The organism is Shewanella electrica (assembly GCF_022321485.1).
Lineage (GTDB): Bacteria > Pseudomonadota > Gammaproteobacteria > Enterobacterales > Shewanellaceae > Shewanella > Shewanella electrica.
Map to the genome: position 1 here is coordinate 115,343 of NZ_JAKOGG010000008.1, position 49,458 is coordinate 164,800.

At 50.6% G+C, this 49,458-nt stretch carries 54 protein-coding genes and 1 pseudogene (1 of these 55 running past the window's edge); 20 read left to right on the forward strand and 35 right to left on the reverse strand.

Annotated elements, in window-relative coordinates; genetic code table 11:
• The 10 genes from L9G74_RS12690 to L9G74_RS12735 form a co-directional block, all read right to left on the reverse strand.
• On the reverse strand, positions 1 to 190 hold the 5' portion of the coding sequence (locus L9G74_RS12690) for a hypothetical protein (protein WP_238896781.1). 14 nt of this gene lie to the left of the window's left edge; 190 of the gene's 204 nt are visible here — the first part of the coding sequence; its start codon is at positions 188 to 190; its stop codon lies off the left edge, out of view.
• Positions 191 to 392: 202 nt separating this feature from the next.
• A complete protein-coding gene (locus tag L9G74_RS12695; RefSeq protein WP_238896782.1) occupies positions 393 to 605 on the reverse strand; it encodes a cold-shock protein in 213 nt (70 codons plus the stop codon).
• Between the two features lie 387 nt (positions 606 to 992).
• Entirely contained in the window at positions 993 to 1,385 is a 393-nt protein-coding gene (locus L9G74_RS12700; protein WP_238896783.1) for a DUF7668 domain-containing protein, read from the reverse strand.
• Positions 1,386 to 1,417: 32 nt separating this feature from the next.
• The gene (locus L9G74_RS12705) at positions 1,418 to 1,969 is read right to left on the reverse strand and encodes a hypothetical protein (RefSeq protein ID WP_238896784.1); all 552 of its coding nucleotides are present in this window, start codon (positions 1,967 to 1,969) and stop codon (positions 1,418 to 1,420) included.
• Between the two features lie 20 nt (positions 1,970 to 1,989).
• Positions 1,990 to 2,265 carry a hypothetical protein gene (locus tag L9G74_RS12710; protein WP_238896785.1) on the reverse strand — a complete coding sequence of 92 codons (276 nt, stop codon included), beginning with the start codon at positions 2,263 to 2,265 and terminating at the stop codon, positions 1,990 to 1,992.
• A 5-nt stretch (positions 2,266 to 2,270) separates the two neighbouring features.
• Complete coding sequence (locus L9G74_RS12715; RefSeq protein WP_238896786.1) at positions 2,271 to 2,552, reverse strand: DUF7660 family protein; 282 nt, start codon at positions 2,550 to 2,552, stop codon at positions 2,271 to 2,273.
• A 16-nt stretch (positions 2,553 to 2,568) separates the two neighbouring features.
• Positions 2,569 to 3,120, reverse strand: a complete 552-nt coding sequence (locus L9G74_RS12720) for a hypothetical protein (RefSeq protein WP_238896787.1) — start codon at positions 3,118 to 3,120, stop codon at positions 2,569 to 2,571.
• A gap of 221 nt (positions 3,121 to 3,341) precedes the next feature.
• Entirely contained in the window at positions 3,342 to 5,198 is a 1,857-nt protein-coding gene (locus tag L9G74_RS12725) for a right-handed parallel beta-helix repeat-containing protein (protein WP_238896788.1), read from the reverse strand.
• Between the two features lie 38 nt (positions 5,199 to 5,236).
• A complete protein-coding gene (locus tag L9G74_RS12730) occupies positions 5,237 to 5,596 on the reverse strand; it encodes a hypothetical protein (RefSeq protein ID WP_238896789.1) in 360 nt (119 codons plus the stop codon).
• Between the two features lie 471 nt (positions 5,597 to 6,067).
• On the reverse strand, positions 6,068 to 6,709 hold the full coding sequence (locus L9G74_RS12735) for a TetR/AcrR family transcriptional regulator (protein ID WP_238896790.1): 642 nt from the start codon (positions 6,707 to 6,709) through the stop codon (positions 6,068 to 6,070).
• A 200-nt stretch (positions 6,710 to 6,909) separates the two neighbouring features.
• Between L9G74_RS12735 and L9G74_RS12740 the strand changes: the two genes are divergently transcribed.
• A complete protein-coding gene (locus L9G74_RS12740; RefSeq protein WP_238896791.1) occupies positions 6,910 to 7,821 on the forward strand; it encodes an NmrA family NAD(P)-binding protein in 912 nt (303 codons plus the stop codon).
• Between the two features lie 22 nt (positions 7,822 to 7,843).
• Positions 7,844 to 8,020: a hypothetical protein gene (locus tag L9G74_RS12745; protein WP_238896792.1), complete on the forward strand. Its 177-nt coding sequence runs from the start codon at positions 7,844 to 7,846 to the stop codon at positions 8,018 to 8,020.
• A gap of 67 nt (positions 8,021 to 8,087) precedes the next feature.
• On the opposite strand, the gene L9G74_RS12750 is transcribed toward L9G74_RS12745, so the two are convergent.
• The 3 genes from L9G74_RS12750 to L9G74_RS12760 all read right to left on the reverse strand — a co-directional run bounded on the left by L9G74_RS12750 (position 8,088) and on the right by L9G74_RS12760 (position 10,711).
• Positions 8,088 to 8,768 (reverse strand): type 1 glutamine amidotransferase domain-containing protein, encoded by a 681-nt coding sequence (locus tag L9G74_RS12750; protein WP_238896793.1) that lies wholly within the window; start codon positions 8,766 to 8,768, stop codon positions 8,088 to 8,090.
• A 64-nt stretch (positions 8,769 to 8,832) separates the two neighbouring features.
• Positions 8,833 to 10,251, reverse strand: coding sequence for a coniferyl aldehyde dehydrogenase (locus tag L9G74_RS12755; protein WP_238896794.1), 1,419 nt, complete (start codon positions 10,249 to 10,251; stop codon positions 8,833 to 8,835).
• Positions 10,252 to 10,279: 28 nt separating this feature from the next.
• Positions 10,280 to 10,711 carry an organic hydroperoxide resistance protein gene (locus L9G74_RS12760; RefSeq protein WP_238896795.1) on the reverse strand — a complete coding sequence of 144 codons (432 nt, stop codon included), beginning with the start codon at positions 10,709 to 10,711 and terminating at the stop codon, positions 10,280 to 10,282.
• Positions 10,712 to 10,827: 116 nt separating this feature from the next.
• On the opposite strand from L9G74_RS12760, the gene L9G74_RS12765 reads away from it, so the two are divergent.
• Genes L9G74_RS12765 through L9G74_RS12775 form a run of 3 tightly spaced genes read left to right on the forward strand, consistent with a single transcriptional unit; the run spans position 10,828 to position 12,653 of the window.
• Positions 10,828 to 11,715, forward strand: coding sequence for a LysR family transcriptional regulator (locus L9G74_RS12765; protein WP_238896796.1), 888 nt, complete (start codon positions 10,828 to 10,830; stop codon positions 11,713 to 11,715).
• Positions 11,716 to 11,741: 26 nt separating this feature from the next.
• Entirely contained in the window at positions 11,742 to 12,374 is a 633-nt protein-coding gene (locus tag L9G74_RS12770) for a flavin reductase family protein (RefSeq protein ID WP_238896797.1), read from the forward strand.
• 12 nt (positions 12,375 to 12,386) lie between these two features.
• Positions 12,387 to 12,653, forward strand: a complete 267-nt coding sequence (locus L9G74_RS12775; RefSeq protein WP_238896798.1) for a DksA/TraR family C4-type zinc finger protein — start codon at positions 12,387 to 12,389, stop codon at positions 12,651 to 12,653.
• Here the strand turns inward: L9G74_RS12775 and L9G74_RS12780 are convergent.
• Positions 12,650 to 12,886 (reverse strand): hypothetical protein, encoded by a 237-nt coding sequence (locus tag L9G74_RS12780; protein ID WP_238896799.1) that lies wholly within the window; start codon positions 12,884 to 12,886, stop codon positions 12,650 to 12,652. The genes L9G74_RS12775 and L9G74_RS12780 overlap by 4 nt on opposite strands.
• Positions 12,887 to 13,106: 220 nt before the next feature.
• Here L9G74_RS12780 and L9G74_RS12785 point away from each other — a divergent pair, with 220 nt between their 5' ends.
• From L9G74_RS12785 to L9G74_RS12795, 3 genes are all read left to right on the forward strand, one after another.
• Entirely contained in the window at positions 13,107 to 14,051 is a 945-nt protein-coding gene (locus L9G74_RS12785) for a substrate-binding domain-containing protein (protein WP_238896800.1), read from the forward strand.
• 12 nt (positions 14,052 to 14,063) lie between these two features.
• Entirely contained in the window at positions 14,064 to 16,022 is a 1,959-nt protein-coding gene (locus tag L9G74_RS12790; protein WP_238896801.1) for a methyl-accepting chemotaxis protein, read from the forward strand.
• Positions 16,023 to 16,331: 309 nt separating this feature from the next.
• The gene (locus L9G74_RS12795; protein ID WP_238896802.1) at positions 16,332 to 18,404 is read left to right on the forward strand and encodes an EAL domain-containing protein; all 2,073 of its coding nucleotides are present in this window, start codon (positions 16,332 to 16,334) and stop codon (positions 18,402 to 18,404) included.
• A gap of 70 nt (positions 18,405 to 18,474) precedes the next feature.
• Here the strand turns inward: L9G74_RS12795 and L9G74_RS12800 are convergent, their stop codons facing one another.
• The 6 genes from L9G74_RS12800 to L9G74_RS12825 all read right to left on the reverse strand — a co-directional run bounded on the left by L9G74_RS12800 (position 18,475) and on the right by L9G74_RS12825 (position 23,609).
• The gene (locus L9G74_RS12800) at positions 18,475 to 20,574 is read right to left on the reverse strand and encodes a M13 family metallopeptidase (RefSeq protein ID WP_238896803.1); all 2,100 of its coding nucleotides are present in this window, start codon (positions 20,572 to 20,574) and stop codon (positions 18,475 to 18,477) included.
• 115 nt (positions 20,575 to 20,689) lie between these two features.
• Positions 20,690 to 21,061: a N(4)-acetylcytidine aminohydrolase gene (gene yqfB / locus L9G74_RS12805; RefSeq protein WP_238896804.1), complete on the reverse strand. Its 372-nt coding sequence runs from the start codon at positions 21,059 to 21,061 to the stop codon at positions 20,690 to 20,692.
• Positions 21,062 to 21,354: 293 nt separating this feature from the next.
• Complete coding sequence (locus L9G74_RS12810) at positions 21,355 to 21,888, reverse strand: hypothetical protein (protein WP_238896805.1); 534 nt, start codon at positions 21,886 to 21,888, stop codon at positions 21,355 to 21,357.
• Positions 21,889 to 21,993: 105 nt separating this feature from the next.
• The gene (locus L9G74_RS12815) at positions 21,994 to 22,488 is read right to left on the reverse strand and encodes a hypothetical protein (RefSeq protein ID WP_238896806.1); all 495 of its coding nucleotides are present in this window, start codon (positions 22,486 to 22,488) and stop codon (positions 21,994 to 21,996) included.
• A 139-nt stretch (positions 22,489 to 22,627) separates the two neighbouring features.
• Complete coding sequence (locus tag L9G74_RS12820) at positions 22,628 to 22,954, reverse strand: MliC family protein (protein WP_238896807.1); 327 nt, start codon at positions 22,952 to 22,954, stop codon at positions 22,628 to 22,630.
• 166 nt (positions 22,955 to 23,120) lie between these two features.
• Positions 23,121 to 23,609: a pyrimidine dimer DNA glycosylase/endonuclease V gene (locus L9G74_RS12825; protein ID WP_238896808.1), complete on the reverse strand. Its 489-nt coding sequence runs from the start codon at positions 23,607 to 23,609 to the stop codon at positions 23,121 to 23,123.
• Positions 23,610 to 23,869: 260 nt separating this feature from the next.
• Here L9G74_RS12825 and L9G74_RS12830 point away from each other — a divergent pair, with 260 nt between their 5' ends.
• Together L9G74_RS12830 and L9G74_RS12835 are read left to right on the forward strand one after the other, a co-directional pair.
• Positions 23,870 to 24,925 carry a CDP-glycerol glycerophosphotransferase family protein gene (locus L9G74_RS12830; RefSeq protein ID WP_238896809.1) on the forward strand — a complete coding sequence of 352 codons (1,056 nt, stop codon included), beginning with the start codon at positions 23,870 to 23,872 and terminating at the stop codon, positions 24,923 to 24,925.
• Between the two features lie 153 nt (positions 24,926 to 25,078).
• The gene (locus L9G74_RS12835; protein ID WP_238896810.1) at positions 25,079 to 25,975 is read left to right on the forward strand and encodes a glycosyltransferase family 2 protein; all 897 of its coding nucleotides are present in this window, start codon (positions 25,079 to 25,081) and stop codon (positions 25,973 to 25,975) included.
• An 18-nt stretch (positions 25,976 to 25,993) separates the two neighbouring features.
• On the opposite strand, the gene L9G74_RS12840 is transcribed toward L9G74_RS12835, so the two are convergent.
• From L9G74_RS12840 to L9G74_RS12855, 4 genes are all read right to left on the reverse strand, one after another.
• Positions 25,994 to 27,058: a hypothetical protein gene (locus tag L9G74_RS12840; RefSeq protein WP_238896811.1), complete on the reverse strand. Its 1,065-nt coding sequence runs from the start codon at positions 27,056 to 27,058 to the stop codon at positions 25,994 to 25,996.
• A gap of 91 nt (positions 27,059 to 27,149) precedes the next feature.
• Complete coding sequence (locus tag L9G74_RS12845; protein WP_238896812.1) at positions 27,150 to 27,803, reverse strand: DUF4937 domain-containing protein; 654 nt, start codon at positions 27,801 to 27,803, stop codon at positions 27,150 to 27,152.
• A 170-nt stretch (positions 27,804 to 27,973) separates the two neighbouring features.
• Positions 27,974 to 28,741 (reverse strand): metallophosphoesterase family protein, encoded by a 768-nt coding sequence (locus L9G74_RS12850; protein ID WP_238896813.1) that lies wholly within the window; start codon positions 28,739 to 28,741, stop codon positions 27,974 to 27,976.
• Between the two features lie 68 nt (positions 28,742 to 28,809).
• On the reverse strand, positions 28,810 to 29,697 hold the full coding sequence (locus L9G74_RS12855) for a LysR family transcriptional regulator (RefSeq protein ID WP_238896814.1): 888 nt from the start codon (positions 29,695 to 29,697) through the stop codon (positions 28,810 to 28,812).
• Positions 29,698 to 29,867: 170 nt separating this feature from the next.
• Here L9G74_RS12855 and L9G74_RS12860 point away from each other — a divergent pair, with 170 nt between their 5' ends.
• Positions 29,868 to 30,662, forward strand: a complete 795-nt coding sequence (locus L9G74_RS12860) for an SDR family NAD(P)-dependent oxidoreductase (RefSeq protein WP_238896815.1) — start codon at positions 29,868 to 29,870, stop codon at positions 30,660 to 30,662.
• 69 nt (positions 30,663 to 30,731) lie between these two features.
• Positions 30,732 to 31,685 (forward strand): aldo/keto reductase, encoded by a 954-nt coding sequence (locus L9G74_RS12865; protein ID WP_238896816.1) that lies wholly within the window; start codon positions 30,732 to 30,734, stop codon positions 31,683 to 31,685.
• 87 nt (positions 31,686 to 31,772) lie between these two features.
• Here L9G74_RS12865 and L9G74_RS12870 read toward each other — a convergent pair whose 3' ends face one another.
• The 7 genes from L9G74_RS12870 to L9G74_RS12900 form a co-directional block, all read right to left on the reverse strand.
• Positions 31,773 to 32,447, reverse strand: a complete 675-nt coding sequence (locus L9G74_RS12870) for a Fe2+-dependent dioxygenase (RefSeq protein WP_238896817.1) — start codon at positions 32,445 to 32,447, stop codon at positions 31,773 to 31,775.
• Positions 32,448 to 32,518: 71 nt separating this feature from the next.
• Positions 32,519 to 34,720 carry a TonB-dependent receptor gene (locus L9G74_RS12875; protein ID WP_238896818.1) on the reverse strand — a complete coding sequence of 734 codons (2,202 nt, stop codon included), beginning with the start codon at positions 34,718 to 34,720 and terminating at the stop codon, positions 32,519 to 32,521.
• Between the two features lie 365 nt (positions 34,721 to 35,085).
• Entirely contained in the window at positions 35,086 to 35,856 is a 771-nt protein-coding gene (locus tag L9G74_RS12880; RefSeq protein ID WP_238896819.1) for a S1/P1 nuclease, read from the reverse strand.
• 146 nt (positions 35,857 to 36,002) lie between these two features.
• Complete coding sequence (locus tag L9G74_RS12885) at positions 36,003 to 36,767, reverse strand: CDP-diacylglycerol diphosphatase (RefSeq protein ID WP_238896820.1); 765 nt, start codon at positions 36,765 to 36,767, stop codon at positions 36,003 to 36,005.
• Between the two features lie 501 nt (positions 36,768 to 37,268).
• A complete protein-coding gene (locus tag L9G74_RS12890; protein ID WP_238896821.1) occupies positions 37,269 to 38,912 on the reverse strand; it encodes a PepSY-associated TM helix domain-containing protein in 1,644 nt (547 codons plus the stop codon).
• Between the two features lie 4 nt (positions 38,913 to 38,916).
• Positions 38,917 to 39,219, reverse strand: coding sequence for a hypothetical protein (locus tag L9G74_RS12895; RefSeq protein ID WP_238896822.1), 303 nt, complete (start codon positions 39,217 to 39,219; stop codon positions 38,917 to 38,919).
• Positions 39,216 to 39,491: a hypothetical protein gene (locus L9G74_RS12900; protein WP_238896823.1), complete on the reverse strand. Its 276-nt coding sequence runs from the start codon at positions 39,489 to 39,491 to the stop codon at positions 39,216 to 39,218. Before L9G74_RS12900 ends, L9G74_RS12895 begins: the two co-directional genes overlap by 4 nt.
• Positions 39,492 to 39,599: 108 nt before the next feature.
• Between L9G74_RS12900 and L9G74_RS12905 the strand changes: the two genes are divergently transcribed.
• A complete protein-coding gene (locus tag L9G74_RS12905; protein ID WP_238896824.1) occupies positions 39,600 to 39,776 on the forward strand; it encodes a hypothetical protein in 177 nt (58 codons plus the stop codon).
• A gap of 18 nt (positions 39,777 to 39,794) precedes the next feature.
• On the opposite strand, the gene L9G74_RS12910 is transcribed toward L9G74_RS12905, so the two are convergent.
• On the reverse strand, positions 39,795 to 40,394 hold the full coding sequence (locus L9G74_RS12910; protein WP_238896825.1) for a DUF4919 domain-containing protein: 600 nt from the start codon (positions 40,392 to 40,394) through the stop codon (positions 39,795 to 39,797).
• Between the two features lie 389 nt (positions 40,395 to 40,783).
• Here L9G74_RS12910 and L9G74_RS12915 point away from each other — a divergent pair, with 389 nt between their 5' ends.
• Positions 40,784 to 42,970 (forward strand): TonB-dependent siderophore receptor, encoded by a 2,187-nt coding sequence (locus L9G74_RS12915; RefSeq protein ID WP_238896826.1) that lies wholly within the window; start codon positions 40,784 to 40,786, stop codon positions 42,968 to 42,970.
• A gap of 116 nt (positions 42,971 to 43,086) precedes the next feature.
• The gene (locus L9G74_RS12920; protein WP_238896827.1) at positions 43,087 to 43,998 is read left to right on the forward strand and encodes a LysR family transcriptional regulator; all 912 of its coding nucleotides are present in this window, start codon (positions 43,087 to 43,089) and stop codon (positions 43,996 to 43,998) included.
• Between the two features lie 113 nt (positions 43,999 to 44,111).
• On the opposite strand, the gene L9G74_RS12925 is transcribed toward L9G74_RS12920, so the two are convergent.
• On the reverse strand, positions 44,112 to 44,306 hold the full coding sequence (locus L9G74_RS12925; RefSeq protein WP_238896828.1) for a hypothetical protein: 195 nt from the start codon (positions 44,304 to 44,306) through the stop codon (positions 44,112 to 44,114).
• A gap of 147 nt (positions 44,307 to 44,453) precedes the next feature.
• On the opposite strand from L9G74_RS12925, the gene L9G74_RS12930 reads away from it, so the two are divergent.
• The 4 genes from L9G74_RS12930 to L9G74_RS12945 all read left to right on the forward strand — a co-directional run bounded on the left by L9G74_RS12930 (position 44,454) and on the right by L9G74_RS12945 (position 47,714).
• Complete coding sequence (locus L9G74_RS12930) at positions 44,454 to 45,350, forward strand: patatin-like phospholipase family protein (protein WP_238896829.1); 897 nt, start codon at positions 44,454 to 44,456, stop codon at positions 45,348 to 45,350.
• A 38-nt stretch (positions 45,351 to 45,388) separates the two neighbouring features.
• A complete protein-coding gene (locus tag L9G74_RS12935; protein ID WP_238896830.1) occupies positions 45,389 to 46,246 on the forward strand; it encodes a PfkB family carbohydrate kinase in 858 nt (285 codons plus the stop codon).
• A 410-nt stretch (positions 46,247 to 46,656) separates the two neighbouring features.
• The gene (locus tag L9G74_RS12940; protein ID WP_238896831.1) at positions 46,657 to 47,361 is read left to right on the forward strand and encodes an MOSC domain-containing protein; all 705 of its coding nucleotides are present in this window, start codon (positions 46,657 to 46,659) and stop codon (positions 47,359 to 47,361) included.
• Positions 47,361 to 47,714 (forward strand): DUF4870 domain-containing protein, encoded by a 354-nt coding sequence (locus L9G74_RS12945; RefSeq protein WP_238896838.1) that lies wholly within the window; start codon positions 47,361 to 47,363, stop codon positions 47,712 to 47,714. Before L9G74_RS12940 ends, L9G74_RS12945 begins: the two co-directional genes overlap by 1 nt.
• A gap of 363 nt (positions 47,715 to 48,077) precedes the next feature.
• On the opposite strand, the gene L9G74_RS12950 is transcribed toward L9G74_RS12945, so the two are convergent.
• Both L9G74_RS12950 and rsmD read right to left on the reverse strand, forming a co-directional pair.
• On the reverse strand, positions 48,078 to 48,353 hold the full coding sequence (locus L9G74_RS12950; protein WP_238896832.1) for a DUF1145 domain-containing protein: 276 nt from the start codon (positions 48,351 to 48,353) through the stop codon (positions 48,078 to 48,080).
• Positions 48,343 to 48,936, reverse strand: a complete 594-nt coding sequence (rsmD, locus tag L9G74_RS12955; RefSeq protein ID WP_238896833.1) for a 16S rRNA (guanine(966)-N(2))-methyltransferase RsmD — start codon at positions 48,934 to 48,936, stop codon at positions 48,343 to 48,345. Before rsmD ends, L9G74_RS12950 begins: the two co-directional genes overlap by 11 nt.
• A gap of 256 nt (positions 48,937 to 49,192) precedes the next feature.
• On the opposite strand from rsmD, the pseudogene L9G74_RS12960 reads away from it, so the two are divergent.
• Positions 49,193 to 49,458 (forward strand): annotated as a pseudogene (locus tag L9G74_RS12960) (hypothetical protein); the annotation flags it as partial.

Consider the following 49,458-nt stretch of genomic DNA (forward strand, 5'->3'; position numbering starts at 1 on the left):
TAAAGAACTTTTCTGCTTTGGCAAACAGATTGTCACAGAGACGTTGTTGCTTTTGCTGCTCGTCAGAGCCTTCATCCATCGAATCTAGCAAAGTCTTCGCTTCTTGATATTCTTTAACCATTGATTCAAATTTTTCTTCATGGTTATTTTTACGCGCTTTGCTTTGATTTACAGTTCGCTTCTTTTTCATTAAAAACCTCTTAAATAAAAGCTATCCAAATAATATATTTAAAAAATCTAGTTCAACAGTTAATGATGTTAAATTTGATGTTTAATATTTAAGTTGATAGTGAGTTAAGTATTAATAGCAAAATCAGGCTAAAAATAAATGCTATAAATCCCTACATCACATCTAAGCAAATGTGATGCAAGAAAATATTGGCAATGGTCATTTATACGGTGACAACGTTTGTCGCCTGTTGGCCTTTGGCACCAGGTTCCACATTGAACGATACTTGTTGACCATCAGAAAGGGTTTTAAAACCTTCTGAAATGATAGACTTAAAGTGCACAAAAAGATCTGCGCCACCATTGTCTGGCGTGATAAAACCAAAACCTTTTGACTCATCAAACCATTTTACTGAACCAGTCATTTTTGTAGACATATATACCTCGTTAATTATTAAAAAGTCGAAAACCGAGGCTATAAAATGGAATATAAAGAAAAAGTGACTGTCAGAGTTGAATAACGAAATATATCGAAAGGAAACTATAAGAAGACTTGGACTAAATTTTTCATCAATAGCTCATGTTTTTGAGCTGAGTGCACTATACACGCTTTAATCATAATAGATAGGAATATTTATCATTATTAAAATGATGGCTGCTCAACTAAATGTTGCATTGCCATCATTTTTGGCCGTCAGCATCGCTGATATGTGGCGCGGAGTGTATTGCACTGTGTCACGCAAAAGCATCTGTATCGCTCGTCTTGCCCGTCGTGCGTCCACATGTCTGCACCACTGTTACATTGGCTGCTCAGGCAGGCGGAGTTACATCACATGGCAGTCATCTAAGATAACTAGAAGGTCGCCGTCGTGTTTGATTAAGTCGAACATTAGGGTGAAGTCGCTGACAACGCCGTTGAGTGGTAGGTCGTATTCGATGCCCCAACCGGAGCCGTCGTTGTAGGTAAATACGTCGCTGCGTAGGTTACCTTTGACTGTGTCGGGGTCGGTGATGCTGGGATATTGTTCATCATCAAAATGATCAAAGGTGATTTCGCGGATATCTTCGGGTATCCATATGTGGCGTGATTCATCCTCTGGCACATCGAGTAATGCAAACGCTGCTTCAATGTGGCCAGCGGCGCACATCTTTACCCATTGATGGACAAAATCGAGCAACTGTTGTTCGGTGGCGTCTATGGTCGGTTTAGTGAGCATCTTGATTTCCTTTTTGTTTTTGCTGGCGCTAACTACGCATATTGAGCAAAGACTTGATGCACTTGGGCGGGCGAGATTCGGTTGAAATCGTCTTGATAGTAGTTCTGTGCATATTTGATGAATTCATTCGGTGTGGTGGTGACAATGGAGAGCAACCAGCGGCTGCCGTCATCTTCATCGTTGAGGAATTCCACCGGGCCTTGTTGCCACGCTCCTGTATTACTCGTGCGCCAAAAGCAGAACGTCACATCGTCCATGTCGAACGCGTCATTGGCTAAAATGGCAAGCAACGCTGCTGGTGCGCCCTCATACATGCCAGGCCAGATCCTATATTCCTCTTGAGCGTGAGGGCTGACTTCTGACTCGTGATCAAACCCTTTTATGAGTATGGCGTCGCCTTTGATAATGAAGATGATTTCATCACCGCCGCCGTTGTTATAGCTGGCAATATCGACGCCCGCTTGCCAGTCGGTTTGGTAGCTAAAACAGCGCAAATGTGCGTCTTCACACAGCGCGATATCTAATGCGGCGCTGGCTTTGAGGGCTGCGATTAATTGCTGATTGGTGAGATGAGCTAACTTCATGGTGAACACTATCCTTGTGCTTATAATGCGTTTTTCGTATCTCGCTGCCAGTTTGACTGTGGCCGAGATACGCCAGCTTGTTGCTGTTGTTGCTGGATCTGCCGTAGCACTTTGATGATGACTGGCATCACCGTGCTTGGCGCTGCTGCCAAAATCTGCTGCGCATCATGCGCGGTGATTTCATCTTCGCGCCAGATATGTTGATGAGCCCCAGCGTCGTAGCGGATAAAGTACTTGGCATCTCGGTGCACAATCCAAATGTCATTGGGTGCGATTTGGGTAATATCTGGCTGCATATGGATTACTCGTAGATTTTGCCGCAGTAGAGAAATACGGCGAATTGTTGCCACGGGTTGTTAGCGATTTCATCATCTTGCGTGGTGCCAAAATCGCTGTCTTCGGCCCACGAGAGTGCGCCTTCAAGAAAGCTGGCAATGCTGTTATTGGCCCAGTCGTTTTCGGCGTTTGTCTGCTCACCGTTTTTGGTTTCTTGCTGCTGGCGGTCGGCCTGCAGTGCGGTCACAAATGTAAGAAAACTGGCCGCATCGGTAACTGCATCTAATTTATCGGTAATATCACTCATTGTGCGGTGCTCCTGCTCAACGTGCTTTGTTGCCTTTCAGTTTCGGCTCGCCAAACTGGCGGCAGTAAAAATCCCATTGCTCAAGCTCATGTTCGAGCCACGGGTAAATGGTTTTGGTGGGGTGTTGCTCCAGCTCGCTGTCATTATGCAGATAGTCACTTTCATCGGCGAATTGTGATTGCCAGAACAGCGATAATTTGAGATTTGATTCAAAGATATAGCCGCTATCATCTTTGACCCATTCCGCCTGATATCTGTTAAACGGGGCGGGCGGGTAGTGCAGTTCAATGCTGTGGCTGAGAAATAGCGCGTCGCATTGTGAGTCAACCACTAACTCTTCCCAAAAATTGAGTACGTCGGGCATTGGCCGCGCTTTGATGCCAGCGATAGTGAAATAGACGCGTTGATTGGCAGGGTGATAAATAAAGCTCTCGGCCGTGGCAAAAATGACCGGTCGGCCTTTGCTGGCTTGCGCTGCTGGATGATTGGCTAACTGCTGCTGTATCCGCTGCCACACCGATTCATCTTGGCAAATAATGTAGCCTTCGGTTTGTGAATAGACACTCATGCGCTTACTTTCCCTGTGTTCATCCATGTCGCTAAACGGTGCCAATACTAGCAGCTGGTTAGGTGGGTTTGTAGCGCGGATAACGCAAAACTGCGATGCTGTACCGTGGTGAACCCGCTTGGGTGGCCACGATGACTGACGGGCGGAGCAAGAAAAATCCGGATATCAGCGATACCCGGATTGAGGTGATATCATCGTCTTAGCTGACGCAGACTTTGCGTCTATTTGGCTTCAAAGGTGCCCAAATCTGGCGCTTTGCCTTTGTAGTCCAAGCCGACGTCGGTGCCTGCATCAATCAGTTGGCTGCCGGATTTCAGATGGAAGAATTTCACCACCGGTAAGCTGCCGTCACTCTGGCGTTCGGCCAGTAAGTCGTTGATGTTGATGCTTTGGAAGTCGGATGACGAAAACGAGATGCCGTTCTGCCAGCTATTGTGACTAATGCTGGTAGAGCTGGCGCCAAATTTGTCGCTGTTATCGCCATTCAACGAGATGCTGTTTTTAATGGTCAGTTTTTTCAGTTGGCGTGAACTGCCGTCGCCTAAACCAAAGTTACGGTCATTATCAAACGCAATCGCATTGTGAATGGTGACGGTGCCACGGTTACTGTTTTGGTCGTAGCCGTCGGCGGTATTGCCAGCAGAGATGGTATTGATATACAGGCCGTTGTGGGCTAAATCTTTGCCATCACTGCCGCCAGTTTTAAAGCCGTTACCATCACCTACGCCTTTCACGCCGTTTTTCTGGTAACCATTTCTGATCATCCATGTGTATTCCAAGGTGGTGGTAATAGAGCTGCCGTTATCACGCAGGTAGCCATCAAAACCATCATCCAAGTTGTTCCACGCACGACAGCCGTAGAAGTAGTTGCCAGTGCCTACGGTCAGCTTGGCGGCAAAGCCGTCGGCATTTTCCAGCGTTGAGTCGGCGTTATAGTAAGAATCGGTATTTTTGATGAAGTTATAGGCGCCACCGCTGCTGATTTGCAGGCCAGTATCGGCGTTTTCATAAAACTTCATAAACTCAATAGTATTGTGCGAGCCAGACATGTACATACCGTTGTCGCCAGCCTTTTTGACGTCAAAGCCGTAGATGTGCCAGTAGTCAGCACTCACTTGGAAGCCGCGATTGCTGCCGTTTTCTGACATGGCAGAAAAATCAAACACCGGGCGGGCATCACCAGGATAAGCACTTAATACAATCGCTTTTGATGAGCTGCCATTACGCTGGATTTTGATGGTTTCGGACGGATAGTAAGTGCCACGGCGAATATAGATAACATCACCAGCGCGAGCATCATCAATAGCGGCCAGTAAGCCATCCAGTGTTGAAATCACGGTGGCGTTAGAGGCAACATTTTTGATGAATGATGGTTTGCCGTTGGTCAGAGGTTCACGGTTGGCGCCCGCACTTTTGGCCGCTGCGGCTGTGGGGGCTGCGGCAGAGCTGGAAGTATCCGCCGCTGAAGCGCTACCACCGCCTGAGCCTGAATCGCCACCTGAGCCACCGCCAGAACTTGAGCCAGTGGAGCTACAAGTTCTGTTGACGGGTTCTAACCACCATCGTTGCGAGCTGCCGCCAGCATCTTGGTTTTGATAAATATTCGCGCCTTCGGCAGAACCGGCGACGGTCATCAGCAAGTTGGAATTAGCATTGATGATGCGATAAGTGCCGTTATAGCTGCCAGAGGTCACTTGTGCCAGTTGCCATTGTTGGCTTAATGCGCCGTCGTACGGTTTCTGTTGTACCGTGGCGCCATTGCTTTTGGAGCCGCCTTCGATGGTGGCCGCATAATCGGTGTTGGACGCTTGAATGGCCCAGTAGCCGTTGTTTTGTCGATTCAGTTTAAAGCGTTGCGAGTCATTGCCGGTATTTTTTTGCGAGACGACATTGGCTTTCTTCGCGGTAGATTCCGCCGCGACCAACTTATCCACGCCAGCACTAACAATCTTATAGATCGTGCCACTGACTGGCTGATCTACGCAGTGTTCGGCGGCATAAAGCTGCCCGCTACACAGGGCGGAGCCCATGACACCAGCAATCAAAATAAACCGATTTCTTACAGGGTTGGTTTTCACTGTTATAGTTCCTTCTATGTTAACTCAGGGTATATCGCTCAGTAACTCGCGCCACAAGGCGCAGCGACTGATGTCGATTCGGTTGAGACACTCTGTCGTTGGTGCTCTTTTATTGGTTTTTTTGGGGGAAATACGGCTATCACTATGCTGCGCTGGCGCGATAACTGCGTGGCATAAGCCGCAATAACATCAATGAGTTGGCGGCGTTGATTGCGAAACTGGAAGATAACAATGCGCAATAAGGCGGAAAGTCGGTCACGCTGGGGAATCATCCACGGCGGGCAATATTGGGTTACATCATGGTGATGCTTAGCAAAGGCAGAACGGGCACGACGATCAAACGAGGGCAAATCATGGGGGCTGTTAACGTCAGTCAAACGATGGCGAGCAATCATCACAATAACACTCCGTGTTATGGCCGTTTCACCTCATGTGAATGTGCTCAGACTAGCTGACTTTTTATCAAGTCAGCAACATAAAATTAATCTCAGCGTTAACCTTATAACCATCTTTACTATTGTTATGGCAATCAATCGATTAAGAACATATTTTTTGATGAGTTAACTAATCCTCTGTTTGACGTGGCGCTCACCGCCGATGACCACCGTTGTGAAGAGATCGGAACTGTCCGCCAACACTCATATGCAGCAGACGCACTCGCGCGATTTCATTCGGTATAACTTTGCCGCATGCTGACCTTCATCGGCATACATATGGCGCATTGGGTGATTGTCACCTTCACTGCGTTGATGCCGTTGCAGTGATGCAACAATTGACTCATCGATGGCGTGCCACGGTTTAAGACATAAAAATACTTTATTAACATTGGTTTAGTTGTTTTTAGGTTGTTGGTTGCGCTGACATATGCGTTAGTCGATGTCGTTTGCTGTTGGCGCATTTTCTGGCGCTAACCATGTGGGATACATCGCCTCAATGACCGCCAATAACATCTCTTCATCCCGCGGGGTTGGCAACCTTAGCCAAGCTTCTAGCGCGCCGACCACGCCATGCGCCAAATAAGAGGCAAAGAGCGGCAGTGTATGTGGCTCCATCATTGGTGGAATCGCAAAGCCGCCACTTAAAATCTGCCGCGTAGACTGTTCAATATGATCGGCCAATACCACTCTGAGCGCATATACCGAGGTTGAATGGCTCGGTCCGGCATAAATCTGCTCATGGGTTAATACATGCTGGAAAATGCCTTGCAGCGTGCTGCGTGTCAGGTGGCGCAACAGTAAGCCGTCTTGGCGTAACCTATCCATGCCGACGCGACGTACTTCATCTAGCTCACGGGTGAGCACATGGGTTAACAGTGCCGCAGGTGACTGCGCGTGGTCGTAGAATGTGCCACGGTTTACGCCTGCACAGCGCGTTAATTCAGCGACCGATACACTGGCGATGTCGCGTTCAGATGCGAGGGTTAACACGGCCTCAGCTAAACGGGCGCGGGTGCGCTCAATGCGAGCATCACACACGGGCGCGGCACTAGCATCAATGATGTTGGTTGGCAACTTTGCCTCCTATTTTCCATATCGGCGACAATTTTTGCCGCAGTTGCAATCCGACAGGTGTCGATTATAATGCGCAAACCGACACCTGTCGATCATCTCGCCTTGCATCACCGTTGCCGCATGCGGGGGCTGTCTAAGCGCTATGTCGCTGCGATATTTGGTCGGCTGCTATGAATCAGAGGCAACCATAAGGAACCGAAATGACTGAGAAGATCGTTGTTGTAGCTGGCGCATCTGGTGTGCTCGGCGAAGATATTGTCAATGCTCTGCTGCAAAAGCCCAACGTTAAAGTGCGCATATTAACGCGGCCGCAGAGTGCAGCAAAGCTTACGGCGTTTCAGGATAAGGGCGCTGAGATTGTTGCCGTTGACCTTGAGCACGGTAGCAGCAAACAGTTGGCGTCAGCGTTGGCTGGTGCATTTGCTTTTGTTTCGGCCTTAAATGGTGGTCACGAGGTGATTGTTGGCGCACAGACGCGGCTCCTGCAAGCGGCGAAACAAGCCGGAGTCCGCCGTTTTATCCCTTCCAGCTTTTCCTACAATATTTTTGGTATGGATGATGGCGATAACCCCAACACCGACGAGCGCCGCGAGTTTGCCAAGATAGCCGACCGTGAACGTGGCACGGTTGAAGTGGTTCATATTCTCAATGGTGCGTTTCTTGATAAGCGAATTGTGTTTGGTTTTCTTGGCGCGTTCGATTTGCAACAAGGGCAAGCATTGCTGTGGGGCGATGGCGATGCAGTCACCGATGTTACCACCTATTGGGATACCGCGCGCTTTACTGCCGAGGCTGCCGTGGATGAGTCGCCGGTGCCGAATGTATTGGAAGTGGCTGGGGAGACCTTGAGCTTTAATGCGCTGGTCAAAGCCTATGAAGAAGCGTCAGGAAAATCGATCACTATCGTTAATCAGGGCAGCATGGCGGATCTCGACCAAGAGATTGCCCGTCGCCGTGCCGCTGAACCAGACAACTTCTACGCGTGGTTGCCGCTGATGTACTATCGCGGCTCGTTTGGCGGTAAAGGTAAGCTAAAGGCGATCGCCAATAGTCGTTATCCCAATATTCAGCCAGAAAGCGTGCGCGAGTATGTGCGGCGAGAGCAGCTGTAATTAAGCGGGTTGACCACAGCGCATGCTGTTGGTGTGGTCAACCAACTGCAATCCTGATCAAGTGAGCGGCGCAGAGCGTAAACCACGCTCTACCTTGTATCAGTTACCGCAATATCCCAACTTAGCGCGCGTAACCATGACGCCGTTCAGCTCACATGACCAATCTATTGACGGCCGAGATCGGCAAGAACGCCAATAACAAAAAAGCGGCGCTCATTGCTGAACGCCGCGTTATCTCACTTAAGGATGATGGAGCTTAACGGTGATTAGCCGCGTAACTGGGTTAATATCGCTGCCGCTACGGGGGCGGAGCTGGCTGGGTTTTGGCCGGTGATCAGCTTGCCATCTTCCACCACATACGGCGCCCAGTTTTCGGTTTTATGATAATGCGCGCCGAGGCGTTTAAACTCATCCTCAATCAAAAATGGCACCACATCGGTTAACTGCACGTCGGCTTCTTCACCGTTGGTAAAGCCAGTGACGTTACGGCCTTTGATCAATGGCTCGCCATTGCTGGCTTTGACATCACGCAGTACCGCTGGCGCGTGGCACACAAAGCCGGTGATTTTGTTGGCGGCGGTAAAGGCTTCAATCAGTTTGATTGAGTCGGTTGAGTTGGTCAGGTCCCACAACGGGCCGTGACCGCCGGGATAGAACACCGCATCAAAGCCATCAGCGTTGACGGTTGCCAGTTTCACTGTATTTGCCAATGCATGCTGTGCATCAGCATCTTGATTAAAGCGGCGGGTAAGATCGGTTTGAAAATCTTCCAACGCACTTTTTGGATCGAGTGGCGGTTGGCCGCCCAGTGGTGAGGCTAACACTAGCTCGGCCCCCGCGTCTTTGAAGGTGTAATACGGCGCGGCAAACTCTTCTAACCAAAAGCCAGTTTTTTCACCTGTGTTACCCAATTCGCTGTGGGATGTCAGCACCATAAGAATTTTCATTGGTTACTCCTCAGCCCGGTGGGCTAATGTGATTATCGGTTGATGCATAAACGCGTTATGCGTGTTATTGGCTAAAAAGTGCCGCTAATTCGGCGTGTTTTTGTTGATACGGCGCTCGCAAACGTAAGTTGGATGCTCCATCTTTGCTTTGCACTACCACGGGTTTGGCGTGGCTAAAACGACGGAAACCGTGAATGCCATGATAAGCGCCAATCCCCGATGCGCCGACACCACCAAACGGTAAGTTGTCGATAGATGCATGGGTCATCACATCGTTAATCACCAGTGCGCCTGAGGTGGTCCGGGCAGCAAAACGTTGTTGCTGTTGTGGATCATCGCTAAACAAATAGGCTGCTAACGGCCGTGGATGGGCGTTGATATATTCCAGCGCATCATCAAATTGTTGGTACGTTTTTAGCGGTAGCAGCGGGCCAAAAATCTCCTCCTGCATGATCAGCATGTCATCGCTGACATTGAGCACCAGTTGCGGTGCCAGTTTGCGTTGCTGTGCATCAATGGCTTGTTCTCCTGTGGGAGCCAAACTGATGATCTGCGCACCTTTGGCCGCTGCATCATCCAGCAGGGTTTGTAATCGTTCAAAATGCGCTTGGCTAATAATCGCAGTGTAATCGTCATTGTGCTGGAGGCTGGCAAAGCTTGCTTGCATAAACTGACGCGCCGCGGCGACAAAGCTGTCCGTTTGTTCCGCTGGCAGCAAGACATAGTCAGGCGAAACACAGATCTGCCCAGCATTGAAGGTTTTTACCGTCAGCACACGTGCGGCTGCTTGGTCAATGTCAGCGTCTTCGGCGATGACGACGGGAGATTTTCCTCCCAGCTCGAGCGTCACTGGCACTAAGTTCTCCGCCGCTGCCCGCATCACATGTTTGCCAACCGCGCTGCTGCCAGTGAACACCAGATGATCGAAAGGTAACGCACTAAACACCTTACCAATCTCGGCATCGCCTAACACCACCGCTAGCTCTTGAGCATCAAAATAGTGCGCGACTAACTCCGCTAACAACTGCGAGGTGCGCGGTGTCAGTTCTGACGGTTTTAACATTGCCGTGTTACCAGCTGCGAAGATCCCCGCTAATGGCCCAAATGCTAAATTGAGCGGAAAGTTCCACGGGCTGATGACACCAACCACACCGAGCGGTTGCTGCTGAATGTAGGTTTGCATGCCCGCAGCAGGCGCATCCACTTGCTCCGGTTGCATCCATTGCTCGACATGATCAGCGGCAAATTTGAGTGCACCGACACTGCTGGCAATGTCGGCCAGCAGGGTTTGATAACCACTGCGATGCCCAAAATCTGCGCTGATGGCGGCGGTGAGCTGCGTATGATTGTCGCTGAGCAATTTCACTGCGCGCAGCAAGCGGTCGCGGCGCAATGCCGCACTTGCTGGGCCGCGTTGCAGTTGCGCCTGTTGCAAGCTGTTGAGGATGCGCTGTAAGTCCGCGGCGGTATGTTGGTTGGTCATTGGTAAATTCCTTCGCTAGCGAGTCACGTTAGAGCACAGTTAACTGTACGTCGATATTGCCGCGAGTGGCGTTGGAATACGGGCACACTTGATGCGCTTCAGCCACTAAGGCTTCGGCCGCCGCTTTGTCGACGTTAGGCATCTGGATTTTCAGCGCAATCGCCAAACCAAAACCTTTTTCTTCCCGTGGGCCAATGGCAACTTCGGCGGTGACTCGTGTGTCATCGGGCACTTTGACGTATTTCGCTTTGTCGCTGGCAGCAACGGCTTTCATGGCACTTAAAAAACAGGCGGCATAACCGGTAGCAAATAGCTGCTCTGGGTTGTTACCAAAACCTCGGCCACCTAGCTCTTTCGGCGCGCCGAGCCATACGTGGAGCGAACCATCTTCGGTGCTCGCATAACCATCTCGGCCACCAGTGGCAGTGGCTGCAGTGCGGTAAAGTTCTTGTTTCAACATAACAAACTCCTTATGGGGTGTTGGTCATTTCGTGTTGCAAACATCTTAGGTGCTACTAGAGCTGCTGGGGTAACAATGCTATTTTGGTAGGGGTATAAATAAATTTATGGGGTCTTATGTCGCTCGTGAGATTGCGCACCTTTGTGGAGGTGTATCGCCAACGTTCAATCAGCGCCGCCGCACGTACCTTGAATTTGACTCAGCCAGCGGTGTCGCAACACATTGCTGGACTGGAGGTCGCGATTGGTCGGCCGCTGTTTGATCGCCAAGTTAATGGGGTGGTGCCCACGTCCATTGCCGATGAATTGGCCGTGGACATTGGCGATAAACTCGACGCCGTTGAAGCTGCATTGTCATCGCTCAGAGCGCGCTCACGCGATGTATCGGGCGCGTTGCAACTGATCGGACACGCCGATTTTATGGCTGAGAAACTGGGGCCAGAGTTAGCACCGCTGCTGGCGGCGGGAATACGGGTACGCATGCACATTGGCGATGGTCCGTTGGTGACGCAGATGCTGCTGGAAGGACATTGCGATTTAGGCATTTCCGCCCATCCTGTCACCGATAGTCGATTAAAGAGCGACACCATTTTGACCAGCCCAGTAGTGGCGGTGGCGGCTCCGGCGGTGGTGGCCCGTATTCAACAAGCCAGCGATTTCTCGGCCGCATTGTTGCAAGAGCCACTGCTCGCGTACAACCTCGAGTTATCGCTGGTGGATAACTGGTTGCAGCGTAATCGTATTGCCGCGCCAGAGTTGATCCCCGCCTTGGTCGGGCAAGACTTACGCGCGCATCGCAGCCTGTTAGTACAAGGGGTGGGTTGGTCAGTGATGCCCCACTTTTTGTGCGAGCGAGAATTACAGCATGGCGAGCTAAGCTTGATTCCTGCGCCCAAAGCCCATACTGAAATAAACTATTACCTTATTTGGTTGGCAAGTGCGTTACGGCAGCCGCGTGTGGCCCATGCACGGCAAACCTTGTTACGCCGCTGGCAAGTTAGCTAAGTTGTTGAGTATTTTCGGAGATTAGCATGTCCAATCCGTTTCATTTTTATCAGCCGAGTGCCGGGCACGGCTTGGCGCACGATCCGTTGAAGTCGATTATTGCGCCGCGGCCGATTGGCTGGATCTCCAGTCGTAATGCGGCGGGCATCGCCAATCTCGCGCCTTACAGCTTTTTTAACGTGTTTGCCGATGCGCCGCCGATCATCGGTTTTTGCAGTGCGGGTTGGAAAGACAGTGTGGCAAACATTGAACAAACCGGCGAGTTTTGCTGGAATCTCGCCACTCAGCCGTTGGCAGAGCAGATGAACATCAGCTGTATGGGTGTCGCCAATGAGGTGGACGAGTTTGTCTTGGCCGGGCTAGAAAAAGCGCCATCGCAACTGGTCGATGTGCCACGTGTGGCCGCCAGTCCAGCCTCGTTTGAATGTAAGCTCACCCAATTGATCCGCTTGGAAACGGCGGCCAAGCAGCCGATGGATAATTGGCTAGTATTAGGTGAAGTGGTGGGTGTACACATCAATCAAGCATTTATTAAAGACGGCATTTATCAAACCATTGCTGCCGCGCCAATTATGCGCGCGGGCGGACCGGCAAGCTACTTTGGCATTAGTACCGCTACCGAGTTTGCGATGGCTCGGCCGACTGCAAGCAGCAAATAAACGGAGGTCAACGTGGCTTCAGGTTGGGCGCAAGATGGCGCCGATTTACAGCAAATAGAAAACACTGTCGAGGACGGGGTCAACCGCGTGCGCCAAGCGTTACCCAAAGGCGAAAGCTTGCACGAGTGCGAAGAGTGCGGAGAGCCAATTCCCGAAGCGCGGCGACAGGCGGTGGCGGGTGTGCGGCTGTGCATTCAATGCCAAGCCGAGCACGACAAACACGCCGAGCGGTTTGAGAGTTATAATCGCCGTGGTTCTAAAGACAGCCAGTTGCGTTAATGCGTATGGGCGGCTTTATGGCGCAGTATCAGCATTGCCACCAACGCCAGCAAATTGAGCAATAACAACGGCAGTTGTAGCTGGGGCCAAATACTGTGAAACTCCGGTAGCAGCGACATAGATTTGTTGAGATAGACGCCGTCCTTAGGCAACCAATCCAACACAAAGAGAAGCAGTGCCACGGCACAACACAAGGTGCCAAGGCGTAACAGCCATATATTTACAATGTTCATATCCTTTTGAACCTTCTAATAAATATCGATTTTACCTGTTGAGTAAACCCAGCTATTTACGGTTTTGTGACCGCACCATCTCGCCGTTAATCCGTTCACTCTTTATACTGTCAATTTGTATTATAAAAATATAATTTTCACATCACATCCTGTGATGACTTGAGGTTGCAGATGTTTCGCAGTTGCTGCAACCCATCATTTGCCTATTGGGGAGCTACATATGCGCAAAGGCTTAGCTGCGTCCGTGTTTTACCGCAGCGGTGTATTCACACTGCTTGCGATCTGTTTTTCATTTCCCTGTTTTGCCAAGTTTATCGCTGTGACGATGAGTCAGGAAGATAACTTTCGCAATCAAATCAGCAAAGACATTGAGCGGCAAATTGATGCGCGCGGTGATGTCAGTTACATCGATTCTGCCGACGGCGATTTTAACACGCAATTGCAACAAGTGCGTCAATTTGTACAGGCTGGCGCCGATGCGATCGTGATTTTTGCTGTGGGTACACCAGAGCAAAATCGGCAGTTGTTTGCCTTTGCTAAAGATGTGCCGTTGATCTTCATCAACACCGAGCCGGTGGACGACCTCGCCACCATGCCCGCCAATACGGTGTATGTTGGCTCTGACGAACAGCAGTCAGGCACCTTGCAGATGGAGGAACTGGCTCGGCAGGCGAACTACCAAGGCAAAGTGGCGTTGCTGATTGGCGCTGAAAGCCACCCCGCCGCCCGTGCCCGCACCGCCGATGTTAAACGCGTGCTCGCCAAGTATCCCAACATGTCGCTGGTGGTCAGCGGTGTGGCGCAATGGCAGCGCAACCAAGCATACAACTTAGTGGCCGACTGGCTGAAGCAACCCGTGCCGTTCGACATTTTAGTCGCCAATAACGACGAGATGATCCTTGGCGGTTTGATGGCGTTGAAAGAAGCCGGTAAACGGCCTCAGGATGTGCTCACTGGTGGCATTGATGCCACCGCCGAAGCGCTGCAGGCGTTGCAAGCGGGTGAGTTGACGGTGACCATTTTGCAGGACGCGGCAGGGCAAGCCAGTGCGGTGGTGGATGCCACCTACAAACTGCTACAACATCAGCCGGTAGTCTCGCCATCGTGGGTGCCGTTCCGGTTAGTCACCGCCGATAACTATCGCACTTATCAATCAACCCACTAGAGGCCAAGGATTATGTCATTAATTCAACGAATTGTGGCCAGTTTGGGCCTATTGCTGGTGGCGTTAGCCTTAGTGGTGTTGGTGAGTTACGTGTCGATAACCCGCATCGAGAGCGATTTAACGGTATTGTCGAAAGAAGGCTTAGCCACCGCCGATAGTGCCAATGCCACCAAGCTGTTATTGCTGGAGCAAAACAACGAGTTACTGCGAATTTTTAGCGTGACACAGGCGGATGAAGTGATGGCGACCACCGGCGCATTTCAGACGTTAGATCAGCGTGTGACGCAGCAACTTAACAGCATTGCACCACAACTTTTGCAGCAAAATCGGCAGCTCCAACAAGCCAAGCAAGAGATTGAACATTACCGTCAGCAAAACAGTGCCGGTGCCTTGGCAATCGTGAATACCCGCGCCGATGCACTCAGGCTGCAACAACAGATCCAGCAACAGTTGAAAGTGCTGAGTAACCTCGAGGTACGCTTGGGGTACTATCTCAACAAGTACAGCGGCTCCGCCGCCATTAAAGGGCTCGCGCAAGATGTGCATCAGGTGCTAAACGCGTTCAGTCTTTATATGGTGAATCACGACCTCGACCAGCTAAAAAGCGGCGTTGATGGCATGCAACGGGTGATGCAAGAGCACTTTGAGCAGTTGCGCCAAGCTGATGCGGATAAAGGCAAGCTGTTTGGCTTGATGGTAACCCCGCTGCTTAGACAACTGACCGATGAACAAGGCTTGTATCAGCGCTACGTGCAACAGCAGCAACAGCAAGCCACTATTGCCGAGCTGCTGGCAAACCAACGGCAAACGGCGCAGAGCCTGCAAGCTGCGGCGGATACTTTTGTGCAGCAAGCCGAGCAGAAAGTGTTGCAAGCGCAGCAAAATACCAACAGCAGTTTGCAGAATATCAAACGGATTATGCTGCTGATTAGCGCCGTGGCGCTGGTGCTGGCGGTAGTGATTTCACTGAGCATCTCCGGTTGGGTACGTCGCACCATCAGTGCTTTTCGCGACGCATTACAACGCATGTCAGCAGGGGATATGCGGGTCAACTTCAGTCAAAGTGGTCGTGATGAATTTAGTGAATTGGGCGGCTATCTCAACGGCTTGGTGAAACACCTGCATGACACCCTCAGCTCGCTGCATCTGGCGTCGGAGCAGTTGGCAGTGGTCTCTGATCAAAATGCCGATGTCAGTGCTCGTACCACCGATGCGGTGGGGCAACAGAAGCAGCAACTGGAAGTGACCGCCTCAGCCATGACCGAAATGGAACAATCGGTGCTGGATGTGGCTGGCCGCGCTCGCGCCACACTCACTGCCGCCGAAGAAGCCGAAACCCGCATGCAAACGGTGGCCGAGCGTATTGAGCAGACCATGGGCAATATTCGCAGCCAATCGGTGCAGTTGCAGCAAGCGGCGACCAAAACGGTGGAGCTGAACGATTATGGGCGCCAGATTGACTCGATTATTGAAACCATCGACACCATTGCTGAGCAAACCAATCTGTTAGCGTTGAACGCCGCAATTGAAGCCGCGCGTGCCGGTGAGCAAGGGCGCGGATTTGCCGTGGTAGCGGATGAAGTGCGCTCGCTGGCGGGCAGAACCAAAAACTCCACCAGCGAGATCCAACGGATGATCCAGATGATGCAAGGGCTGATCACCGCCGTGGTGGAAGTGATTGATGGCAATGTGCAACACAACAGCAGTAGTGTGCAGGTTGCCGAACAGGCGGAAACGGAGCTGGGCAACATGCGTGAAGTGATTGACCGCATCGTGGAGATGAATATGCAGATCGCCGCCGCTACTGATCAACAGAGCCAAACCGCGGCTGAGATCAGTGCTAGCGTGGTCAGTATTAGTCAGTCGGCAGAAGAAACCGCCCAAGGCGCCAGTGACAATGCTCAATCCAGCGCCGCACTGCGGCAACAGTCGCATCATCAACAACAGCTCATCGCACGCTTTAGTCTGTAACAACAGGTGATGCCCGAGTGGTTTTCACCATGGCGGAATGGCTCGGGCACCACAGCGTTAACGTACTTATTTGCGATGCCATTGCGGCAGTTGGCGCAGCATGACCATTACGGCATATTGGCTGTTTGGCCTAAATTACGCGCTGCCCGCGGTAAAAACGGACCCGCCAATAGTGGGTTGATTATTTTGTAAGCAATTTATTTTCCGCGCCGTAACTAAGCGACTAAACTGTGACTTAGCATTGATGGGTTAGCAACTTGCGTGAGCAGGTGGCTGCAGTATCGCGAGTTACTTAGGAGTGAAGTAAGGATGCACGAGCGGATATATAAGGATTCAGCGCGGCTTCGCCAGTATTGGCTGAGAGGGACGTTAACCTATGTGTTGGCGCTGATCATTATTGCGTTGTTGGCATTACTATCGCATTACTTGGTGCAAAGCATTGTCGATGAACAAGAAGCCACCGCGCGCGTGGTCAACTTGGCGGGACGGCAGCGCATGTTGTCGCAGCGCATTACCTTGTATGCCGGAGAATTACGTGAAGCCAGCTCCAGTGAGTTAAGAGAGCCGCTCACCGCCGAATATTTTGACGCCATGAGCACCATGAGCACCATGCACTATGCCTTAATGAATGGCTCCAATGTGCTGAACATCCCAATGCCCACCTCAGACAAAATCCAGCAAATATTTAGCCAGCCGCCGGTGGATCTTCATAAAAAAGTGGTGAATTTTCTGTCGCTAGCCGAATCGGTCACCGATGAAACGCTGACCACAGAACTACGCAACGACGCCTATCAACAGCTAAAAGTGGCGGCACATAGTGATATTTTGCAGTCGCTCGACACCTTAGTGTTTCAGTTTCAGGCGGATAGTGAAAGCGCGATTAAGCAACTACAACAATTCAACCGTTTCTCGCTCGGCGGCTTACTGTTGACTTTGTTTTTAGAGGCCTTTTTTATCTTCCGGCCATTGCTATTGTCGCTGCATCGCCGTGAAAAAGAATATCTCACGCTGCTGCAAGATATGGATGATGAAATTGCGGAAAAAATACAGTTTCAAACCTTTAATGATCCGCTGACGGAACTGCCTAATCGCGTGGCGTTATTGGAAAAAATCAAGACCTATATCGACATTGCACAGCAGAATAAAAACCACGTTATCGTGATTTCTATCGGCCTTGACCGCTTTAAAGATGTCAACGATAGCCTCGGCCATGATCTGGGCGATCTGCTGCTGTTAGAACTGGCCGAGCGTTTAAGAGATATCGCCACCAGTCATCGCGGTGTGGTGGCGCGCGTAGCGGGGGATGAATTTGCCATAGTGCTCGAACAAGTGGATGAACAGCTCGAGCTGGTGCAGTTCATGCGGCAGTTATCGCAATCGATCGCTGTGCCATTTGAGCAGGACAATACGACAGTGCAAGTCACTGCTTCGCTGGGGTTAGCTTTTTATGCCGATGATGGCGCCGATGCGCGCTCATTGTTGATGCATGCCAATCAGGCCATGCGTAGCGCTAAAGATGAAGGCGGTAATTGTTTCCGCTTCTTCCAATCGGTGATGACCAGCAAGATGACGCGGCGTATCAAACTGGAGCAAGAGCTGCGGCAGGCGCTCAATAGTAGTGGTCAGTTGATGTTGTTCTTCCAACCCAAAGTGGCCCTTGCCTCGGGCCAAGTTACTGGGGTTGAAGCGCTGCTGCGCTGGCATCACCCGGAAGAAGGCATGTTGTCGCCGGTGGAATTTATTCCGATAGCCGAAGACTCCGGGCTAATCCAAGAGCTGGGCGACTGGGTGATAGTGCAGTCGCTGTGGCAACTGCGTGAATGGCAACGGCAGGACATCTTTGTTGAAATGGCCATCAATGTCTCGGTGAAACAACTGTTGCGTGGCAACTTGAGCGACCGCATCACCAGCCTAGTTGAGCAGATGGAGATTGAACCACGCTATGTGCAGTTAGAGGTCACCGAAAGCCATATTATGGACAATATGAACCGCATCATGCAGCAGCTACAAACCTTAGCCAAAGCTGGGTTCTCGCTGGCGATTGATGACTTTGGTACGGGGCATTCAAGCCTAGCACGGCTGCGCGACTTGCCATTTAAGGTGCTGAAAATCGATCGTTCGTTTGTGTCCAACGCCCTAAAGGAAAGCAAAGATCAGCAACTGGTGGCGGCGATTATCGATATCGGCCATTCAATGAATAAGTCGGTGATTGCCGAAGGCATTGAAACCATCGAGCAGCAATTGCTGTTGCAGTCATTGGGTTGTGATGAAGGCCAAGGCTATTTGTACTCGCGGCCACGTCCCGCCAAGCAGTTGTTGGGGTTATTACAGCAGGGAAAGATTGAACTGAACGTTGATGTGAGTGCTAACGATCGCGGGTAACGTCGGTGTTCATTGTTTTATTCAGGCCATAAAAAACCCCGCGATGCGGGGTTTCTGTTTACTCAGTGCATTACCACACTTTCACACGTTGCTCTGGCGCGAGGTAAAGCTTGTCGCCTGGTTTGACGTCAAACGCTTCATACCACGCATCCAAGTTACGCACAGTTAGTGCACGGTACATGCCCGGTGCGTGACCATCAGTGGCGATGCGTTGACGTAGCGCCGCATCACGCATCTTGGTGGCCCAAGTTTGCGCAAAACCGATGAAGAAACGTTGGTCGCCGGTGTAACCATCAATCACTGGCGCGGGTTGGCCGTTTAGTGACGCATGGTAAGCATCCAGTGCCGCCGCAAGGCCAGCAACGTCAGCAATGTTTTCGCCCAAGGTCAGCTTGCCGTTCACGTGCAGATCATCAAACGGGGCATAGGTATCAAACTGTGCCGCTAATGCTTCGCCTTGCTCGGCAAAACGGGCAAAGTCGGCTTTGGTCCACCAGTTGCGCATTGCGCCAGTGGAGTCAAACGCTGCGCCGTTGTTGTCGAAGCTGTGGCTGATCTCATGCCCAATCACCGCACCGATCGCGCCGTAGTTATAGGCATCATCGGCTTTGGCATCAAAGAATGGCTGTTGCAGAATACCTGCTGGGAAGTTCAGCGCATTTTGTACCGGCAGGTTCACGGCATTAACAATTTGCGGGATCATCCACCATTCGTGTTTATCTTGTGGTTTGCCAATCTTGGCTAGCTGCTGCGCGTAGCGATATTGCTCACCGGCCACTTCGTTAGCGTAGGCGTTAGTGGCACTGACTTGGTAGCTGCTGTAATCCGGCCAAGTGTCTGGATAACCCACACCCACCACCAATGATTTTACTTTGGCTAACGCTTCTTGTTTGGTGCTTGGGGCCATCCAATCCAATGCGGCCACGCGATCGTGGAACGCGTTGATGATGTTAGCCACCATATCGCTCACTTTGGCTTTGGCTGAGGCAGGGAAGTAGCGCTCAACGTAATCTTTACCCACTGCATTGCCTAAGTAGTTATCCAAAGCACTCAGCGCACGTTTATCGCGGCTGCGTTGTTCTGGCGTGCCAGACAAAGTGGTGCCGTAGAACGCAAAATGGGCATCGTCCAACTTGGTTGGCAATACGTCGGTGTGGCTGTTGATCTGGTGGAACACCAACCAATCTTGCCAGTTTTGCAGTGGCTCGTTTGCCACTAACTCCGACAATGCTGGAATGGCACCAGCGTGGTAAGCGTCAAAGCGGTTAAAGCTGTCGAGGTGGGCGGCGCTAAAAAATGCATCCCAATCAATTCCCGGCGCTTTGCTGCTAAAGTCTGCGCGGCTCCACACCACCGAGGCTTTGGTAAAGTCTTCGCTCTCGGCGCGTGTTACGTGTGCTTGGGCGATTTTGGTTTCCAGCGAGAAAATGCGTGCGGCTTTTTCAGCGGCTTGCTCAACACCCGCAAGCGTCAGTAACTGTTGAATATACTGCTGATATTGCTGGCGAATTTGCACCATTTTTGGGTCATTCGACAGGTAATATTCGCGCTCTGGCAGGCCAAGGCCACCTTGCAGCAGATACGGCAGTACTTCACCCGGAGTGGCTAAGCCTTGGGTGACAAACAGACCGAACAGGTTTTCGGTGGCGTAGTGGGTGGCATTTAACGGGTCAACATCGGCGCGCAGATTGCTGCCCAGCACTTGTGACAGTTCAGACACATTGCTGATAGCCGCGTAGCGGGCAAAATCGACCGCTAGCGGTTGCATGCCCACGGCATCAATGGTGGTGGTATCGGTGTAGGCTTTGTAGAAATCGGCAATGCGCGCTTCGTCGCTGCCAGCGGGATGTTGAGTGTTGACCAACTCGTTAATCAAGGCGGCTTTGTGTTTTTCAGTGGCATCAAATGCGACTAAAAATGCACCGGTGCTAGCACGGTCGGCCGGGATGGTTGTCTCGCGCTGCCAGTTGCCGTTAGCGTAGTTGTAAAAATCATCGCCCGGTTTGATGCTGCTATCCATGGCGTTGAGATTAATACCGATGTTTGCTTGCGCTGCCGCAGGTTTGGTTACCGGAACTGGGTCGCTGTTTGTTGGCGCTTCGCTACATGCGGTTACTGCGCCTAATAAAGTTGTGCTGACCGCAACGGCAGTCATCAATCGCTTAAACATAGGATCTCTTATTGTTTGTCTTTGGTTGAGGTGGACATTTTACTCAATGCAGCGTGAAGCATGAGTGGCTTTACATGGTGAATTGTGTGAGCCAATGTTTCAATGTGCTGCTGGGCTAATTGGGTGATATTGGCGCAATTGTTTCTACCGACTCAGCGGTCACAGGCTGCTCGAGCAAGCGAAACTTAATCACAAACAACTGATGCTGATCGGGGTAGATACGCCGTATTAAGCCTTGTAATTGTTCCAACGCCAAACCTTCCTGTTGCGCGTGTTCTTCGTTGAGATCTTCTACAAACAGTGGCTCCACTGCCAGAATTTCTATTTCGGCAAAGGCTTGGTGCGTCTCTAAGGTATAGGCCATTACCCGTGTGCCGGGACGGTAGTGACTTTCGGCGTAATCACGGATGGTAATGTGCTTGTCGCCAGCGAGGATCAACGGCACGAGCCATTCAAAGAAAGTAATGCTGTCTGGATAATCTGCCATAACGGGTATCAAAAAATGTGCTTGATGGGCTGTTATATAACAACTGATGACGAATGATGTCATTAAATTTTATCAATGGCGCGATATTCGGCGCGGTTGAGCTTTGTTACGTCCAGCGTGCTTAGTTGGCTAAGTGTCATTGGCGGCTTTGTTTAATGTGGTTAATTTCAATAAAGGTCAACCGCTGTAACGATTAGCGGCGGTTGGGATAAGGCAAATTGGAGTGCCGATAACAATGACGCCACGTTGTTGCATCGTGGCGTTGCGCGGTAAACATGAGGAGCGGCTGCGGTTCAGCTTAACGGCGCCATACTCAGCAGGGTGAGTGTGGGAACTTTTAAATGGTGAATATATTCGCGGATGATCAGCAGTTTGGCGTAAAACTCTCGGCTGACATCTGGCTCTGATGGCAACGGTGGCCGCCCTTGAGAGATCTCGGCGTAGTAGCCAAAAATACGTTCTAGCTGTTCACGCGGTAACTGCATAGTCGCGCTAGGCTGAACGCCCGCGAGGTGCGCCAACTGGATTAAGAAATCTTGCTGAGTGACTAACTGAGAAATGGGGCCGAGGGTAGGAATCGCGCGTTCTATTTGGTCTTCAATGTAGTTGATGCCGTACTCTAAATCGTCAGGATTAGGCGGCGTGTGCTGGAAAAAGCGACTGGCAACTCGTTGATAGCCGACGGTTACGGTCACCAGTTGTTGCGTGGCCGTTTGGTAAAAATAGCTATGCTCCGTGTCGATGTGTAGCACGGTGGCATGGTCGAGTGAGCACTGTTGCGCGAGCTGCGTAAACTGCGTCACTAAAGCGTTAACGTGTGGTTCCATGATGATCTTCGCATAAGCACTGAGCCGCCGATGATAGCCGCTATCCGCCCAGTGAAACGTGGGGTAAATCGCAGCATGCTGGCGGCAGGTTCGTAATCGCAGGAGTTACTCTTCGCTACACCAATTATCCCAATGTGCCGCTGCTGTTGGATGAATATCAACGCCTTGATTAATGCCCGCCACAAAAACATCGGTTGCCGATTGCTGCATGCCGGTTTCATTGAAGTTTTGCACTTGAACGTTTCCCAGCAGTTTAAACGGCGCTTTGCTATAGGCTTGGTAGGCTTCTAAGGCGACGTGCATCCCCTTGAGCCAGACTTTGAAATACAGCACGCTCACTTGCTGTTGCTCATTGTTGATCACGCCTTCTTGGCTGTAAGTCCATGCATCGGCTGTTTGGTTGAACTGTGCTAGTTGCTCTTGCGCTTGAGCTACTGCTTGCTGCTGGGTATCGGCTTCAAAGTTGACGAGTGATTGCTCTTCGCCTTGAAAGGTAATGGCGTATGGCACCATGGCTTGATCTGCGGCTAGCGTATCTACCACCGACGCACTGTGTGCTAACGTGAAACCTAATAGCTGACCAATATATTCGTGGTCCATACCTTTCTCCTTTATCCACGGTGTCAAACACCAACAAATGCATTTAGCCGCTGGTTATTTGGGCAGTTAAAGTTCAGTGTGAACGTAATTGGTCGCAGATGCCAGCCGAAATTGGCGTAATTTGCTATTAAACAAGCAATTAAGGGTAAGCAACACAGTTAAGTTGTTGCTCGGGCGCAAATGAAGCGGTTAACTGATTACCTTTACCACGGATCTCTTGGGTGTCATTGGCATAACGAAATCCTGAACCTGTTGGCTGTTGTGGCAGCGTAATTGTTTGGTCGCGGTAATGAATAATCGCTTGTTGCTGCTGATTATCAAATTTGACTAAAAAGCTTTCACCGTTACGACAGACAAACTGCGTTGCTGGGGCCGATGATGAAGATTGCGGCGCCAATTGTTGGCAACCGGTAAGTAATAAGAATGGTGTGGCGGATAGCACAAGAGAAGTCAGATTACGCATCATTAAACCCTCCATTGTTCTAGGGGCTGTTGATTTTTAGTATTTAATTTTTGTTCAAATTAAGCGCGTTATGGACGAGGCGCGGCCTGCGACGCTTAGTCAATTAAGCAAGCTGGGCGCAACAAAGATAAACAGCGCCTAGATATCTTCTCACTTTTCATAAGCTAACCTAATTTGGCTGTACCGCGACTGCATCGACAAACCATTGGGGAAGTGGGCGTTTGGTCCATTTAGCAAAGCGCAACTTGTCGCCGATATAGAAGTTGCGATACGCCTGTACGGCATCGCCTGCCACTTTGAACGGCTCTGGCATCGCTTGTGGAAACGGCGTTAAACCGCATCGAGCATATTGCAGCGTTTCAATTTGCCGCAGCACCGCTATCGACTTGTGGTCTACCGCTTTATCAAAACGGTAGCGGTATTCGTCATTGAGGGCATAAGTCAGTTGCACTAGCCATTCAAAGTTGTCGTATGACTGCTCGACCCACAACACACACGGGTGCTTGATGTGGGTCGATTTGTAAGGCGTGTCAAAGCCTTGTTTATTCAGCGCGGTGCAAAGCAGTTGCACTGACTCCAGAATCATTTTTATCACATGCTGATCGCAGTGATACTGCGCGCACAGGGTAATATTTTCATCGAGGACCAAGATGTTCATCAGTCATTATGGTTGTTGCAAACTTTTGTTTGATACGTCGTTTGGGACAATGTCGATCATTTAGGTGGCATTAAAGTGCAAAATGAGCACTGGGAGCAGCATTGCGACGATTTTCGTTAAGCAATTGGCTGAGGGTGCGGTAATATTGGCGCTAAATATATAAGACACTCTGAATTTCATTGGCCTAGCAGGTAAATATCCTGAACACATTGGCTGCTGGTTGGCGAGTGTTACGTCCGATTTAACAAGAGTTTACTGGAATGCGCTACTTACTTTATGCAGAGCAAAACTATTCCTATGCCATTTTGCGGCCATTGCAAGAGGCTATTCGTCGCCGTGGCGATGAAGCGGCATGGTTTTTAGCTGGAAGTGAAATCAATCATTCTTATATTCATGAGGATGAAACCAAACTGGAAAATGTTCGAGATGTTATTGCGTGGCGTCCAGATGCTGTTTTAGTGCCAGGTGACCATGTACCTAGTTTCATTCCAGGAATTAAGGTAGCAATTTTTCATGGTTTTAATGTTGCTAAAGCGTCCCGTAAAGAAAGTCGAGAGCATTTCAATATTCGTGGATACTTTGACCTATATTGCACCCAAGGGCCAAATACTACGAAGGGATTCGAACAACTTGCGAAGAAATATGAGTTTTTTAGTGTGCGCCAAACTGGTTGGTCAGCACTTGATCCATTATTTACAAACGTCGCTTCAAGCACCGCCAAAGATAATGGTAAACCTACAGTGTTGCTTTGCTCAACATTTACCAAAAAGCTATCTTGTGCTCCATTGCTTGTTGATGCCGTAAGGAAAATGCGTGACCTTGATGAATGGAATTGGTTGGTTCAATTTCATCCTAAAATGTCTCCAGAAATTGTTGCGGAATATAAGGCTCTGCAAAATAAAAATTTAACATTTGTTGAAACTGATAATGTTATTCCATTGCTTCAACAAGCTGACTTGATGATATGTGATACCTCATCGGTCATGTTAATGTTTCTAATGCAACGAAAACCAGTAGTAACATTCCGTAATCAAACTAGAGAAGGCAATCGTAAAGAGCATCTCATCAATGTTACAGAAGCAGAGAAATTACATGATACGGTAACTTATGCTTTAGGCTACCCAGCAGAACAAATGAGTAAAATTGATGAGTATATCGCTGACACTCATCCCTATACCGATGGAAAATCAAGCGAAAGAGTACTCGATGGCATTGATGATTTTTTAGAAAAAGACTTTGGAAAATTAAAGCGCAAGCCACTAAACCTAATCAGGAATTTTAAACAACGTAAAAAATTAGGATATTGGGGGTTATGATTAAAGCTTAAAGTAATTCTAGACTGTTTACTTTTAAAGCAACCCCAATTATAAAAGTTGCTTAATGTTGACAATTAATGCTCAAAAAATAAGAATCCGCGCGCAGTTATAGCGTGGATTCTTCCACGCGTAGTTATAGCGTGGAATTAAAAAATGCCTTTATCTGTTTCTCTTCTAGTAACAACTTACAATTGGCCTCTTGCATTAGCGGCATGTCTTAAAAGTATCAAAATTCAAACTCGTTTACCGGATGAAATCATTATTTGTGATGATGGTTCGACATCAGAGACTGCTCTTTTAATTAAGAAAATGCAGCCTGAGTTTGAGCAAATCGGTGTTCCTCTTATACACAAGTGGCAAGAAGATCTCGGCTTTAGACTTGCTAGAAGCCGGAATATGGGGATCGCAATCGCCTCCGGTGATTACATTGTTACCATTGATCAGGATGTCGTTATGGATAAGCATTTCATTGCTGACCATATAAAGGCTGCATCACCTGGTCGTATGGTTGCAGGCCGTCGTATCAAATTGAATAACGCACAAAGTCAAATGGTTATAAATGACCAATGGATGCCGAGTCCATTCCGTGGTGGTCTGAGTTTAGAACTTTCTTTTAAAGCTATGAGAAACTCAATTCTGAGTTCAATCATCTCAAAAAGTACCTATACCGCTCTCGGCACTTTGGGGTGCAATATGGCGTTTTGGCGTGCAGATGCATTGGCCATTAATGGTTTTAACGCTGAGTTCGTGGGGTGGGGTACTGAAGACTATGAGTTTTATCAGCGATTAGTTCACTTTAATGGTACTAAGCGTTACGTTTTACGTCATGCAGCAACTGCATACCATCTGTACCATAAAGAGGCTGTTCGTGATGCCATACCTGCCAATATCCGCATTGTAGATGAAATTGTGAAGGACAAAATTGTTTACTGTCGTTTGGGGGTCAACGAATTCACGGATAATGACCATCATATACCCAATAATAGTAGTAATTTACTGTACCTCAAACGTAGAAATGCTGAAGCAACCTGTTCTACGTCTGTTCTGTAGATAGGCTACACTCGGTGTTTAAACGCAGGTGGGCATAATTTCCTCTAGTTCTCTGATGATACTTTCCAAGCCGTTTGGAACGTCGAGGTTAGCGAGCAATGCTCTTTGCTTTGGGTTGTGGGCATCGGAACATATTTTTAGCAGCGCCGGCGCGATGGTATCAATAGACGTTACAGCTTCAATCACCCCCGCGTTTGCGCACGCTGCCACTCTTTCATGTTGATCTTTAGCAACTGCAACAGCCACTGTCGGAATATGTAAGGCAATGGCCTGTAGCATGGTCCCACCGCCGCTGAGTAATGCGGCTCTAGCATTCGCCAGTAGCGCTATAAACTCGTCGTTATTCAAGCTAGGGATTGTCACCATGTTGGGGTGAACTGTTGCCTCTGCGGGATAATTTCTCCCCACCACCAATACTATTTTTACGCCCTGTTGTGCCAACATCACCGCTTGTTCGGCAAACACATCGGTTGCTAATCTGTCACCGATAAAGTGGGCACCGGAGCCAGCGTTGACCAGTACATAGTTATCTTTTGCTAGCTGAAATTTTTCTAACAGCAGCGCTGTTGTGGCGGGCTCTGGTGGTGTAAATACCATCCCTACATGCCGCGGGCGGGAGATATTAAAACAATGGCATTTTAATCGCTCTAACCAAGACAGTGGTTCTATGGCGAATTCAGGTTGTACCACCAAATGTAGGTCCGTGAGTTTGGCTCTCCCTATTTTCATGCCACGCGCACGCTTTTTTCTATGTTGACTAATAAACACGACCTTGGCGCCACCAGCTCGCGCACAGGCCAGTTGTGACCTTCGGCCTGATGCATCAAAAATCACCACGCTAGGATTAAGCGCTTGGATGATTTGGTTAACTTTTGCTGTTTCTTTGGTCGGGGAGGAATCCACTAGATGGCTGTTGAATGGGCAATCATGCGCGTATGGCGCTTTACGGCTCAAAATAAAATGAATATCCAACTCAGGCCAGCGTTGTTTAGCGGCGTGAGCGATAATTAGTGAGCGCATATACTCACCAATACCTTCTGCGGATGACACGGGGATAAACAAGATACGTTGGTTGGAGATCATTCGAGCCTCTGAAATGCAGCTGTTAGTAATGGTCGTTAACGATAATTTGCATTTGTGAACTTTAGTCGCTCAGACCTGAATCGCCGCTGAGTTACTCAGGAACACCCGCGTAGTGATGATGCAGCGGATTGACACGCCACTGCGGTTCTTCATATACAAAGCTGCCTGAGATGGATTGCATGTAGTGCATGGGGCGCATGGCTTGCATCAGCTCGGGGAGTAGATCTTCAACGTAGCGGCTGTGTGCCTGCTCTGACTCCCAGTAGGTTTGTAAGATGAAGTCGGCGGTTTGCTGGCTGTTGCGCCAGATATAACCGCCCTGCATGCCATGTTGCTTAGCCAAGGCGGGATTCCACATCGCCATTTGATCGCGAATAAACTGTCGCTCGTCTTTGACGCCGTTGCAGTAAACCGTGCGGATAATGCGCGATTGGTCGCTACTTGGGGACATGGTGGGCACCGCCAGTATCTGTTCGTACAACGCCGTTTTTAATTCGCTAACAGATTGAATATCAGTGTTTTTAGCGAGAAATTGTGGGTGTTGGTTGTCCATAAACTGCTGTAACACGTCTACACTTTGCCAGTAGCCGAAGATGACCGCATGATTGCTCACTGCTTCCCATCCGCCTGCTTGTCCACCAAAACCATCAATGGCGGCCAGCCCCTGCCAGATATGTTGCGCATTCGAAAATGCTTGGCGTTGTTCACGGGGAATAATGCAGCGGATCAGTTTGAGCACTGTCATTGTGGCTCCTCTAAATATGCGTGGTGCAGCGGCGCAATAAGGGTTTGTGAAAGAGGCGAATCAGCCTTGAGCAGACCGGTTCGCACCTTCTTTTAAAGTCTAGTCGGCTACGTCAATTTTGGTGGGTATTTACATCCAAGAGATGGGAAAATTTGTTTGTTATTGGTGTGTTAACTCGCTGAAGCTAACTGCTGTTGCTGCATCAATTCTGATAACAGTTGTTGCTGTGCCGCGGTATTCGGCACATGCAGCACCTGCTGCTGGACGAAGTTTTCCGCGTCAGGATAGTCCGATTGGCGAATGCGTTGCGCCGCTGCGTGGATGTCATAGGCGGTTTGTTTGAAAGTGATCTGACCATCAAGCAATACCCAACTGGCAAGGTTGCTGCCAACTGGCATGCCGACGCTGCCTGCATTGACGATGCGGCATTGCGGTAGACGCCGCTCAAACGGAATGTGGCTATGACCACAGACAATCACATCGGCGCGACTGCGCCCCAGCATCGGTAATAGCTGTTCTGTTGGCGTTTGTTCGGTGAAGATTTCATGGCTATCGCGCGGCGTGGCATGGCAAAACAGCATGCGCCCTAGCTCTGGTGAGTGGATCTCACTACTAAACTGCCAGTTAACAATCTTCTGGATAAACTCCTGTTTGAGCGTGTTAGCTAACCAATGGATCTCATGGGCGGCACGTGGACTGAGCGGATGCATGGGCTCATGGTTGAGACAATGCAATAAGTCGATCTCGGCATTGCCTTTTAGCAACACCTTATTGCCTTGATACTGGGCCAGCAGCGCGAGGGTTTCATTGGGCATCGGTCCGGCAATCACATCGCCGCCCACCACCAACATATCCACTCGCAGTGAGGCGACCTCTTGCAGCACCGCTTCCAGTGCGGGCAGGTTGGCATGAATATCAAAAATGGCAGCAATTCTCATCAGCACACCTTGCGAAGTTGATACAACAAGCTGGCAAGGTTGCCATATTTTGTGTGTTCACCTTGCGATCAACTGACCATTTTTTGTGTTGCTTGCAGTAAAAAATCGACTAACACTTTGACTCGCGGGACGAGATCTTGATTGCGCAGGTAAACCAAATTGATCGGTGCATTAGCACAGGCGATATCTGGCAGTAATTGCACCAAGCGGCCTTGTTGAATATCGCTGGCAACATCAAGGTACGACTTCATCACAATACCGACGCCGCGCAATGCCAGTTGGTGACCTGCTTCACCATCGTTACACAGAAAATGGCCGTTGATATGCACTTGCGTCTGATTAAAGCGCCATTCGATCTCGGCGTGCGGCCCAATTACGATACAGCGGTGATTAGCGAGATCGGCCAAGGAATCGGGCTGACCATATTGCTGCAGATATTGCGGTGCGGCGCAGATGATGCGGTTATTCGGCAGTAAGTGCCGCGCAATCAGGCTGGAGTCGGGCAGTTCCCCGTAGCGAATAGCCACATCAATGTTGTCACTGATCAGATCACATACTTGGTCGTTCAACAGTAACTGCAACTTAATCTGCGGATATTGCCGCGTAAACTCGCTGATCAGCGGTAACAGTACCCGCTGGCCGAAGCTGTTGGGCGAGGTGATCCGCAAGCTGCCTGACAACTGTTGTTGTTGGTTGAGTAGCGCTTCTTCTGCTTGCGACACTTGCTGCAAAATACGCTGCGCATGTTGGTACAGCGTGGCGCCCTCGCTAGTTACCGACAGGCTTCGCGTGCTGCGGTGTATCAGCTGCAAGCCGGTGCGTTTTTCCAAATTTGCCAGCCGTTTCGAGGTGGCGGCCAGCGAAATCCCTAACTCATGTGCCGCCGCAGTGAGGCTGCCTAAGCTGACTACCCGCTCAAATACCCGCAATCCGCTCAGATCATTTAATCCATTCATTGTTAACCAAAGAGAAAGAGTGTCTTTAGATTGTGTCCATTTAATCAAGGCTGAGCTGTACATACAATGAGGCTTTCGCTTTACGGAATGAGGCGGAGCCACTTTTGGCGTTTTATCAACGCGTTCGCCCGTTTCCCTCAACAGCTGTTCGGCAAATTTGTGGAGGCACAATGGAAATCAGATTAGATGGAAAAACTGCTTTAGTGACCGCATCAAGCGGTGGCATTGGCTTTGCCATTGCTAAAGGGCTGGCCGCTAGCGGCGCCAAGGTGGCGCTTAATGGCCGTAGCGAAGCCACCGTTGCGGCAGCAAAACAGCGTTTACTCAGCGAAGTGCCCGATGCCGATATTGTGTTAGCGGTGGCTGACTTATCCGATGCAGCGGGTTGCGAGCAACTGCTGCAAGCGGTGCCTAAGGTCGATATTTTGGTCAATAATGCGGGGATTTATGGTCCGCAGGACTTTTTTGATACTGACGATGATACGTGGGAGCAATACTGGCAGACCAACGTGATGTCAGGCGTGCGGTTAGCGCGTGCTTATCTGCCGGCGATGCAACAGCAAGACTGGGGCCGCGTGGTGTTTATCTCTTCTGAATCGGCCCGCAATGTGCCCGCCGATATGATCCACTATGGCGTATCTAAAACCGCGCAATTGTCACTGAGCCGTGGCTTAGCTAAACGCGTGGCGGGCAGCGGCGTGACGGTAAATAGTGTGTTGCCGGGGCCAACTATCTCTGATGGTTTTGCTGCCATCGTTGCCGATGAGGTACAGCGCACTGGCAAATCGGTAGCAACCATCGCCAAAGAATTTATCATGACCCATCGCCCTAGCTCAGTGCTGCAACGTGCCGCCACGGTGGACGAGGTGGCTAACATGGTGGTGTATGTCTGCTCACTGCAAGCGTCAGCCACCAGCGGCGCAGCACTGCGCGTTGACGGCGGCGTGGTGGACGACATTCTGTAAGCCTTGATACGTCGAGGAAAGTGCGAACTGCGGTTCGTCGCTTAGTGCAACTGATTAAGGAGCTTAGCAATGGATAGACGACAATTAGGTCATACCGGCTTAGAGATCATGCCACTGGTGTTTGGTGGCAACGTGTTTGGTTGGACGATTGACCAGCAAACCAGCTTTGGCATCTTGGATGCGTTTGTTGATGCCGGATTTGACACCATCGACACCGCCGATTGTTACTCAATGTGGGCGCCGGGCAACCAAGGCGGCGAGTCAGAAACCATTATTGGTCACTGGCTGAAAGCCCGTCCGGGCATGCGCGACAAGGTGAAAATTTTTACCAAAGTTGGTGCCGATTTACAGCAACCCGGCAAAAAAGGTTTAACCAGCCAATGGATCAAACAGGCGATTGATGAATCATTGGCGCGATTGCAAACCGATTACGTTGATTTGTACTTTGCCCACTGGCCCGATCCCGACACCGATTATGCGGAAACCCTGCAAGCGTTTAACGAGCTTAAACAAGCTGGCAAGATTCGAGCGATTGGTGCGTCAAACTTAAATGCCGACCAATTGCAGGCATCACTCGACACTGCCAAACGGCTTAATATCACGCCGTACCAAGTGCTGCAGCCGGAATATAACTTGTATGATCGCAGCGGTTTTGAAGGCACATTGCAAGACTTGTGCGTTAAACAGAATATCGGCGTGGTGACTTATTTCAGCTTGGCGTCGGGATTCCTGTCGGGCAAATATCGCAGCAAAGACGATTTGGCTAAGAGCGCCCGTGGCGAAGGTGTTGGCAAATACCTCGATATCAAAGGCCACGCCATTTTGGCGGCACTCGATAAAGTGGCCGAAGCGCATCATGCCGAACCGGCAGAAGTTGCCTTGGCATGGTTGATGGCAGCGCGTGGCGTCACGGCGCCGATTGCGAGTGCCACTAAGGCACATCATGTCAGCAGTTTTGCCAAGGCGGCGAATTTGCGGCTAACCGCCGAGGAGCTGGCGCTGCTCACCCAAGCTGGGATTTAACTCGGTTTTTACTTAACAACCAGAATTTTTCTCCCAAGGTAAACGCCAACTTGAGCCAACCAGCGCCGTTCTGGTTGGCTCTGTTGTTTACAGTTCACTCCAGCGGCGCAGCAGATTGTGGTACACGCCGGTCAGATTAAAAATCTCCTGCGGTGCCGCTGCTGTGGCGGTCAGCGCTTGAATCGATTGGTCGAGTTGGAACAGAATTCGTCGTTGTCCCTCATCGCGCACCATACTTTGTAGCCACATAAATGCCGCCGTGCGTTCACCGCTCGTCACTGGGGTAACTTGGTGCAAGCTGGTGGACGGATAAAGAATGGCGGAGCCCGCCGCCAGTTTTACCGCTTGGGTGCCAAAGGTGTCTTGAATCACTAACTCGCCGCCGGCATAACTGTCCGGCTCGCTCAAAAATAGGGTGGTGGACAGGTCGGTACGCACCAGGCCATCAGCGGTGGAGCGAATGGCATTATCAATGTGATAGCCAAAGGTTTCGCCGCCTTCATAGCGGTTAAACAGCGGCGGATAAAACTGCAATGGCAGCGCCGCCGAGACAAATAACGGGTTGGCGAGCAAACGGTCCATCACCCGTTGGCCGATATCAAGCGCCACTGGATTATCTTTGTCTAGCTGTTGATTGCGTTTGCGCGTTGCTGCCATCTCGCCAGAGGTTTGGTTGCCATCAATCCAAGGCTGAGCATCGAGCTGTGCGCGGATGTTGGCGACTTCTTCTTTGGTAAAAACATTCGGTATTTCAATTAACATGGTCGATATCCTGCTACGCAAAAGCGGCACCGACCCACGTCGGCACCGCTATCACATTAATAGCCCTACGCTTAGAAGCGGAAGTCAGCACTCAGCATCGCCATACGTCCCGGCGCGATGTTGGCAAAGTGTGCCGCGTATGCCTTATCAAAGTAACGTTTGTCCGTCAGGTTTTGCACGTTCAAACGCACGGTGACCCAATCGTTAAAGCGATATGAGGATACAAAGTCATAGCGCCAGTAGGATGGGATCCACAAGGTGTTAGCGGTGTTACCGTAAACTTTATCCATGTAGTACGCACCTACGCCTGCATTGAACTGCTCGGTGATGTCGTAGTTGGTAAACAGGCTAAAGCTATTCTTGGCGGTATTCGGGAAGCGGTTACCGTTGAGCGCAGTGTTGAAACCGTTGGCTTCCAACGTCGCATCCAGATAGGTGTAACCGCCAAAGGCGTGCCACTCTTTGGTGATGTCACCGGACAGGCCGATTTCAAAACCTTTTACTTTCTGCTTACCGACGTTGTCTTGCGGTGCGCCGCGACCAGCTTCAGTCGCTACGCGCGCATTGTTTTTCTCAATCTGGAATACCGAGCCATTCAGCGACAGGCGACCATGGAACAGATCCCACTTAGTCCCCAACTCTAGGCTCTTAGTGTCTTCTGGTGCTAAGTCTTCGTTGCCGCTGCTAAGGCGATCGCTACCGTCACCGTTGGAAGTGCCCGGTGGGTTTGATGAGGTGCCCCAAGCCAGATAGATACTGCCGTTTTCGGCCGGTTTATACAGGGCTGACAGTTGATAGTTCACAAAGCTATCTTCGTTGGTCAACGTGGTGTCGCCCGACACTGAGCTGCTGTCGTAGTCATCCCAACGCACGCCGGCATTGATAAAGATCTGCTCCGTGACTTCTAAGGTGTTGAAGCCATACACCGAGCGAGTATCAGTTTCTGTCACGCTCGGCGTGGTGCTGGCGGTGATGGTGCCAACCCAAGGATCATGCGGGTTGGGATTATCCAGCGAGGTACAGTTGTAGCTTGCCAGCATGTCGGCGCTGCAACCTGCGCCGCGGCCGTTGCCGGTATCGACGCTGTAACCTAAGTTATCGGTTTGCTCATTGCTGAACTCGGCGCCGACGGCAAAGCGGTTTGGCATACCGGCAATGCTCACTTCGCCCGACAGTTGCAACTGCGTCGCCAAGGTCTTGGTGGCGGAGTTGCGTGACTTAGTGTTACGCCACACGTAGCCGTTAGCCACGTTACCCGCTGAGTCATCCGGGTTGGTCACGATATATTGGTTGGTGCTGCGGCTATACACGGTCGTGGAGTTTAAATGCAGTTTGTCGCTGAAGTCGTGATTGATCAGCACTGAACCTGTGTCGTCGCTGTTGTCACGAAAATCGCGTGACAGTAAGCCGTAAAAGTTATCGGCATCGACCTTGGCTGGGCGACCAGTCGCTTGATCATACGGAATACCGTAGTCAGGCATGTCATGGCTCTCAAAGTGGTAATACTCCAAGGTCACTTGAGTGGCACTGTTCATGCCAAAGGTGATAGAGGGCGCTACGCCCCAACGGTTGCCAGATACGTCGTCGCGTCCCGGTGTGTCGGCATCGTGGCTCATCATGTTGATGCGCACTGCGCTGTCTTCACCGATCATCTGGTTGACGTCCAAGGTGGCACGCTTGAGCGAATCGGTGCCCAGTGCCACATCGGCATTGATGAAGTCACCCGCACGGGCTTTTTTGCTGACAATGTTGATACTGCCGCCAACGGCACCACGGCCGTTATAGACCGAGCTTGGGCCTTTGAGCACTTCGATCTGTTCGATGTTGAAGGTCTCGCGGTTTTGCGAACCCACATCGCGCATGCCGTTGATAAAGGTCGATGATTGCGCATCATAACCACGAATAAACGGGCGGTCGCCGTATGGGTTACCGCCTTCGCCAGTGCCGAGGGTGATACCTGGCGTGGCACGCAGCGCATCGGTAAAACTTTGTGCGCCCATATCTTTAATCAGATCTTGATTAATCACAGTGACGGTTTTGGCGCTGTTGAGCAGGTCTTCGGTGAATTTGCCCGATTGTACGCGGCGGTTGTTGTAGCCTTGGTAATCACCGTTGACTTCAATATGTTCTAGCTTTTTCTGCTGGCTTTGCTGCTTGGGTTGCGCGGCATCATCCGCTAGCGCTGGGCTCGCGCCCACTGCCATCCCTAAGGTTAACGAGCCTAATACTGTCGCGCCGAAGCGTACCCGCTGGCGGTGTTTTCTGGTGTTCATTATTCACAAGTCCTGATGTGGTAAAAGGTTAGCCGAGCAACTGCGTTGGTTACTCGTTTAATTCAGCGACGTGCAATATATGATGTTAAAATAATGCTAGCAATAACCATTCTCATTTGCGTTTAATTGATTTAGATCAATCAATCTTAAATTAAACTGAAATTTCAAAAGTTATCCTGTTGAATTATAAGGTGATTAAGAGGGGCTTAATGGCGGTTAAACATTTACACTTGTTAACAGTTGACGCAGTGTCGGGCGGCAGGTCGTTCGGAACGGTTAAAGCGGCTTTAGTGGGGGAGATTAGGTGTGACGCTTGATATGACGCCACATGCTCAGCATTGCTAAGCATGTGGCTACGAGGTGATTTAGTGCTGATAAATCGCATCTAACATTTGGGCTAAGCGCACAGCGCCACGTTCAATGCGTTGCTCAATAATTGGCGCATTGGCATCCACATAAGGCTGCCCCAGTTGCTGGTTGGGCTGGTATTCGCTATAGATTTTACGGGTCAGTTGCAGTGACTCATCACCCCATTGCGCCGGTGTGCCACTGGCATCGAACTGCTTAGCCTTGGCGGTAGCGGCGAGTGTATCGCCCCAGCCGTGCCAGTCTTCGCCGACCAGATGTTCGATGATGCCATAGTCCCAAACGCCATGCAGGTTAGCGGGTTCGCCAAAGAAGCTCACTTGGGTTTTATTGCCACCCCAATCATCGGCGTAACTCACATGCATCGGCTGGTGCAGATCGCCCACGAAATGCGCCAAGAAAAACAGTGCCTGCCAGTCTTGTGGGTCTTTTTTGAGCTTAGCTTGCATCTCATCAATCGCACTCAGCACACAACCTTTTTGTGGGCAGTCGCTGGTGGTGAGCTGCTGGTCATCGTGGGCAATGTTGACGTAGTGCAGATGTTTAGACCAATCCCATTGGTGATCTTTTTTGATGTCATCGGCCCAAGTACAGGCTTCGGCAAATGAGTGGTACTCGCCCTGTTTGGCGGCAAGTGCGTCCAACGTCTGTTGGGTTTTAGGCGAGGTTAAATCGTACGCGGCTTCACAAAATGCTTTGTGGCCGGTAAAGCCCCAAGCATGCACTTGCGAGGCGCACAGCAATAAACATAATCCGAGTAAACGATACATGATGTGTCTCCTAAACGCTGTTGGTGGCATGGTACTTGATGACAAAAAGAGTACATCGCCAACCGCCAGCGCGGTAAATGGGTACAACGAATAGCATTGCCAGTGTGGTATTGCGACTCACACTGGCGTGTCGGGTTTATCAGCGCTTACGGCGCGGGATCTAGGATGGCGCAGCTGTGGTCTTGCAACAGTTCTGGGCTGGCTTTTTCTAAGCCAAACCAACTGGCACGCAATGCCAATAACGCCAAGCGGTTATCTGGCAGCGTGGTCAACGCGAGGCCATATTTGCCCATATCATCTTGTTCAACGTTCAGCTCGCGGGCGATACGTTTGAAAGCACTTTCGGCATGCAGGTCGCTGTCGCTTAAACTGCGGATCTGATAATCACTGCCGTCCAAGCTATAGCTTTGCCACTTCTCATGCAGTTGCGGCGCTAGCTTGTCTAGCTCACTGCGGATATCGGTGCGCAGACAGGAGATATGGATGTGCATCTGGTTCTGCGTGCGGCCATAGGCGGAGTTGATGGCGATAGAAATGGCGGAATCAGCAATTGGCCGACCATATTTCTCCGCCATCAGATGCCGTTCATCCCAAGATAACGCAAAGAACTTTGGCGCATTGGCGGCCAGCAGTGCCGGACTTTCAGTGCCGGTGATTTTCGCAACCGGCAGCAGCAGATATTGCAGCGGGCCGTGACGATCTTTGAGGGTGACATAACCGCGTTGTTCATCCACTTTGGTGCATGGCGCAGGATTTTGTTGTTGTTCCATCCCCACCACGCAGCGTTGACTCACCAGTTGCCATAAGGCATCAGGATTGTGCGGATTGGCAGGCGCAAAGAACCACCAGATGGCTGCTGCAATGGCGAGAATCGGCAACACCAGCAGCAGTTGTTTGGTTACTTTTTTCATCTTTTCCATAGGATTTTGGCGTTTGGCGGCATTTTGCAAGAAAAGGCTAACGCTGTCATGTGAGGAATTGTGAGATTCCGTGACCAAAGGCGAGATTCACTCTATTGGCTGGTGGCGGCATCACACCGTGGCGGGAGTTTTGGGCTAGCTGGCGGGGAATATGTCCACCAGTTGGTGTCGATTAATCGATGTCGCAGAATGGCGAGAGCCAAGGGGCTGTTTATCTTTGCAGGTTGTTTTTGCAGCAGACAGAGCGTGATTTAGGCAAGGCAGGTGATGTGCCGTGTAGTATTCTCCACAAACAGCACCTAACGCTGAATAAATTGCGCTCTGTCGCTGCCCGAAGGGTTCATTTAAACGCCTCCTGAACTTTGTTGCCCCCAGCTTGCTTAGTTGACTAAGCGTCGCAGGCCGCGCCTCATTCATATCGCGTTTAATTTGAACAAAAATTAAATGCCAAAGATCAACAGCCCCTAGCATAAGCTCTCGCCATTGTTGGGTTTAGCTGGATTGTGATAACTGGCGGTTGACGCGGGTTGGTGTCGTTGGCGGCGTCAACGCCCAGATACTGTCGGCATCCCCATTCACTGCGCGCTGATAAGTGACCTTGGCGGCATAGGCGAAACCCGCTGCGCTGAGCAAAGCTACAACATCCACCATCAAGGTTGCTGGCGTTTGCGGTGCCCATAAACCGAGCGATGGCAGGCACAGCGCAGCCAGTGAACTCAAGGGGATGGCGAGACACAGCAAAGCGCCTGCTTGCAGCAGCCGAATCGCCGCGCGTGCCGCACCTGCGCTAAAGCTGTAAATCAGTGCCGCAGCAAAGCCCAGATAATAGATCCACAAATAACTGTAATTGACGTTATCCAATACCGGCGCTAACCATTTACCCAACACCATGCTGGCGGCAATAGCCACCACACTGCCTAAGCAACAGCCGACGGTAAGCGCCGCCATAATGCGCACGCGCTTGGGTTGTTGTACTGGTGTTGTTGCCTGTTTTTGCAGTTTACGGCGTTGTTCTAGCCACAATAGGTTACCGCTATAAAACAACATGGCGCCGCTCAGCCCTAAGCCAAAATAAAGCCAGCGGCCAGCCATGCCCGCAAAACTGCCAAAGTGTAGGCCGAAGAACACCGCGACAATCCGACCCCAAATGCCCTGTTCGCCAGCGGTCATGGTGCTAAACATCACTTGGTGATTGTACGGATTGAGCGCGAGAAAATCGGCAAGTGGCCCGCGCATCATCGCGCTATCACTGTACATCTCAATTCGTGCCATGGCGCGTGGGCCATCCAGACCAGCAAAGGTGATGCTGCGTGCCTGATAATCGGCTTGAAAACTGTTGGCGGCGGTGAGCACCTCGCTGATCACCGGCAGCGGCGGATGTTCGGCCGGGGCTTGCATCGCGGTACGCGGCATAAAGCTTGGCGGCGTTTTGTAGATGGTTTGATTCAGTGCATCGTAAAACTGGTCATGAAAGGCAAACACTATCACCGTCAGGGCGATAACGATATGAAACGGTAAGGCGGTAATGCCCAACAGATTGTGGGTATCTAGCCAAAAACGGCTCGGGCCTTTTTTGCGGCGCAGCGCGAACAGGGTTTTCACTAAGGTGGGCAGTAAAAAGATCACACCCGACACCAGCGCGATAAAGTACAGCATCGACGCAACGCCCATCACCAAAACACCTAGTTGCTCATGGCCGACATGACCTGCAATACCGGCGGTGCGATGTAGTTGGTCAATTAATTCCGCGAGTTGATTGGGCACCACTTGTTGGGTGATCAGCTCGCCTTCCGGTGTGAGTGAAGCTTGCCACTGCGCTGCATTAAGGTGTACATCATGGTCGCGGCTCACTTGTGACCATGTCAGGGGCGAGTAACGGCTGTCGTTTGGGTAAATGGTAAACCCTTGGCTGATCTCGGGGTGTTGCGCTTGTGCTTTGGCGAGCAGTTCATCCAAGCGTTCAACCGGCACTTGCGGTAACACATGGCTTGGTGGCGATGCCCATGCGGCAATCTCGGTCTTGAACATCGTGAGCGCACCAGCAAAAAAGCAGATAAACAGCAAAATGCCGGTAGTGATGCCGGTCCACAGGTGAACCTTTTGATAAATTCTTAAAATATCGCTACGAATTTGCACGGTGTTACCTCAATAACAGTAGCAGTGCCCATGCCAGCAGATTAGCGCCGCCGAGCCAAAGCAGCGCACGCGCCGCCGAATGAAACAGATACACTAGACTCACCACACTGAGCCAGATCGGCGCAACTAACCACATGTTAAATTGGTACTTATCACGTGCTTCGATGCCTCCCGGCCCAAACCATGCGAACAAGCCAACAAGTGCCAGCGCTAGCGCAAATCCTAATACCAAGCCAATGGCGGTTTTGCTGATCCAGTCTGGGCGAATCTTCTCCTTGGATGGACGGCGAGTTTCACTGAGACTCATTTCAATGGCTCCCGTTTAAACAGCGCAATAAACGGTAGCGTGCCAAACATGATGCCGAGCACCAGCAACCACCAGAAGAACGCGGCCGCTGGGGTCAACACTAAATGCCAACCACAGAAGCTACATAACAGCAGCATGTAGGCTAGATAGCGCCACGGGGCGACGGCAATGGGATGTGATAGTAGGGCTTGCTGTTTGCTGCTGAGGTAGAGCAGTGCCACCGCCGTCACCATAAGTAGCAGTAAAAAGCCGTAGAACAGCGCGGTTTCCATATCGTCTCGCTTGTGCGTTCGTTTGAGTTAACCACAGGTTAATAAACGTCGCAGACTATATTAATTAGTTAATGATAGTCATTATCATTTACATGAATTTGGGAGCTGGTGCAAAAAAAATCAGCATCAAGCGCAGGAGGTTGGGGTGGCTCGGCAGTCAGCAAGCTGCTGGCCGCCAAAGACGGTGGTTGGGGTGGCTCGGCAGTCAGCAAGCTGCTGGCCGCCAAAGACGGTGGTTGGAGAATGGCGCCGCAGCGTCTGTCTACAGCATCGTCTGCTTGCTGAAAAATGGCTTTTGATGGGTTATTGCCGTTCGCGCTGTTGTTTGAGTCGATTGAAATGTGCAGCGGGATTGAAGTACAGCACGGCTTGCTCGCCAGCACTATCGACCACATGCACCTCGTCACATAACGGGTTGTTAATCAGCCGCTGTGAGGTGGGGCGAACTTGAAAGAAATACATCGCATCGTATTCCTCTTGCACCGATACGGTGACATAGGCCGTTGCTGGGGTGGTACCGTCCCCCGAAGACACCAGCGACTGCATTAACCCGTCAAACCAGCGGTAGTGATCATCAGATGCTGCCTGCTCACCTAACTGCTCTAACGCCATACTGGTCATGTAATTGATGCGAATATCGATGGGGCATTGTTGTAGCCACTGTTGGCCTATTTTGGCTAATTCTGCCCAATTGTTGGCATCCGCCGCCTGATAAATTTCGGCTAATGGTCGGCCATCATGGCAACGTTGCTGATAATCATCTGCCCATCCGATGGTCGTACGCATCGCGTCAAAATTCACATTTTCATCAGCCCAATCAACAGCTGCGTGAGCAGGCGGATGAGCAGAAGAGACACAAGCAGTGAGTAACATAGTGGCAACGAGGCAGAACAAAGCTTTCATGGACATCCCTATATGCAACACGCCAGCCAAACCAGCGTTGCGGACAGATTAACAGTTATTGATTGCGCTGCATAAGTCGTAGACGAAATTTATCCCTTAAGTTGCAGTAACTGCCTAGCGGGGCAATGCCGTGCTAGGCGTATGTTGCATCGGCAACATGAAGGGCACATTCATCGCGAACGGCGCTCCAATGTGTTGTGTAATAACGGCGGCATCACATGCTGGCATGACTTGCATCTTATTGCGATGATGCTGCGGATAAACGTCGTGAAGTTGGTAGCGGTTGTGCATCGAATTTGTTACAGATATCACTAAAATACTAATGAAAACGATTCTCAATAGTGTTATCTTGACGCCTTCCCAGTGACTCAATAATAACGAATTTTACTATGCGCTATCATCTTCTCCCTCTGAGTGCAGCGATTGCTGCCGTGTTGTACCCACTGGCTGCTACGGCCGATCAAACCAATAACGATAACGACCAGATCGAAAAAATTACTGTCACTGGCAAGTACAGTGTCAGCAAAACGATTGATACCGCGACAGGGTTAGGTTTGACCCTGCGCGAAACGCCGCAGTCGGTGTCGATTTTGACCGCTGAGCGTATTCAAGATCAGGCATTAAATACCGTGGTTGACGTGGTCAATAACGCTGTCGGTTTGTCATCTACCAAAGTTGACAACGTGCGTAACGGTTTTACTGCTCGTGGCTTTGCGGTACAAAACTATCAAATCGACGGGGTGCCGTTGTCATGGAGCTTAGGCGGTGACGCTGGCGAAACCGTATCAGACGTCTCTTTATATGAACGCGTAGAAGTGGTCCGTGGCGCTACCGGTCTATTGACTGGCGCGGGCGATCCATCCGCCTCGATTAACTTAGTGCGTAAACACGCGGATGCCACCGAACTTACTGGCTCTATTCAGTTGGATGCTGGCAGTTGGGCCAAAAAACAAGTAACCGCTGATGTCGGCAGTAAGCTTAATAGCGATGGTACGGTACGCGGTCGCTTAGTGGCTAAGTATGTGGATAACAACTCGTTCCAAAACTATTACGAAGACCATAAAACCATTCTTTATGGTGTGGTCGATACCGACATTACCAATAGCACGCTGCTGCGCGTGGGTATGGTGTATAACAACAACGACCCTCATGGCGCGATGTGGGGTGGTTTGCCAGCCGTATTTGCCGATGGCAGTGCCGCTGATTGGGACGTATCTACAACGACTGGTGCGGATTGGACCCGTTGGGAATCTACCAACAAAAATTACTTTGCCAACTTGAACCATATGTTCAGCAACGGTTGGCAGTTGGTGGCCAACTACAACCGTATGGAATATGAAACTCAATCACGCCTGATTTATATGTCTGGCGTTTTTAACGCCGCTACTGGCACCTATACAGCATTAGATGCGGAAACAGGAGCTGGCCTGGTGGGGCAACGTTATAACGCTCATGCTGAGAATAATTCCAATAACTTCGACCTGCAGTTGAAAGGTGACTACGAGCTGTTCTCTCGCAGCCATGAATTCGTCATGGGTGCGTTGTACAGTAAACAAAAAATGTACACGGACACTTATAACCCTAATCCAATCGTTGGTGGGACGGCATACGATGCTAACCCTGTGACGAATTTCTACGACTGGCAACACGGTAATACCTTCGGCGAACCTGAATGGGACACTACCGCGGCTCGTAACCAAGAATTGGAAACTGAGCAGAAAGGCTTCTACGCCGCTACGCGTTTAGCTATTACTGACGAGTTGAAAGTGATCGCCGGTGGTCGTATCTCGAGTTGGAATCGTGAAGGTATTAACTGGGGGAATGCAACTTTCGGTAATAATGGTGAGTTTGTACCTTATTTGGGTGCCTTGTATGACCTGAATGAGCAGCACCGTATTTATGCAAGTTATACCGAGATCTTTAACCCGCAAAATGCTCGTACTGCTGATGGTAGCTTTATCGACCCATTGGAAGGTAAAGCCTACGAACTGGGTTTGAAGAGTTCATTCTTTGATGATCGTCTACATACCACCGTGGCAGTGTTCAAGATCGACCAAGATAACCTAGCGGTTAGCGATCCTAATTTCGAGCCTACACCGGACCAGCTGTCTGCTTCTATAGGAGCAAAAGGTACAGAAAGTGAAGGCTTTGAGTTTGAAGTTGTCGGACAACCTATTGATGGTTGGAACGTTACTGCGGGCTATTCACAGTTTAAAGCGGAAAATGCTGACGGCGAGCGCGTACAAACTGATACACCGCGTAAGCAACTGAAACTGTTCACGACCTATCAGTTCCAAGAGGTGCTGCCTGAACTGACCGTTGGTGGCGGTATCAATTGGCAAAGTGAAGCATATTCTGAAAGTGCCACAACGCGTATTGAGCAAGGTGCTTATTCATTGGTGAACTTGATGGCGCGATATGACATCAACGACAGCATGGATATTCAAGTGAACGTAGAAAACCTGTTTGATAAGAAGTATTACGCCTACATGACCTCTAATGCGCTTTATGGCTACAACTTCTACCACTACGGCACACCACGTAACTTTACGGTGAGCTTTAAATATCGCTTCTAATCGGTGATGAAGGCGGTGGCGGCGGTAATGCTGTCACCGCACCTTAACAGAAGCATATGACGGTGAGTGATGTGAGGTGATAAGACGTTGGTGGTGCTGGCGGAAGTAATAACACCATGAATAAACTATTGCGTTCAATGCGTGTGTACACGGCCACGGTTAATCTCGGCTCAATGAAAGCGGCGGCCGAGCAGCTTAACATGAGTACCTCGGCGGTCAGCCAGCAGATCCAAAAAATGGAGCAGCGGGCAGGCGTGGCGTTGCTTATCCGTAGTACGCGTACACTCACCCTCACCGATGTGGGGCAAGAGATCTATGACAACTGCTGCCGCATGCTTGCCTTGGCAGAGCAAACGGAAGCGCTACTCGACAACTACAAACATCAGCCCACTGGCGTACTTAAAATCTCGGCTCCTGCGGGATTTGGCAGCCAGATGTTGAGTGAGCCGATTCGGCGCTTACAGGCATCTTATCCCGATATTCATCTCGACCTTAGCTTGCAAGATACCGCTATCGATCCGGTGCGAGAAGGGATCGATATCGCTATTCAAATCGGTCCGTTAAAAGATTCATCCTTGTTTGCTCATCATCTGGCGCGCTGGCGGGTTGTGTTGTGTGTGGCGCCCAACTATTTAGTGCAACATCGGCGGGTATTACCCAATCATCCCAGTCAGTTGGTTAATTGGCAGCGTATTGGTCACTCGTTGATAAAAAATAGCTACAACACGCTGTACCATCCACATCTGCAAGGGTTTGAACTCCCGCCGAGCCAGTTTGATGTCAACAACATGCAATCGTTGCAGTGTTTTGTGGCAGATGGTCTCGGTTATGGCGCTTTACCTGAGCCAGATGTCATCAACCTATTACGGCAAGGGCAATTATTGCGGGTATTACCAGATTGGCAGTTGCAAGAATGTAATGCCTATGCGTTAACCCGCACCAAAGTGATGCCGCCGAAAGTTCGCGAAGCGTTGCATATTCTTCAATCCTGTTTCGCTCGATATGCGCAACTCCTGCCCACTGAGTGACTTCCCTCGCTAAACCAAACTGATCACTGCATGTGGATGTTGCTGCTGTGCTTAAAGACGACCGCGCTGCGTGCATAAGGCATTTCAGTCGCTACGCGGCAGCTCAGCGTGGCTTATTCTGCGCTTGGTTGTTCCGTATCAAGACGTTTTACCGTGCTCGCACTGCGCGCCGCATCCGCGAAACGTTGTTTCAGCGATTGCGCCAGTTGGTTATTACTCGGTGATGTGGTGGTTTTGGGACCGAAGAAGTGTTGCCAAGACAGCCATATTGCATAGCCGAACAGCATATAAAACAGCAGGCGTTTCATGAGGTTTTGTCATCCTTAACAAATAATAACGCTGGTTTTTTCAACAGCGCGGCGCATCTTCTCGCAAAATTATGCCATTGGCAAGAGTAAAGGTTTAATGATGCCCTGTGCTTAAGTATGCTGGAGCGCTAATGAGTGGGAGAGACTATGAATAACACCGCGTTGGTACTCGAAGGCGGCGGGCTACGGGCAATGTATACCGCCGGGGTTTTGGATGCCTTTTTGGCAGCCGAGCTGTATTTTCCCTATGTGGTTGGCGTATCTGCTGGCGCTATCTATCCCGCTTCTTACCTGTCGCGTCAGTCGGGCCGTAACCTGACGATTCAGCAGCGTTATCTCGGTGATAAACGTTACATGGGCTGGCGTCATTGGCTGAAAAACGGCAACTACGTCAATGTTGATTTTACCTACCGCCGCATGGCGAACGAATTAGTGCCGTTTGATTTCAGTGCATTTATGGCGAACGATGCCGAGTTCAAAATCGGTGCCTTTAACTGCCACAGCGGTAATACCGACTTTTTTACCAAAGCAGATTGCGCCGAGCCGCAGCGTTTGCTGGATGTGCTGATTGCATCATCCAGCTTGCCGTTTGTATCGCCGCCGGTGGATATTAATGGTCAAACGTATCTTGATGGCGGTATCGCCGCACCGATCCCACTAGCGCAGGCGCGGCGCGATGGTTATCAACAGCAATTGGTGATTTTGACTCAAGATGCGGACTACCGAAAATCCGCCTTCAAACCTGCGTGGTTAGCTAAACGGGCGTATCGCCGTTATCCCAAAGTGGCCGAGGCGTTGCTGCAACGTCATCAAGTGTATAACCAAGGTTTGTTAGATTTGTCGGCGCAAGTTGCCGCGGGCAACACCTTAGTGATCCAGCCACAACAGCCGCTGGGGTTAGATCGGCTCGAACGCCGCTTTGATAAAGTGGCCGCCGTCTATCAACTCGGCTTGGCCGATGGTCAAAAAGCGCTGCCGCAAGTGCGCGCGTTCATAGATTGTGCTGCATTCAGCAAACCGCAAGATAAGGTTGTGGTTAAATAAACAAGTTTAGGTACAACAACCCGCGCGCTGGAGTCGCTATGGCGAATATCATGCTGATTGCCAATCTTAATTGCGATCGAATTTTACAACTTAACAAATCGTTGCAAATCGGCGGTCGTTATCATTATGACGATGGTGGTCGGCGTTTAGGTGGCGGTGGTGCCAATACCGGCATTGGCTTGGAATGGGCGGGCCACTGCGTGGCATTAGTTAGCCAAGTGGGGCGTGACGAACTGGGCGATTGGTTGTTAGCCCAAGCCAGCGTTAACGGTTTGGATTGCCGCCGCGTGTCGCGTCATCACGGTCAAACCTGCGAAATCATGTTGTTGATGACCCCCGATGGCGAACGCACCATTATTCGGCCGCAGCGGCCAGTGTTCCAACTGGGCACACCGCCAGATTGGCGCGACTGGCACGCCGTGTACCTCAACTCCTCGGCCGAAGGTGCCGCCAGTTGGAGTAAATCCGCACTGGCGCATACGCTGGTGGTTGCTCAGCTAGCGAAAGACGAACGGCCACGGCCGTGCCATATTCTGTTGTCATCACTGTCGGATATGCAGGAACGTACTGAACTCAGTATGTGGGACTACGGCCGCAGTATCGCCGGTGACTCGCTGCAGTATTTTATTATCACTGAAGGTGAACAAGGCGCGCGGTTATATCATGCGGCTGGCGAGCTGCATATTGATGCGAAACCGGCCAAACTGGTGGATAGTACTGGCGCCGGGGATGTTTATGCTGCTGGCTTGATCCACGGTTTAGTGTCGGGGTTAACCATCGAGCAAGCGATGCAAGAGGCGGCCACCTGGGGCGCATTTGCGGTGGCCTCGGAAGCCTCGATTCCGAGCGACAACCTGCGCGACTATTTGCAGGGCAATGAGACCGGTGGCATTTAAGCGCCTGTTTTTATTCGCTCACTCGGCGCAATTGTCATCAAAACCCTAAATTACCGTCATGTCGCTGTCATCTCAGCTACCTAATATGTGCTCCGAGCCGATGGGAACCATGGCTTTATGTTTGTTTGACTCTCCCTTTCGTAGCATTGATTGTTTCTAAGCGCCTCGCCTTTGTGCGAGGTTTTTTTTGTCATTAGTTTGTCATCTGAGTGGTGCAAGTTCTTACAGGTACCGCAAGTACCTTTGTTCATTGACTGACAACTTTCCTAATTACCCCGCATGCCGTAGCTGCGGGGTTTTTTGTTACCGCCGTCCGTCCATTTGTCGCCATCGTCAAGCTATGGCAAAGTAATGCGCTTAATTCATACATGCCACATCGTGGTTTATGGCAGCTAACAGGACGTCATCTCATGCCAATCGCTTTATCAGGTTTGTATATTGGTACAGGCTGCGACCTCACCGAGCAGGTGCGGAGCAGTATTAGCAGCAAAGTGGCGGTGCCCAGCTTACAGGTCGGGCGGCATAGCGTTGCACAAGATGGACCGGTGGACCTGAAAAATCACGGCGGTGATGATCGCGTACTGCACCATTTCCCGCAGGAGCATTACGCCTTTTATCAACAGCAAGGGTTGATGAGTGCCGAGCGACAAGCGCCCGCGCTGGGGGAGAATATCTCCACGGTGGGGCTGTTAGAGCAAGATGTGTGTATTGGCGATGAGATTGCGATTGGCGCAGTTTTGTTGCAAATTAGTTTACCGCGATCGCCTTGTTTTAAAACCAATTTGCAGTTTAAACAGCGTGAATTTGCCCGTACGATGCAAAATACCGCCCGCTGTGGCTGGTTGTATCGCGTGTTGGTGCCCGGCACGATTAACCAAACAGACAAGATCACCGTGGTTAAACGCCATAGTGATATTAGCGTGGCCGAGGCAATGCGGCTCTATTTTGCTGAGCCATTTGATGCGGCTGCCTACGAAAAACTGCTTACTGCGCCAGGTTTAGGCGATGATTGGCAGCGTAAACTACAACAACGTTTAGCCACTGGCGTCGTCGAGAACTGGCATGGCCGACTCTATGGGGCTGACGCTTTTTATCAAGGATGGGACGAGAAGTGATGGAGTTAAATACGGTAACAAAAGAAGAACGTGACATGGGGATTCTGGTGCATGTCGCCAGTTTTGCAGGGTATGTCATTCCCTTTGGCAATATTCTTGGGCCATTAATTGTTTATCTGATGAAACGTGATGAGTCTGAATTTGTGGCGGCATGTGGTAAAAACTGCCTGAATTTTCAAATCAGCTTAGCCATCTATTTTATCATTAGTATCGTGCTGGCCTTTGTGCTGGTGGGCTTTTTGGTCATGGGACTTTTGGCGTTACTCAACCTGATTGTCACCGTGATTGCCGCCATTAAAGCCAGCGAAGGCACGGTGTATCACTACCCGCTCGCCATTCGCTTTCTCAAGTAAGCCTAGGGGCTGTTTGTGGAGAATAACTACACGGCACCTGCCTTGCCTAAATCACGCTCTGTCTGCTGAAAAACAATCAGCAAAGATAAACGGCCCCTAGGGAAGGTGCGAATAAGTCCCGTGCGTGCTCTGCGTGAGCATACAGCTTTCAGATACAAGGCGCAGTTTGCCGCGAATGGTGAGCCCTTTGCAAAAACTGCAACGTAGCAGATGAAGCTGTAGGCCACGCCCTACGGGGATTTGTAAGCTCATGCATTTCTTCGTTAGCTAACTTTGCCATGCTCCAGCATGCCCGCAGTTAGCTGCCTTGAACTGCTATGGCTTACAAATCCAGAGCGTCGCGAAGACTTGTTCGCACCTTCCCTAGTGCTTTGCCATATCCGCCAACGCCCGTTGGCGGTATTGCCATAGCGCAAATACACCAAATACAAAGGCTTGCAGATAGTCTTTAGCTTTCAACGGCATCAACGTATTAAACACCGAATAGAACATCAGCGTTTGCAGCAGGTGCATCATCACGGTCACACCCAACAGAATATTCAGCACTAGCGAGATATTGCCGCCAAACGGTTGCACGATATTGTAAAACATCAGTAGCCACGCCAGCAGGGTAAGTAGTTTGCCTAAGTTAATCAGCATCTTTGGTCTCTCGTTGCAGTTGATACAGGCGATAACACACTTGGCCCGCCACTTTCTCTTTCAGTTGTACCCAGTCGGCTGGCACGGGCAGCGCCCCTAACTCACTCTCCACTTCGACGTAGATTAACGCCAGATCATTGAGCCAGCCGTTGCTACTGAGTAATTCAATGCTTTGAGTTGCCAAGCCTTTGCGAAATGGCGGGTCGAGAAATACCAAGTCAAACTGGCGATCCGCTGGCAGGCTTAGCGCCGCAATCACATCACGATTCAGCACCTCAGCGCGGTCACATTGCAACGTGGTTAAGTTTTGCTGTAGCTGTTTGGCCGCTGGCGTTTGTAGCTCATAAATACGGGCAAACTCGGCGTAACGTGACAACGCCTCTAACGCCAGCGCACCGCTACCGGCAAAACAATCGAGCACTTGGCTGCCAGCGATATCGCCACTGAGCCAATTAAACACGGTTTCGCGCACGCGGTCAGTGGTGGGACGCAGGCCTTCAAGATCGTGGATTGGCAAGCGCCGCGAGCGCCACTGCCCCGCAATAATTCTTACCTGACCACTGCCTGGTCGATTCTTGGACATTTTGCCCCCGTGATTTTGCCTGAAGAAATAAAATGGTAGACTGTCTCGATTATTTTAACGCCGTCAAAATGCAGCAGTTTTTCACTGCCACGCCATGGCGGCAATGCGAGCGCCGCTATTCTATAACAAACTCGCCGCATAAGGCGAAACGCAAAGCGGCCAATAGCACCAATACACAGGGCTAGCCGCCCTATTTAGCAGCCGCCACGCACGCGGTTGCCCGTTACCACCCATTACGATTGAGCATTGATAACGAATGGCTAAGAAAGGTTTTTTCTCATGGTTCCGCAAAGATAAAACTGCGCAGGAATCTGCTCCCGAAGAACAACAGTTAGTGGACACCCCCGCTGAGGACGTGAGCGCGAGCGACACGGTCAGCAGTGATCCTGAAACCGCTCAGAACGAGCAAGATGCGCTTGCGACCGCCGCGACCAGCGCGGACTCTCTGCCAGAGCCAGAGCCAGAGCCAGAGCCAGAGCCAGAGCCAGAGCCAGAGCCAGAGCCAGAGCCAGAGCCAGAGCC

Bases quoted from the DNA above. Each gene is read 5' to 3' on its own strand.
- L9G74_RS12695 (WP_238896782.1), bottom strand. From the start codon at position 605: ATGTCTACAAAAATGACTGGTTCAGTAAAATGGTTTGATGAGTCAAAA.
- L9G74_RS12700 (WP_238896783.1), bottom strand. From the start codon at position 1,385: ATGCTCACTAAACCGACCATAGACGCCACCGAACAACAGTTGCTCGAT.
- L9G74_RS12705 (WP_238896784.1), bottom strand. From the start codon at position 1,969: ATGAAGTTAGCTCATCTCACCAATCAGCAATTAATCGCAGCCCTCAAA.
- L9G74_RS12710 (WP_238896785.1), bottom strand. From the start codon at position 2,265: ATGCAGCCAGATATTACCCAAATCGCACCCAATGACATTTGGATTGTG.
- L9G74_RS12715 (WP_238896786.1), bottom strand. From the start codon at position 2,552: ATGAGTGATATTACCGATAAATTAGATGCAGTTACCGATGCGGCCAGT.
- L9G74_RS12720 (WP_238896787.1), bottom strand. From the start codon at position 3,120: ATGAGTGTCTATTCACAAACCGAAGGCTACATTATTTGCCAAGATGAA.
- L9G74_RS12740 (WP_238896791.1), top strand. From the start codon at position 6,910: ATGACTGAGAAGATCGTTGTTGTAGCTGGCGCATCTGGTGTGCTCGGC.
- L9G74_RS12745 (WP_238896792.1), top strand. From the start codon at position 7,844: ATGCTGTTGGTGTGGTCAACCAACTGCAATCCTGATCAAGTGAGCGGC.
- L9G74_RS12750 (WP_238896793.1), bottom strand. From the start codon at position 8,768: ATGAAAATTCTTATGGTGCTGACATCCCACAGCGAATTGGGTAACACA.
- L9G74_RS12755 (WP_238896794.1), bottom strand. From the start codon at position 10,251: ATGACCAACCAACATACCGCCGCGGACTTACAGCGCATCCTCAACAGC.
- L9G74_RS12760 (WP_238896795.1), bottom strand. From the start codon at position 10,711: ATGTTGAAACAAGAACTTTACCGCACTGCAGCCACTGCCACTGGTGGC.
- L9G74_RS12765 (WP_238896796.1), top strand. From the start codon at position 10,828: ATGTCGCTCGTGAGATTGCGCACCTTTGTGGAGGTGTATCGCCAACGT.
- L9G74_RS12770 (WP_238896797.1), top strand. From the start codon at position 11,742: ATGTCCAATCCGTTTCATTTTTATCAGCCGAGTGCCGGGCACGGCTTG.
- L9G74_RS12780 (WP_238896799.1), bottom strand. From the start codon at position 12,886: ATGAACATTGTAAATATATGGCTGTTACGCCTTGGCACCTTGTGTTGT.
- L9G74_RS12785 (WP_238896800.1), top strand. From the start codon at position 13,107: ATGCGCAAAGGCTTAGCTGCGTCCGTGTTTTACCGCAGCGGTGTATTC.
- L9G74_RS12790 (WP_238896801.1), top strand. From the start codon at position 14,064: ATGTCATTAATTCAACGAATTGTGGCCAGTTTGGGCCTATTGCTGGTG.
- L9G74_RS12795 (WP_238896802.1), top strand. From the start codon at position 16,332: ATGCACGAGCGGATATATAAGGATTCAGCGCGGCTTCGCCAGTATTGG.
- L9G74_RS12800 (WP_238896803.1), bottom strand. From the start codon at position 20,574: ATGTTTAAGCGATTGATGACTGCCGTTGCGGTCAGCACAACTTTATTA.
- yqfB (WP_238896804.1), bottom strand. From the start codon at position 21,061: ATGGCAGATTATCCAGACAGCATTACTTTCTTTGAATGGCTCGTGCCG.
- L9G74_RS12810 (WP_238896805.1), bottom strand. From the start codon at position 21,888: ATGGAACCACACGTTAACGCTTTAGTGACGCAGTTTACGCAGCTCGCG.
- L9G74_RS12815 (WP_238896806.1), bottom strand. From the start codon at position 22,488: ATGGACCACGAATATATTGGTCAGCTATTAGGTTTCACGTTAGCACAC.
- L9G74_RS12820 (WP_238896807.1), bottom strand. From the start codon at position 22,954: ATGATGCGTAATCTGACTTCTCTTGTGCTATCCGCCACACCATTCTTA.
- L9G74_RS12825 (WP_238896808.1), bottom strand. From the start codon at position 23,609: ATGAACATCTTGGTCCTCGATGAAAATATTACCCTGTGCGCGCAGTAT.
- L9G74_RS12830 (WP_238896809.1), top strand. From the start codon at position 23,870: ATGCGCTACTTACTTTATGCAGAGCAAAACTATTCCTATGCCATTTTG.
- L9G74_RS12835 (WP_238896810.1), top strand. From the start codon at position 25,079: ATGCCTTTATCTGTTTCTCTTCTAGTAACAACTTACAATTGGCCTCTT.
- L9G74_RS12840 (WP_238896811.1), bottom strand. From the start codon at position 27,058: ATGATCTCCAACCAACGTATCTTGTTTATCCCCGTGTCATCCGCAGAA.
- L9G74_RS12845 (WP_238896812.1), bottom strand. From the start codon at position 27,803: ATGACAGTGCTCAAACTGATCCGCTGCATTATTCCCCGTGAACAACGC.
- L9G74_RS12850 (WP_238896813.1), bottom strand. From the start codon at position 28,741: ATGAGAATTGCTGCCATTTTTGATATTCATGCCAACCTGCCCGCACTG.
- L9G74_RS12855 (WP_238896814.1), bottom strand. From the start codon at position 29,697: ATGAATGGATTAAATGATCTGAGCGGATTGCGGGTATTTGAGCGGGTA.
- L9G74_RS12860 (WP_238896815.1), top strand. From the start codon at position 29,868: ATGGAAATCAGATTAGATGGAAAAACTGCTTTAGTGACCGCATCAAGC.
- L9G74_RS12865 (WP_238896816.1), top strand. From the start codon at position 30,732: ATGGATAGACGACAATTAGGTCATACCGGCTTAGAGATCATGCCACTG.
- L9G74_RS12870 (WP_238896817.1), bottom strand. From the start codon at position 32,447: ATGTTAATTGAAATACCGAATGTTTTTACCAAAGAAGAAGTCGCCAAC.
- L9G74_RS12875 (WP_238896818.1), bottom strand. From the start codon at position 34,720: ATGAACACCAGAAAACACCGCCAGCGGGTACGCTTCGGCGCGACAGTA.
- L9G74_RS12880 (WP_238896819.1), bottom strand. From the start codon at position 35,856: ATGTATCGTTTACTCGGATTATGTTTATTGCTGTGCGCCTCGCAAGTG.
- L9G74_RS12885 (WP_238896820.1), bottom strand. From the start codon at position 36,767: ATGAAAAAAGTAACCAAACAACTGCTGCTGGTGTTGCCGATTCTCGCC.
- L9G74_RS12895 (WP_238896822.1), bottom strand. From the start codon at position 39,219: ATGAGTCTCAGTGAAACTCGCCGTCCATCCAAGGAGAAGATTCGCCCA.
- L9G74_RS12900 (WP_238896823.1), bottom strand. From the start codon at position 39,491: ATGGAAACCGCGCTGTTCTACGGCTTTTTACTGCTACTTATGGTGACG.
- L9G74_RS12910 (WP_238896825.1), bottom strand. From the start codon at position 40,394: ATGAAAGCTTTGTTCTGCCTCGTTGCCACTATGTTACTCACTGCTTGT.
- L9G74_RS12915 (WP_238896826.1), top strand. From the start codon at position 40,784: ATGCGCTATCATCTTCTCCCTCTGAGTGCAGCGATTGCTGCCGTGTTG.
- L9G74_RS12920 (WP_238896827.1), top strand. From the start codon at position 43,087: ATGAATAAACTATTGCGTTCAATGCGTGTGTACACGGCCACGGTTAAT.
- L9G74_RS12925 (WP_238896828.1), bottom strand. From the start codon at position 44,306: ATGAAACGCCTGCTGTTTTATATGCTGTTCGGCTATGCAATATGGCTG.
- L9G74_RS12930 (WP_238896829.1), top strand. From the start codon at position 44,454: ATGAATAACACCGCGTTGGTACTCGAAGGCGGCGGGCTACGGGCAATG.
- L9G74_RS12935 (WP_238896830.1), top strand. From the start codon at position 45,389: ATGGCGAATATCATGCTGATTGCCAATCTTAATTGCGATCGAATTTTA.
- L9G74_RS12940 (WP_238896831.1), top strand. From the start codon at position 46,657: ATGCCAATCGCTTTATCAGGTTTGTATATTGGTACAGGCTGCGACCTC.
- L9G74_RS12945 (WP_238896838.1), top strand. From the start codon at position 47,361: ATGGAGTTAAATACGGTAACAAAAGAAGAACGTGACATGGGGATTCTG.
- L9G74_RS12950 (WP_238896832.1), bottom strand. From the start codon at position 48,353: ATGCTGATTAACTTAGGCAAACTACTTACCCTGCTGGCGTGGCTACTG.
- rsmD (WP_238896833.1), bottom strand. From the start codon at position 48,936: ATGTCCAAGAATCGACCAGGCAGTGGTCAGGTAAGAATTATTGCGGGG.